The organism is Serratia sp. CoH_134_PS_4 (assembly GCF_058190535.1).
Map to the genome: position 1 here is coordinate 1035855 of NZ_JBXWKI010000001.1, position 57671 is coordinate 1093525.

At 53.6% G+C, this 57671-nt stretch carries 53 protein-coding genes (1 of these 53 only partly in view); 19 read left to right on the top strand and 34 right to left on the bottom strand.

The features are described from left to right. The 3 genes from phoP to AC2FCQ_RS04785 all read left to right on the top strand — a co-directional run. Positions 1 to 434, top strand: partial view of a two-component system response regulator PhoP gene (gene phoP, locus AC2FCQ_RS04775; RefSeq protein ID WP_020826469.1) — the 3' portion only. 238 nt of this gene lie to the left of the window's left edge; 434 of the gene's 672 nt are visible here — the last part of the coding sequence; its start codon lies beyond the left edge, outside the window; its stop codon occupies positions 432 to 434. A gap of 5 nt (positions 435 to 439) precedes the next feature. Next, positions 440 to 1897 (top strand): two-component system sensor histidine kinase PhoQ, encoded by a 1458-nt coding sequence (phoQ, locus tag AC2FCQ_RS04780; protein WP_265556973.1) that lies wholly within the window; start codon positions 440 to 442, stop codon positions 1895 to 1897. 285 nt (positions 1898 to 2182) lie between these two features. After that, a complete protein-coding gene (locus tag AC2FCQ_RS04785; protein ID WP_490307659.1) occupies positions 2183 to 3304 on the top strand; it encodes a ribosomal protein uL16 3-hydroxylase in 1122 nt (373 codons plus the stop codon). Between the two features lie 50 nt (positions 3305 to 3354). Here AC2FCQ_RS04785 and AC2FCQ_RS04790 read toward each other — a convergent pair whose 3' ends face one another. The 8 genes from AC2FCQ_RS04790 to AC2FCQ_RS04825 all read right to left on the bottom strand — a co-directional run bounded on the left by AC2FCQ_RS04790 (position 3355) and on the right by AC2FCQ_RS04825 (position 11745). Further along, on the bottom strand, positions 3355 to 4443 hold the full coding sequence (locus AC2FCQ_RS04790; RefSeq protein WP_404759772.1) for a malate/lactate/ureidoglycolate dehydrogenase: 1089 nt from the start codon (positions 4441 to 4443) through the stop codon (positions 3355 to 3357). Positions 4444 to 4528: 85 nt separating this feature from the next. After that, the gene (gene pepT / locus AC2FCQ_RS04795) at positions 4529 to 5758 is read right to left on the bottom strand and encodes a peptidase T (RefSeq protein WP_404759773.1); all 1230 of its coding nucleotides are present in this window, start codon (positions 5756 to 5758) and stop codon (positions 4529 to 4531) included. A gap of 257 nt (positions 5759 to 6015) precedes the next feature. Beyond that, on the bottom strand, positions 6016 to 6852 hold the full coding sequence (gene cobB, locus AC2FCQ_RS04800) for a Sir2 family NAD+-dependent deacetylase (RefSeq protein ID WP_209632862.1): 837 nt from the start codon (positions 6850 to 6852) through the stop codon (positions 6016 to 6018). An 11-nt stretch (positions 6853 to 6863) separates the two neighbouring features. Continuing rightward, entirely contained in the window at positions 6864 to 7784 is a 921-nt protein-coding gene (nagK, locus tag AC2FCQ_RS04805) for an N-acetylglucosamine kinase (RefSeq protein ID WP_209632861.1), read from the bottom strand. Positions 7785 to 7839: 55 nt separating this feature from the next. Next, positions 7840 to 9087, bottom strand: a complete 1248-nt coding sequence (gene lolE / locus AC2FCQ_RS04810; RefSeq protein ID WP_209632860.1) for a lipoprotein-releasing ABC transporter permease subunit LolE — start codon at positions 9085 to 9087, stop codon at positions 7840 to 7842. Continuing rightward, positions 9087 to 9791, bottom strand: coding sequence for a lipoprotein-releasing ABC transporter ATP-binding protein LolD (gene lolD / locus AC2FCQ_RS04815; RefSeq protein ID WP_209632859.1), 705 nt, complete (start codon positions 9789 to 9791; stop codon positions 9087 to 9089). The genes lolE and lolD overlap by 1 nt, the downstream gene beginning before the upstream one ends. Next, positions 9784 to 10986: a lipoprotein-releasing ABC transporter permease subunit LolC gene (lolC, locus tag AC2FCQ_RS04820; RefSeq protein WP_265556979.1), complete on the bottom strand. Its 1203-nt coding sequence runs from the start codon at positions 10984 to 10986 to the stop codon at positions 9784 to 9786. The genes lolD and lolC overlap by 8 nt, the downstream gene beginning before the upstream one ends. Positions 10987 to 11103: 117 nt before the next feature. Then, positions 11104 to 11745, bottom strand: coding sequence for a helix-turn-helix transcriptional regulator (locus AC2FCQ_RS04825; protein ID WP_209632857.1), 642 nt, complete (start codon positions 11743 to 11745; stop codon positions 11104 to 11106). An 86-nt stretch (positions 11746 to 11831) separates the two neighbouring features. Between AC2FCQ_RS04825 and AC2FCQ_RS04830 the strand changes: the two genes are divergently transcribed. Beyond that, positions 11832 to 12815, top strand: a complete 984-nt coding sequence (locus AC2FCQ_RS04830) for a threo-3-hydroxy-L-aspartate ammonia-lyase (protein ID WP_490307660.1) — start codon at positions 11832 to 11834, stop codon at positions 12813 to 12815. A gap of 151 nt (positions 12816 to 12966) precedes the next feature. Then, complete coding sequence (mfd, locus tag AC2FCQ_RS04835; protein WP_209632855.1) at positions 12967 to 16446, top strand: transcription-repair coupling factor; 3480 nt, start codon at positions 12967 to 12969, stop codon at positions 16444 to 16446. 32 nt (positions 16447 to 16478) lie between these two features. Here the strand turns inward: mfd and AC2FCQ_RS04840 are convergent, their stop codons facing one another. Further along, positions 16479 to 17579 (bottom strand): GGDEF domain-containing protein, encoded by a 1101-nt coding sequence (locus AC2FCQ_RS04840; RefSeq protein ID WP_265556985.1) that lies wholly within the window; start codon positions 17577 to 17579, stop codon positions 16479 to 16481. A gap of 202 nt (positions 17580 to 17781) precedes the next feature. Between AC2FCQ_RS04840 and AC2FCQ_RS04845 the strand changes: the two genes are divergently transcribed. Beyond that, positions 17782 to 18267 (top strand): heme-degrading domain-containing protein, encoded by a 486-nt coding sequence (locus AC2FCQ_RS04845; RefSeq protein ID WP_209632853.1) that lies wholly within the window; start codon positions 17782 to 17784, stop codon positions 18265 to 18267. A gap of 230 nt (positions 18268 to 18497) precedes the next feature. Then, positions 18498 to 20186, top strand: a complete 1689-nt coding sequence (gene dauA / locus AC2FCQ_RS04850; protein ID WP_490307661.1) for a C4-dicarboxylic acid transporter DauA — start codon at positions 18498 to 18500, stop codon at positions 20184 to 20186. 74 nt (positions 20187 to 20260) lie between these two features. Here the strand turns inward: dauA and kdsA are convergent, their stop codons facing one another. The 6 genes from kdsA to hemA form a co-directional block, all read right to left on the bottom strand. After that, positions 20261 to 21115: a 3-deoxy-8-phosphooctulonate synthase gene (kdsA, locus tag AC2FCQ_RS04855; RefSeq protein WP_209632851.1), complete on the bottom strand. Its 855-nt coding sequence runs from the start codon at positions 21113 to 21115 to the stop codon at positions 20261 to 20263. A 33-nt stretch (positions 21116 to 21148) separates the two neighbouring features. Next, complete coding sequence (gene sirB1 / locus AC2FCQ_RS04860) at positions 21149 to 21958, bottom strand: invasion regulator SirB1 (protein WP_209632850.1); 810 nt, start codon at positions 21956 to 21958, stop codon at positions 21149 to 21151. Then, the gene (locus AC2FCQ_RS04865; RefSeq protein ID WP_209632849.1) at positions 21955 to 22353 is read right to left on the bottom strand and encodes a SirB2 family protein; all 399 of its coding nucleotides are present in this window, start codon (positions 22351 to 22353) and stop codon (positions 21955 to 21957) included. Before AC2FCQ_RS04865 ends, sirB1 begins: the two co-directional genes overlap by 4 nt. Before the next feature lie 176 nt (positions 22354 to 22529). Then, a complete protein-coding gene (gene prmC, locus AC2FCQ_RS04870) occupies positions 22530 to 23366 on the bottom strand; it encodes a peptide chain release factor N(5)-glutamine methyltransferase (RefSeq protein ID WP_490307662.1) in 837 nt (278 codons plus the stop codon). Beyond that, on the bottom strand, positions 23366 to 24451 hold the full coding sequence (gene prfA, locus AC2FCQ_RS04875; protein WP_037420465.1) for a peptide chain release factor 1: 1086 nt from the start codon (positions 24449 to 24451) through the stop codon (positions 23366 to 23368). Before prfA ends, prmC begins: the two co-directional genes overlap by 1 nt. Before the next feature lie 31 nt (positions 24452 to 24482). Continuing rightward, complete coding sequence (gene hemA, locus AC2FCQ_RS04880; protein ID WP_209632846.1) at positions 24483 to 25745, bottom strand: glutamyl-tRNA reductase; 1263 nt, start codon at positions 25743 to 25745, stop codon at positions 24483 to 24485. A 719-nt stretch (positions 25746 to 26464) separates the two neighbouring features. On the opposite strand from hemA, the gene lolB reads away from it, so the two are divergent. The 3 genes from lolB to prs all read left to right on the top strand — a co-directional run bounded on the left by lolB (position 26465) and on the right by prs (position 29071). Further along, the gene (gene lolB, locus AC2FCQ_RS04885) at positions 26465 to 27088 is read left to right on the top strand and encodes a lipoprotein insertase outer membrane protein LolB (RefSeq protein ID WP_490307663.1); all 624 of its coding nucleotides are present in this window, start codon (positions 26465 to 26467) and stop codon (positions 27086 to 27088) included. Continuing rightward, on the top strand, positions 27085 to 27951 hold the full coding sequence (ispE, locus tag AC2FCQ_RS04890; protein WP_209632844.1) for a 4-(cytidine 5'-diphospho)-2-C-methyl-D-erythritol kinase: 867 nt from the start codon (positions 27085 to 27087) through the stop codon (positions 27949 to 27951). Before lolB ends, ispE begins: the two co-directional genes overlap by 4 nt. A gap of 172 nt (positions 27952 to 28123) precedes the next feature. Beyond that, complete coding sequence (prs, locus tag AC2FCQ_RS04895) at positions 28124 to 29071, top strand: ribose-phosphate diphosphokinase (protein WP_041414469.1); 948 nt, start codon at positions 28124 to 28126, stop codon at positions 29069 to 29071. Positions 29072 to 29255: 184 nt separating this feature from the next. Here the strand turns inward: prs and ychH are convergent, their stop codons facing one another. Then, the gene (gene ychH, locus AC2FCQ_RS04900; protein ID WP_037420452.1) at positions 29256 to 29534 is read right to left on the bottom strand and encodes a stress-induced protein YchH; all 279 of its coding nucleotides are present in this window, start codon (positions 29532 to 29534) and stop codon (positions 29256 to 29258) included. Positions 29535 to 29846: 312 nt separating this feature from the next. On the opposite strand from ychH, the gene pth reads away from it, so the two are divergent. Continuing rightward, on the top strand, positions 29847 to 30437 hold the full coding sequence (gene pth / locus AC2FCQ_RS04905) for an aminoacyl-tRNA hydrolase (RefSeq protein ID WP_061807756.1): 591 nt from the start codon (positions 29847 to 29849) through the stop codon (positions 30435 to 30437). A gap of 43 nt (positions 30438 to 30480) precedes the next feature. On the opposite strand, the gene AC2FCQ_RS04910 is transcribed toward pth, so the two are convergent. Further along, on the bottom strand, positions 30481 to 32010 hold the full coding sequence (locus tag AC2FCQ_RS04910) for a SulP family inorganic anion transporter (RefSeq protein WP_209632843.1): 1530 nt from the start codon (positions 32008 to 32010) through the stop codon (positions 30481 to 30483). A gap of 990 nt (positions 32011 to 33000) precedes the next feature. On the opposite strand from AC2FCQ_RS04910, the gene ychF reads away from it, so the two are divergent. Beyond that, a complete protein-coding gene (ychF, locus tag AC2FCQ_RS04915; RefSeq protein ID WP_209632842.1) occupies positions 33001 to 34092 on the top strand; it encodes a redox-regulated ATPase YchF in 1092 nt (363 codons plus the stop codon). 113 nt (positions 34093 to 34205) lie between these two features. Here ychF and AC2FCQ_RS04920 read toward each other — a convergent pair whose 3' ends face one another. After that, positions 34206 to 35492 (bottom strand): MFS transporter, encoded by a 1287-nt coding sequence (locus tag AC2FCQ_RS04920; protein WP_490307664.1) that lies wholly within the window; start codon positions 35490 to 35492, stop codon positions 34206 to 34208. A 141-nt stretch (positions 35493 to 35633) separates the two neighbouring features. On the opposite strand from AC2FCQ_RS04920, the gene AC2FCQ_RS04925 reads away from it, so the two are divergent. Then, positions 35634 to 36551 (top strand): AraC family transcriptional regulator, encoded by a 918-nt coding sequence (locus AC2FCQ_RS04925; protein ID WP_245209693.1) that lies wholly within the window; start codon positions 35634 to 35636, stop codon positions 36549 to 36551. Positions 36552 to 36591: 40 nt separating this feature from the next. Here the strand turns inward: AC2FCQ_RS04925 and AC2FCQ_RS04930 are convergent, their stop codons facing one another. Both AC2FCQ_RS04930 and AC2FCQ_RS04935 read right to left on the bottom strand, forming a co-directional pair. Then, entirely contained in the window at positions 36592 to 38061 is a 1470-nt protein-coding gene (locus AC2FCQ_RS04930) for an aldehyde dehydrogenase family protein (RefSeq protein ID WP_490307665.1), read from the bottom strand. 17 nt (positions 38062 to 38078) lie between these two features. Further along, positions 38079 to 38828 carry an SDR family NAD(P)-dependent oxidoreductase gene (locus tag AC2FCQ_RS04935; protein ID WP_209632839.1) on the bottom strand — a complete coding sequence of 250 codons (750 nt, stop codon included), beginning with the start codon at positions 38826 to 38828 and terminating at the stop codon, positions 38079 to 38081. Positions 38829 to 39172: 344 nt separating this feature from the next. Between AC2FCQ_RS04935 and AC2FCQ_RS04940 the strand changes: the two genes are divergently transcribed. Both AC2FCQ_RS04940 and AC2FCQ_RS04945 read left to right on the top strand, forming a co-directional pair. Then, positions 39173 to 39712 (top strand): dihydrofolate reductase family protein, encoded by a 540-nt coding sequence (locus tag AC2FCQ_RS04940; RefSeq protein WP_490307666.1) that lies wholly within the window; start codon positions 39173 to 39175, stop codon positions 39710 to 39712. Continuing rightward, a complete protein-coding gene (locus AC2FCQ_RS04945; protein WP_209632837.1) occupies positions 39709 to 40272 on the top strand; it encodes a TetR/AcrR family transcriptional regulator in 564 nt (187 codons plus the stop codon). Before AC2FCQ_RS04940 ends, AC2FCQ_RS04945 begins: the two co-directional genes overlap by 4 nt. Here the strand turns inward: AC2FCQ_RS04945 and AC2FCQ_RS04950 are convergent. The 8 genes from AC2FCQ_RS04950 to AC2FCQ_RS04985 form a co-directional block, all read right to left on the bottom strand. Beyond that, on the bottom strand, positions 40255 to 40851 hold the full coding sequence (locus tag AC2FCQ_RS04950) for an ATP-dependent Clp protease proteolytic subunit (RefSeq protein ID WP_404759785.1): 597 nt from the start codon (positions 40849 to 40851) through the stop codon (positions 40255 to 40257). The two genes, AC2FCQ_RS04945 and AC2FCQ_RS04950, sit on opposite strands and share 18 nt — an antisense overlap. 41 nt (positions 40852 to 40892) lie before the next feature. Then, a complete protein-coding gene (locus AC2FCQ_RS04955; protein WP_490307667.1) occupies positions 40893 to 41231 on the bottom strand; it encodes an SRPBCC family protein in 339 nt (112 codons plus the stop codon). Then, the gene (locus AC2FCQ_RS04960; RefSeq protein WP_209632834.1) at positions 41228 to 41542 is read right to left on the bottom strand and encodes an ArsR/SmtB family transcription factor; all 315 of its coding nucleotides are present in this window, start codon (positions 41540 to 41542) and stop codon (positions 41228 to 41230) included. The genes AC2FCQ_RS04955 and AC2FCQ_RS04960 overlap by 4 nt, the downstream gene beginning before the upstream one ends. Before the next feature lie 79 nt (positions 41543 to 41621). Next, entirely contained in the window at positions 41622 to 42893 is a 1272-nt protein-coding gene (locus AC2FCQ_RS04965; protein WP_490307668.1) for a NupC/NupG family nucleoside CNT transporter, read from the bottom strand. A gap of 142 nt (positions 42894 to 43035) precedes the next feature. Beyond that, positions 43036 to 43974 (bottom strand): pseudouridine-5'-phosphate glycosidase, encoded by a 939-nt coding sequence (locus AC2FCQ_RS04970; RefSeq protein WP_265557003.1) that lies wholly within the window; start codon positions 43972 to 43974, stop codon positions 43036 to 43038. After that, the gene (locus AC2FCQ_RS04975; protein ID WP_490307669.1) at positions 43971 to 45062 is read right to left on the bottom strand and encodes a PfkB family carbohydrate kinase; all 1092 of its coding nucleotides are present in this window, start codon (positions 45060 to 45062) and stop codon (positions 43971 to 43973) included. The genes AC2FCQ_RS04970 and AC2FCQ_RS04975 overlap by 4 nt, the downstream gene beginning before the upstream one ends. Before the next feature lie 587 nt (positions 45063 to 45649). Beyond that, entirely contained in the window at positions 45650 to 46075 is a 426-nt protein-coding gene (locus AC2FCQ_RS04980; RefSeq protein WP_209632830.1) for a universal stress protein, read from the bottom strand. 145 nt (positions 46076 to 46220) lie between these two features. Next, positions 46221 to 46739 carry a hypothetical protein gene (locus AC2FCQ_RS04985; RefSeq protein WP_209632829.1) on the bottom strand — a complete coding sequence of 173 codons (519 nt, stop codon included), beginning with the start codon at positions 46737 to 46739 and terminating at the stop codon, positions 46221 to 46223. 283 nt (positions 46740 to 47022) lie between these two features. On the opposite strand from AC2FCQ_RS04985, the gene metQ reads away from it, so the two are divergent. Further along, entirely contained in the window at positions 47023 to 47838 is an 816-nt protein-coding gene (gene metQ / locus AC2FCQ_RS04990) for a methionine ABC transporter substrate-binding lipoprotein MetQ (protein ID WP_490307670.1), read from the top strand. Between the two features lie 61 nt (positions 47839 to 47899). On the opposite strand, the gene AC2FCQ_RS04995 is transcribed toward metQ, so the two are convergent. The 5 genes from AC2FCQ_RS04995 to AC2FCQ_RS05015 all read right to left on the bottom strand — a co-directional run bounded on the left by AC2FCQ_RS04995 (position 47900) and on the right by AC2FCQ_RS05015 (position 53420). Further along, complete coding sequence (locus AC2FCQ_RS04995) at positions 47900 to 48673, bottom strand: SDR family oxidoreductase (protein WP_490307671.1); 774 nt, start codon at positions 48671 to 48673, stop codon at positions 47900 to 47902. Between the two features lie 131 nt (positions 48674 to 48804). Beyond that, positions 48805 to 49722: a sugar ABC transporter substrate-binding protein gene (locus tag AC2FCQ_RS05000; RefSeq protein ID WP_265557007.1), complete on the bottom strand. Its 918-nt coding sequence runs from the start codon at positions 49720 to 49722 to the stop codon at positions 48805 to 48807. 63 nt (positions 49723 to 49785) lie between these two features. Beyond that, a complete protein-coding gene (locus tag AC2FCQ_RS05005; protein ID WP_209632825.1) occupies positions 49786 to 50814 on the bottom strand; it encodes an ABC transporter permease in 1029 nt (342 codons plus the stop codon). 17 nt (positions 50815 to 50831) lie between these two features. Further along, positions 50832 to 52316: a sugar ABC transporter ATP-binding protein gene (locus AC2FCQ_RS05010; RefSeq protein WP_209632824.1), complete on the bottom strand. Its 1485-nt coding sequence runs from the start codon at positions 52314 to 52316 to the stop codon at positions 50832 to 50834. 174 nt (positions 52317 to 52490) lie between these two features. After that, entirely contained in the window at positions 52491 to 53420 is a 930-nt protein-coding gene (locus tag AC2FCQ_RS05015) for a sugar ABC transporter substrate-binding protein (protein ID WP_037420357.1), read from the bottom strand. Positions 53421 to 53953: 533 nt separating this feature from the next. Here AC2FCQ_RS05015 and AC2FCQ_RS05020 point away from each other — a divergent pair. From AC2FCQ_RS05020 to dcuR, 3 genes are all read left to right on the top strand, one after another. Next, the gene (locus tag AC2FCQ_RS05020) at positions 53954 to 54796 is read left to right on the top strand and encodes a class I fructose-bisphosphate aldolase (protein WP_209632823.1); all 843 of its coding nucleotides are present in this window, start codon (positions 53954 to 53956) and stop codon (positions 54794 to 54796) included. 123 nt (positions 54797 to 54919) lie between these two features. Further along, positions 54920 to 56521: a sensor histidine kinase gene (locus tag AC2FCQ_RS05025; protein ID WP_490307672.1), complete on the top strand. Its 1602-nt coding sequence runs from the start codon at positions 54920 to 54922 to the stop codon at positions 56519 to 56521. Between the two features lie 3 nt (positions 56522 to 56524). Beyond that, positions 56525 to 57238 (top strand): two-component system response regulator DcuR, encoded by a 714-nt coding sequence (gene dcuR, locus AC2FCQ_RS05030; RefSeq protein WP_404759793.1) that lies wholly within the window; start codon positions 56525 to 56527, stop codon positions 57236 to 57238. 73 nt (positions 57239 to 57311) lie between these two features. Here dcuR and AC2FCQ_RS05035 read toward each other — a convergent pair whose 3' ends face one another. Continuing rightward, a complete protein-coding gene (locus AC2FCQ_RS05035) occupies positions 57312 to 57665 on the bottom strand; it encodes a hypothetical protein (protein ID WP_209632820.1) in 354 nt (117 codons plus the stop codon). Between the last annotated feature and the right edge of the window lie 6 nt (positions 57666 to 57671).

Sequence of the window (57671 nt, forward strand, 5' to 3'; positions counted from 1 at the left end):
CGCGTGAGAGCTGGCAAGACAAAGTGGCCGTGCTGGAAGCCGGCGCCGACGACTATGTCACCAAGCCGTTCCATCTGGAAGAAGTCATCGCCCGTATGCAGGCGTTGATGCGTCGCAATAGCGGCCTTGCTTCACAGGTCATCGTTCTACCGCCGTTCCAAATTGACCTCTCGCGTCGCGAGCTCAGCGTCAACGAACAGCAAATTAAACTGACCGCGTTTGAATACACGATTATCGAAACCTTAATTCGCAACGCCGGCAAGGTGGTCAGCAAAGATTCCCTGATGCTGCAACTGTATCCAGATGCTGAACTGCGTGAAAGCCATACCATCGACGTGCTAATGGGCCGGTTGCGTAAAAAGCTGCAGGCGGAATACCCACAGGAAGTGATCACCACAGTACGTGGCCAGGGCTATCGTTTTGATGCGAAGTGAACATCATGTTCAACAAGGATAAAAAACCGTTTTCACTGCGCGCCCGCTTTTTGATGGCAACCGCCGGGGTGATCCTGGCGCTGTCGCTGTCTTATGGTCTGGTGGCCGTGGTGGGCTATATTGTCAGTTTCGACAAAACCGCCTTTCGTTTGCTGCGCGGTGAAAGCAATCTGTTCTTCAGCCTGGCTCAATGGAATAACAACAAGTTAACCATCGCCATTCCACCGGATATTGATCTCAACTTCCCTACTTTGGTTTTCATTTACGATGATAAAGGCAACCTGTTGTGGAGCCAGCGTCAGGTGCCAGAGTTGGAAAAACGCATCAATAAAGAGTGGCTGGAAGAGTCCGGTTTCTACGAAATTGATACTGATACCCGCGTCAGTAGCGAAGTGTTGGGCAACAACCCCAAAGCGCAAGATCAGCTCAAAGATTATGACGACAACGATCAAAATGCATTGACCCACTCCGTGGCGGTCAACACCTACGCGGCAACGGCCAGGTTACCGGCGCTGAGCATCGTGGTGGTCGACACCATTCCGCAAGAGCTTCAGCGTTCGGATGTGGTGTGGGAATGGTTCAGCTATGTGCTGCTGGCCAACTTGCTGCTGGTGGTCCCCTTGCTTTGGCTGGCGGCTTACTGGAGCCTGCGCCCCATCAAGGCACTGGTGAATCAGGTCGGAGAGCTGGAAAACGGTGAACGTGACCAACTCGACGAGAATCCCCCCAGTGAGTTGCGCGGGCTGGTGCGCAATCTGAATATTCTGGTGCGTAACGAACGTCAACGTTACACCAAATATCGCACCACGCTTTCCGATCTCACGCATAGTCTGAAGACGCCGCTGGCGGTGCTGCAAACCACGTTACGTTCACTGCGTACCGGCAAGCAGACCACGATTGAGGAAGTTGAGCCTATCATGCTCGATCAGATCAGCCGTATCTCCCAGCAAATTGGTTACTACCTGCACCGTGCCAGTATCAACTCGGGGCAGACGGTACTGACGCGTGAAATCCATTCGGTGCCAGCGCTGCTGGACAGCCTCACCGTGGCGCTGAATAAGGTCTATCAACGTAAAGGCGTGGTGATCACGCTGGATATCTCACCGGAAGTGACTTTTATGGGGGAGAAAAACGACTTTATGGAAGTCATGGGCAACGTGCTGGAAAACGCCTGTAAATACTGCCTGGAGTTCGTTGAAATCACCTCCCTCCACTCCGATAAATTCCTCACTATCGTCATCGATGACGATGGCCCAGGCATTCCGGAGAGCAAACGCGAACTGATCTTCCAGCGCGGCCAGCGGGTAGACACACTTCGCCCTGGCCAGGGTCTGGGATTGTCAGTCGCAGCGGAGATCATTGAGCAGTACGACGGTTCTATCACCATTAGCGATAGCCCATTGGGAGGGGCCCGCATGCAGGTCACTTTCGCTCGCCAGCACGACTCTCACCACCACGAGTAAATTCTGTTGTTCAGGCCCCGATCCCCGGGGCCAATCTTCCGTTGTATACTCTACATAATTCGAATGGCATGACGACGGCAAGCGAGCAAAGCCCGGTGAGCTGACTAAAGTCAGTGATTTGGGTGACAAATCTGCCGGGAGCAGATTTGAACGCTGGTTGCAGCGGCCCCGCAGGGGCGTGGCCCATGGACGGGCCACGTAACTAAGCGTAGCCAACAAAGATGCAGTTTGAAGTATGACGAGTATAATCGCACTCAGGCTCACTCCTCTATCCTGGAATAGAACATGGATTATCAATTAGATCTGGACTGGAACGATTTTTTGCAACGCTATTGGCAAAAGCGTCCGGTGATTCTGAAGCGCGGCTTCAAAAACTTTATCGATCCGATCTCCCCGGACGAGCTGGCTGGGCTGGCGATGGAAAACGAAGTGGACAGCCGTTTGGTCAGCCACCAGGACGGCCGCTGGCAGGTTGCGCACGGCCCATTCGAGAGTTTTGACCACCTGAGCGAAAACAACTGGTCACTGCTGGTTCAGGCAGTCGACCACTGGCATGAGCCTTCCAGCGCGCTGATGCGCCCATTCCGTCAACTGCCTGACTGGCGAATGGACGACCTGATGATTTCGTTCTCGGTCCCGGGGGGTGGCGTTGGTCCTCACTTCGATCAGTACGACGTCTTTATCATTCAGGGTACGGGCCGTCGCCGCTGGCGTGTGGGCGAAAAAGTGCCGATGAAACAGCACTGCCCTCACCCTGACCTGCTGCAGGTAGAACCTTTCGACGCCATTATTGATGAAGAAATGGAACCGGGTGACATTCTGTATATCCCGCCAGGTTTCCCACATGAAGGCTACGCGCTGGAAAATGCCCTGAATTACTCTGTAGGCTTCCGCGCACCGAATGCTCGTGAGCTGGTCAGCGGCTTTGCTGACTATGTACTTGCACGCGAACTGGGCAGTAAACGCTACAGCGACCCGGAGATCCAACTGCGTGAACAACCGGCAGAGGTGTTACCGCAGGAAGTCGACGCATTACGCCAGATGATGTTGGATTTGGTTCAGCAACCCGAGCACTTCCAGCAGTGGTTCGGCGAGTTTATCTCCCAGACGCGCCACGAACTGGATGCTGCGCCGCCGGAGCCGCCTTATCAAGCCGGGGAAATTTACGAACTGCTGCAACAGGGCGAACCTCTGCAACGCCTGGGTGGACTGCGCGTGCTGCGCGTAGGCGACCAGTGCTTTGCGAACGGTGAACTGATGGATACCGAGCACCTGCAGGCTGCCAATGCCATGTGCCAGAACTTCAGCGTTGATGCTGCCATGCTCGGCGATGCCATTGACGACCCGTCATTCCTGGCGCTGCTGACCGCGCTGGTTAATAACGGTTATTGGTATTTTAAAGACTAAAGCTGAGTACTGTCTCATCAAGCCACCCGCTTTTCGGCGGGTGGCTTTTTTTATCCCCGTAAGACCTTCGTCCGGTAGTTTTCCAGTTCATGGTCCGGCATTCCGGCCTGTTGCGCTGCCGCACAGATTTGCTGCCAGGTATTTGCATCTATCGGGATGCCCTGTTGCAACCGCGCCACGCGGTTCGCCGCCTCCCATTCCCCGGGAACTGCAATCGGCTGTCCGTCGCTTGGGGGAGAAGCCTTCACCCAGTCGATAAACGCCTCTGCTTCATTCTGCATTTCCGGCGCAGCGAAAGCCTCCGGGTTGAGAATGAGGGTGGTCATACAGTTGAATATGGCGTCGCTGTCAGATTTCAACGTCGCGTCATGGGTGGTACGCCCACCGGACAGCGCACCACCGAGAATTTCGCACAGCGTGGCCAGCGCATACCCTTTATGCGCACCGAAGGGCAACAACGAGCCAAACGGCGGCTCGTGCATCACGCAAGGCTCCGTCGTTGGTTGCCCCAGGTGATCGATAAGATAACCAGGCGCGACGCTCTGGCCCTTGTTGTAGGCCACGCGCGTTTTGCCAAAAGCAATGCCACTGGTGGCAAAATCCAACAACAGCGGTTGTTTATCGGGACGGGGAAAAATGACGCAGAATGGGTTAGTGCCAAAACGACGATCGCTGCCACCGAACGGCGCCACCATGGGATCGCCCACCACGTTGACAAAATGAATGGAGATAAAACCGGCACGTGCACACTGTTCAGCCCAGTGACCAATACGGCCAATATGGTGTGAATTATGCAACGCCACCGCCGCCAGCCCCAATTGCCGAGCGCGTTCAATCCCTTTATCCATCGCTTCGCTGGCCACCACCTGGCCAAATCCCTGACCACCATCAATCGTCAGCACGGCCCCCGCATCGCGCACCACCTGAGCATGGACATTCAGTTGTAAATGCCCTTGCGCCAACGATGCCATGTAGCTTGGGATCATGCCGACGCCATGCGAATCGTGCCCAGCCAAATTGGCCTGGACTAAATGATCCGCCACCAGTGCGGCTTCCCGCTCCGTGCTGCCGGCATGGCGCCAAATAGCCTGTACAAACTGTTCAAGGCATTGGCGATCAATACGGTGTTCAGTGCTCATGATAAGGCTCCTTGTGCTGGATATATTTCCCACACTAGGAGCAAACCCTTGTTGCGGCAAGCAATTATAACGATTGTAATCGGTGTTATTTTGCGCGTTCGGCCGTCAGCGCCGCGATGCGCATAATAACCGCCACCGCCTGTTCCATCCCTTCCAGGGAAACAAACTCATGCTTGCAGTGGTAGTTATAACCGCCGGTAAACAGGTTCGGGCACGGCAAACCGCGAAACGACAGCTGTGCTCCGTCGGTGCCGCCACGAATGGGCTTCATGACAGGTTCAATATCACAGTCGCGCATTGCCTGTTGCGCCAGCGCAATCACATGGGGATGCTCAGCCACCTGCTCGCGCATGTTGTAATAACTGTCTTCGATCGCCACCTCAATATAGCAATCACGCGGCAGGCCTTTACCCACCTGCTGAGCGATCTCGATCATCCGGCGTTTGCGCGCTTCAAAACCGTCACGCTCGAAATCTCGCAGGATGTAGTGCATCTCGGCGCGTTCAACGCTCCCCTTAAGGCTGCTGAGATGATAAAACCCTTCATAACCCGTGGTGGTTTCCGGGGTTTCGTCCGCCGGTAGTGCCTGCTGAATACGGGTCGCGAGAGACAGTGCGTTCACCATTACCCCTTTGGCGCTCCCCGGGTGCACGTTATTACCGACAATTTTCACCGTTACTGACGCCGCATTGAAGTTTTCACACTCCAGTTCACCCACGCCGCCACCGTCTACGGTATAGGCCCACTCGGCATTGAACTCTGCAACGTCAAACAACCGAGCGCCTTTACCGACCTCTTCATCCGGCGTGAAGGCCACGCGGATATCACCGTGTGGGATCTTACGCAGTTGTAGCCGCACCATGGCGGTCAATATCTCGGCAATGCCCGCTTTATCATCAGCACCGAGCAGCGTTTTACCGTCGGTGGTGATCAGTGTCTGCCCCAACATGTGGTGCAGGATCGGAAACATCACCGGTGACAACACTTCATCGCCGATGCCGAGCGCAATATCGCCACCGCGGTAATTCTCGACGATCTGCGGGTTAACGTGCTTTCCGCTAAAGTCGGGTGACGTATCCAGATGCGAAATAAACCCAATTGCCGGCACGGGCCAGGCAACGTTCCCCGGCAAGGTGCCCATAACGCAGCCATGCTCGCTGAGCGACACCCGTTCAAACCCCAATTCAATCATTTCCTGCTGCAACGCGCGCGCCAGCTTCAATTGCCCGTCGGTGCTCGGCACATGTTTGACGTTCGCTTTAGATTGCGTGTCGAATGAGACGTAGTTAAAAAAGCGATCTAGTAGTTTATCCATGGTATCCGCCCTCAGAATATCGCGTTTCATTATGCGGAACCGGTTCGGATCAAATATTGAGACAGGTCATTTTTACCCAGATTTAACGGAAATCATTAATTGCAGTGATAATTACAGCGGTGCGGGTTCGTTCATCGATGGTGGAACGTTGAACAACATGGGTAGGCCGGTGGCGCAAAGCGGCTAAGCAGGCGGGCAAACATCAAGGTGTGAAGGAGAAAGTTCAGGACGCCACAGGCTGCGCCCTGAAACCAGCGTTAAGGTTGATCGGCTCTTTCGACTTTCCCAACCAGGAATTTGTGCACGAACCGTGGTACTACCGCACTGGCAGGACCATAGTGTTTTTCATCAAACTGACTTTCTACCTGGCTGGGCTCCAGATTCAGTTCCATGGTGTGCGCGCCGCCCAAGCGTGCCTCGTGTACAAAACCCGCAGCCGGATAAACGTGGCCCGAAGTGCCAATAGCCACAAAGAAATCGGCCTTGGCCAGCGCCTGATAGATTTCATCCATGCCCAGCGGCATTTCGCCGAACCACACCACGTGTGGCCGCAAAGGCGCCGGGAATTGGCAGCAATGGCAGCGATCGTCCACGCTGAGATCCTCCGGCCAGTCGAATACCTGCCCGGAGCTGGTGCAGCGGACTTTCAACAGTTCACCGTGCATATGCAACACGCGCGAACTGCCGGCACGCTCATGCAGATTATCGATATTCTGCGTCACCAGCAGGAAGTTATCCCCCAACCAGGCTTCCAGATCCGCCAATGCGCGGTGTGCCGCATTAGGGGCAATCTCCGGGGACTGTAGCTGCCGGCGGCGTTCATTGTAAAACGCCTGCACAAGTTGCGGATCGCGCTGATAGCCTTCCGGCGTAGCGACATCTTCCACACGGTGCTCTTCCCACAAACCGTCTGCGGCGCGGAAAGTACGGATACCTGACTCGGCCGAGATCCCGGCCCCGGTCAACACCACGACAAACGGCTTCTTCAGCTCGGCCGCCGCCATGGTATCGCGATGAAAAATCCGCGAACGAAAGCGCTGATGCAGCACATGCTTACTCTTGCGAAACTGACACAGCCGATGGCGAGTGTGCATTAACTCTCTCCTTACTTTTCCCTGTGAACCAAATTGAGGAACGCAGCCCCACGTACGCCACCCGCGTCCCCATAGCGCGCTTTTTCAATTCGTGGCAACTTGGCCACACGCAACAGATGCGCGGGTAAACGCTCGGGTAACGCCTGGTAGATGGCTTCAAAATTCGATAACCCGCCACCAATCACCACCAGATGTGGATCAATAATGGTCAGTAAATTGCCCAGGCATATCGCCAGAACATCCATAAAACGTTCGACATGAGCCACCGCCTGCGGCTCACCCGACTGATAATGCGCAATAATCTGCTGTGCAGGCAAGTGCTGCTGATAAAAGTGGGCGTACATCCACTCAAAACCGCGACCAGAAATGTAATTTTCGATGCAACCTTGATGGCCGCAGCCACAAGGAACGCGAGGTATATCATGCCCCAGCACGTCAAGCGCATCCACCGGCAGGCGGAAATGGCCAAATTCGCCAGCGATATAGTTACGCCCGGAGACCACTTTGCCGTCGACGATCAACCCGCCGCCCACCCCGGTGCCAAGGATAATGCCCAACACCGTTGGATAGTGACGGAACTCGTCGTCCCAGGCCTCCGACAGCGCAAAACAGTTGGCGTCGTTATCAATACGCACGTCACGACCAATCAGCTCAGCCAGATCCAGTGGTAAACGTTGCCCCATTGCCGCCGGTACGTTAGCCGTGAATACCGTACCATCATCGTCGTTGGGCAGCCCCGGAATGCCGATACCCACCATGCCCTGTTGGCCACAGAACGCATCCGCCTCAAAGGTCAGATCGCGCAACGTTGCCAGCAGCTGCTGATAATCGTCACGCGGTGTCGGCACCCTTTTTTGCCAAATGCGTTGCAGGTCTGCATCAAACACGCCCAGCTCAATCTTGGTGCCGCCCATATCGAAACCGTAGTACATAACCCACCCTTAGGCTAAAAAAATGGGGCGGCATCGCTGCCTCCCCTGATTTTGATTATTGACCGCTCAATACGCGTGCCGGATCAATACGGCTGGCACGCCTGGCTGGATACCAACTTGCCAACAGGCTGAGCACCAACGCCGTCACCAGTACAATCAACACGTCCAGCCAGTGCAACTCAGAAGGCAGGAAGTCGATGAAGTAGATATCGCCCGACAGGAATGAATGCCCCATCAGTTTTTCCACTCCTTTAATAATGTTGGTCAGTTGCAACGACGCGATAACCCCCACCACGACCCCGCTGACGCTGCCCACCAGCCCGGCCAGCAGACCGTACCAGATAAAGATGGCGCGAATAAAGCCGTCTTTGGCACCCAGAGTACGCAGCACCGCAATATCACCGCTCTTGTCTTTCACCGCCATCACCAACGTGGAGACGATATTGAAACAGGCGACGCCGATCACCAGCACCATTGCCAGATACATGATGGCGCGAATCATCTGAATATCACGGTACATGTAGCCATAGGTACCAATCCAGCTCTTGATATAAACATAAGCGTTGGTGACTTCGCCCGCATCGCGCACCAGCTTGTTGGCGGCAAACACATCGTTAACCTTGATGGCAATCCCCGTCACGCTATCGCCCATATCCAGATATTGCTGAGCGTCGGCCAGGGGCACCATCGCCAGGCTGTGATCAAGCTGGCCACTGAGCTGCAAAATACCCGTTACGTGCAAACGGATACGCTTCGGTTGCAACAGCTTCATTTGCGGATCGCTGTTAGGGATCATCACCGTCACATAGCTGCCCTGCTTGACGCCCAATGCATCAGCAACGCCCTTACCCAGGATCACCTGCTGCTCACCGCTTTTAAAATTAGCCCAGGCATCGCCTTGAACGTATTTCGGCAGCGCACTGAGTTGGTTTTCCTGCTGCGGATCAACCCCTTTAACCCCGACCGCACGCAGTTGCGCGCCATTTTCCATCAGGCCGGTAAAGTTAATATAAGGCGCGGCAGCCGCTATGCCTGGCACTTTTTCTACCCGTTGCAGAATCGACGGCCAATCTTTAAATGGCTGTTTCACCGGTTCGATTTCGCCATGGGGTACCACGGCCAAAATACGGTTTTTCAGTTCGCGCTCAAAACCATTCATCGCGCTCAGGCCAACAATCAGCACGGCAACGCCCAAGGCGATACCGATGGTGGAGATCACCGAGATCAACGACACCATGCCACCGCGCTTGCGCCCACGGCTGAAACGCAGAGCCGTCAGAAAGGAAAGTGACGCACCCGCCATTACTCAGCCCCCAACAGGGTCAACTGGGCCTGCAGATGGCCGTCGGCCATTTCCAATTGGCGGCTAAGACGCTTCGCCAGTTGCAGGTCATGAGTCACCACCAGGAACGCCGTACCCTGGCGCACGTTCAACTCACCGAGCAGATCAAAGATGCTGTCGGCCGTACGTTTATCCAAATTACCGGTCGGCTCATCCGCTAATACCAACGACGGGTTATTCACCAACGCACGCGCAATGGCCACGCGCTGGCGCTCACCGCCGGACAATTCTGAAGGCCGGTGCTTGCTGCGTTTTGCCAACCCGACCGCCGCCAGCATCTCCAGCGCTTTTTCTTGCGCCTGTGCCGGCTTTATACCGCCGATCAACAGCGGCATAGCGGCATTTTCCAGTGCAGTAAAGTCCGGCAACAGATGGTGGAACTGATAGATGAAACCAAGCTGGCGGTTGCGCAGCTCGGCTTTGGCCGCCGAAGACAAGGTATTCATTGACTGACCTTTGTAGATCACCTCGCCGGAGGTTGGGGAGTCCAGCCCCCCCAACAGGTGCAATAAGGTACTTTTGCCGGAGCCTGAACTACCGACAATCGCCATCATCTCGCCCGGCTGCATAGCAAAACTGACATTGCGCAGTACGTCGGTATGCAGGTTGCCTTCCTGATAGGTCTTGCACAGGTTGTCGCACTGCAACAAAAGATGGTTACTCATAACGTAAAGCCTCAGCGGGTTGTACGGCGGCAGCGCGCCATGAAGGGTAAAGCGTGGACAACAGGGAAACCGCCATCGCCGCCACGGCAATGATCGTCACCTGCAACGGGTCAACCGCCACCGGCAACGATGCGCCGTCAATCAATGCGCCGAGAATCGGCATCAGATTATTCAGGTTGGTGGCCAGTAGCACGCCTAACAGCGTGCCGAGCAACGAGCCGATAATGCCCGCACTCGCGCCCTGCACCATAAACACCGCCATGATTTGTCGACGTGTCAGGCCCTGTGTTTGCAAAATGGCAACTTCGCCCTGCTTCTCCATAACCAGCAGACCGAGCGACGTAATAATGTTGAACGCCGCCACGGCCACGATCAGGCTGAGCAGCAGCCCCATCATGTTTTTCTCCATGCGCACCGCCTGGAACAACTCGCCTTTACGTTCGCGCCAGTCTTTCCATTCGGTGCCCTGAGGCAATTTTTGTTGGCTCAGCGTATCAACCGTCAGCGGCTGTTGCAGGAACAAACGCCACCCCGTGATATTGCCTGCCGGATAGCGCAGCAGGCGTGAAGCGTCCTGCTGATTGACCAGCATCTGGGTACCATCAACTTCACTGTTCGCATGGAAAGTGCCGACCACAGTAAACAGACGTTGAATGGGAATGCGGCCCATTGGCGTAAATTGGCTGGCGCTCGGCACCATCACCCGCAGCGGATCGCCGCGTTTGACGCCAAGCTGCCCGGCAAGCTGTTCGCCAAGGATGATATTGTACTGGCCCGGCTGTAACAGCTGCTGTTTGACGTTCACCAGAAACGGCGTCAAGGGATCAGCTTCGTCCGGGTTTACCCCTAACATAACCCCGACCGCCACGCTGCGAGCGCTTTGCAGCACCACGTCACCGGTGGTTAACGGTGCAACGCGGCTAACGCCCTGCAGCCCCTGCGCCACCGAGGCAGGAATTTGTTGCGGATTGATCGACCCCTGAGGGCTAGTGATCAACGCCTGCGGCATCAGGCCGAGAATGTTGTTCTCCAGATCCTTTTCAAAACCGTTCATCACCGACAATACGGTGACCAACGCCATCACCCCCAGCGTAATGCCGATGGTGGAAAGCCAGGAAACAAACCGCCCGAAGCGATCTGAGGCCCGCCCGCGCATATAGCGCAGGCCAATGAATAACGCGACAGGTTGATACATGAAATCCGTTTTGTGGCCGTAGCTTAAGCAAAGTGATCAAGGATAATAAAGGCTATACCTCGTTTAGGGAACCACCCTGACGCCTTTTATTCCGCCGTTCGGGCTAACCGCAGCAGGTCACCCGGCATCTCGCTTTAACAGGTTGTAAACCGAGACCCGCGAAATACCCAATGCTTCCGCGGCCATAGTGGCCGCACCACGCAGTTGCAGATAGCCCTGCTGCTTAAGCAATTGGATCACCTGAAAACGCTGTTCGGAAGAGAGCGCGCGCGGCGCAGTGGCACAAGAAGCCGCAAAAGTGTTGATCACTGAGGCGATGTCCGACAATGAACGCGCGCCCTCGTCCGCAACCTGCGGCGCGCTCTGCACCACCGCAGTCAGCTGTTGCAGAATGGCGTTGACGCTGTTGAAGATTGAAACATCCAGGTTGAGGCAGATGGCTGCTACATAAACCCCCTGGCTGTTACGCAAGCCGATTGACGTGCTCTTGGCCGGCCGGCCGTCGGGGAAAGCATTGGCATAGTTCTGTACCACATCAGGGAAATCCGGCGAGGCAATACGTTCCAACCCCATTTCGCTGGCAGCATCGCCAATACTGCGGTTAGACAGATTATTGGCGATGGCGACAATGGCTCGCCCCGGTTGCGTGAGATCATGCAGCACCACTTCGCAGCTCGGTGCAAACATGGCCCCCAGCGCCTGAACTATTTTTTCCGCTTCACGCAGCAACAGTGCGTTTTCCTGCTTGATATCACTCATCAACTTAACCATTTGACAATAACTTTACAAAGAGTAAATTAAAATCTCCGGGTAATCAATCAACCTTTCACCAGCGCGAGGTCGTCATGAGTTCAACTCCCCATTGCATCACCGCCGCCGATATCTCTACCGCCGCAGAAATTCTGGCTGGACATGCCATCCGTACACCGGTGATGACATCTCGGCAGGCCGATAACCTCACCGGTGCGCAGCTGTTCTTCAAGTGTGAAAATTTCCAACGCGTAGGCGCCTTCAAGTTTCGCGGTGCCTATAACGCCATTGCCCAATTGAGTGCTGCGCAACGCAAAGCGGGCGTGATTGCCTTTTCCTCAGGTAACCATGCCCAGGCAATGGCACTGGCGGCACGCGAACTTGGGGTCAATGTGACCATTGTGATGCCGCACGACGCACCGGCAACCAAGCTGGCGGCAACCCGCGGTTACGGTGCCAACGTGGTGATTTACCAGCGCCACAGCGAAGACCGTGAAGCCATTACCCAACGGCTGGCTGCTGAACACCGCCTGACGATAGTGCCCCCCTACGATTACCCACAGGTGATTGCAGGCCAGGGCACCGCCACCAAAGAACTGATTGAGGACGTCGGGCCACTGGATGTGCTGTTGGTGTGCACCGGTGGCGGTGGTCTACTGGCCGGTAGCGCGGTTGCAGCCAAACACTGGTCACCGCACTGTCGGGTGTTCGGCGTTGAACCGCAGGCAGGCAACGACGTGCAACAGGCGTTTCGCAGTGGCCAACCGGTACACATCCCCGTACCGAAAACGATTGCCGACGGCGCTCAGACCCAGCAGGTGGGTGCGCTGACATTCCCTATCATTCAAGAGTACATTGACGATATTTTGACGGTCAGTGACCCGCAACTCTGCCGGCAGATGCGTTTCTTTATGGAACGGATGAAAATGGTGGTCGAACCGACCGGTTGCCTGGCCGCAGCGGCAGCAATGAATTCGCTACTGGATCTGCGCGGCAAAAAAGTGGGGGTGATCGTCAGCGGCGGTAACGTTGACGTCGATAAAATCCACGACTATCTCGCCCTGGCTACACAAGAGTAATGCCATTGAGTGGTTAAACATTCGCCATTAGACCGCCGCGCCGCGCTTTTATCTATGTCAGTTTATTGCCCAGTGGGCTAGTATTACCGGCTAAAGGCGCGGTGTTATTTCTGCCGGGGCGAAATTTAATACATTGATTAAAGATACCTTAATGAGCATCTCCGATAACCCTAAGCGTGCTGCATCCTCATCCTCCCGTTATTCTTTGCCTGAGCGTGCTGGCGACTTGCGCCAGTTGGGGCAACTGACCGGCTCGGCCTGCGCCGTAGAGTGCGCCGAGATCATCGAACGACATAACGGGCCGGTGATGTTGATCGCCCCGGACATGCAAAATGCCCTGCGGCTGCGCGACGAAATTCAGCAGTTTACCGATCAAATGGTGACCACTCTGTCGGACTGGGAAACCCTCCCCTACGACAGCTTCTCACCGCATCAGGAAATCATCTCCGCACGCCTGTCGAGCCTGTACCACTTGCCGACCATGGTGCGCGGCGTCATTATCCTGCCGGTCAATACGCTGATGCAGCGTGTTTGCCCGCACGAATTCCTGCACGGCCACGCGCTGGTCATGAAAAAAGGCCAGCGCCTGTCACGCGACAAACTGCGTGCCCAACTCGAGCAAGCGGGCTACCGCAGTGTCGATCAGGTGATGGAGCACGGTGAGTTCGCCACGCGCGGCGCGTTACTTGATCTGTTCCCGATGGGGAGCGAAGAGCCCTATCGCATCGATTTCTTCGACGATGAAATCGACAGCCTGCGCACCTTTGATGTCGACAACCAGCGCACACTGAGCGAAGTCGACGCGATCAACCTGCTACCGGCCCATGAGTTCCCAACCGATAAAAATGCCATCGAGCTGTTCCGCAGCCAGTGGCGCGAGCAGTTTGAAGTGCGTCGCGACGCCGAACATATTTATCAACAGGTGAGTAAAGGCACCTGGCCTGCCGGTATCGAATACTGGCAGCCGCTGTTCTTCAACCAACCGCTGCCGTCGCTGTTCAGCTACCTGCCAGGCAATACGCTGATTGTCAATACCGGCAATCTGGAAAGCGCCGCCGAACGCTTCTGGCAGGACGTTAACCAACGTTTCGAGAGCCGCCGTGTCGATCCGATGCGCCCACTGCTGGCGCCGGACAGCCTGTGGCTGCGGGTTGATGCATTGTTTAGCGAGTTAAAAGCCTGGCCGCGCATGGCGCTAAAAACCGAGGAATTGCCTGCCAAGGCCGGTAACACCAATCTGGATTACCGCGCCCTGCCGGATCTGGCGGTGCAGGCCCAGCAGAAAGCCCCCTTGGACAATCTGCGCCGCTTTATTGAAAGCTTTGACGGCAGCGTTATCTTCTCAGTGGAAAGTGAAGGTCGCCGGGAAACGCTGCAAGACCTGCTAGGCCGCATCAAGCTCGGCACCTCGTTGATCCAGCATCTCGATCAGGCCGAGCCGGCCGGCCGCTACATGATGGTCGGGGCTTCCGAACGCGGCTTCCTCGACGGTATGCGTAACCGGGCCCTGATCTGCGAAAGCGATCTGCTCGGCGAACGCGTCAGCCGCCGTCGGCAGGACAACCGACGTACCATTAATACCGACGTTCTGATCCGCAACCTGGCAGAACTGCACCCGGGTCAACCGGTGGTACATCTGGAGCATGGCGTTGGGCGCTACGTGGGGTTAACCACGCTGGAGGCCGGTGGCATCAAGGCCGAATACCTGATCTTGTCCTATGCCGGTGAAGACAAACTGTACGTACCGGTTTCTTCATTGCATCTGATCAGCCGCTATGCGGGTGGCGCAGACGAAAATGCCCCGCTGCATAAACTGGGCGGTGATGCCTGGTCGCGCGCACGACAGAAAGCGGCCGAGCGGGTACGGGACGTGGCAGCAGAGCTGTTGGATATCTACGCCCAACGCGCGGCTAAAACCGGTTTCGCGTTTAAACATAACCGTGAGCAATATCAGCTGTTCTGTCAGAGCTTCCCGTTTGAAACCACACCCGATCAGGAGCAGGCGATCAACGCCGTACTGAGCGACATGTGCCAACCCCTGGCCATGGACCGCCTGGTATGTGGCGATGTCGGCTTCGGCAAAACCGAAGTGGCAATGCGCGCCGCGTTTCTGGCCGTTGAAAACGGCAAACAAGTTGCGGTATTGGTGCCGACAACGTTGCTGGCGCAGCAGCATTTTGACAACTTCCGCGATCGCTTCGCCACCTGGCCAATCCGCATCGAGATGATGTCACGCTTCCGCAGCGCTAAAGAACAGCAGCAAGTGATGGACGACGCCGTTGATGGCAAAGTTGACATTATCATTGGTACCCACAAATTGCTGCAAAGCGAACTGCGCTGGAAAGATCTGGGGCTGCTTATCGTTGACGAAGAGCACCGTTTCGGTGTTCGCCATAAAGAGCGCATCAAGGCGATGCGTGCCGATGTGGATATCCTGACGCTGACCGCCACGCCGATCCCGCGCACGCTGAATATGGCCATGAGCGGCATGCGTGACCTGTCCATTATTGCCACCCCACCTGCCCGCCGTCTGGCAGTAAAAACCTTTGTCCGCGAGTACGACAGTTTGGTCGTCCGCGAAGCCATCCTGCGAGAAGTGCTGCGCGGAGGCCAGGTTTACTACCTGTACAACGATGTAGAAAACATCGAAAAGGCAGCAGAAAAACTGGCAGAGTTGGTGCCAGAGGCGCGCATTGCCATCGGTCACGGCCAGATGCGGGAACGCGATCTGGAACGCGTGATGAACGACTTCCACCACCAGCGCTTCAATGTGTTGGTCTGTACCACCATTATTGAAACCGGCATCGATATCCCCAGCGCCAATACCATTATCATTGAGCGTGCGGATCGCTTTGGGCTTGCGCAGTTACACCAGCTACGCGGCCGCGTCGGGCGTTCGCACCATCAAGCTTACGCGTATTTGCTGACGCCAAATCCAAAAGCCATGAGCACCGACGCCCATAAACGCCTGGAGGCCATCGCGTCACTGGAAGATCTGGGTGCCGGCTTTGCGCTAGCCACTCACGATCTTGAGATCCGTGGCGCAGGTGAACTGTTGGGCGAAGATCAAAGCGGCCAGATGACCACCGTCGGTTTTTCACTGTATATGGAACTGTTGGAAAGTGCGGTTGATGCGCTTAAGCATGGGCGTGAGCCTTCGCTGGAAGATCTCACCAGCAACCAAACCGAAGTGGAGCTGCGTATGCCTGCCCTGCTGCCGGATGATTTCATCCCCGACGTTAACACCCGCCTGTCGTTCTATAAACGTATTGCCAGCGCGAAAAACGACGGTGAACTGGAAGAGCTGAAAGTGGAGCTGATTGACCGCTTCGGTCTGCTCCCCGATCCGGCACGTAACCTGCTGCAATGTGCGGCTCTGCGTCAACACGCCCAAAAACTGGGTATCAAACGCATAGAAGGTAATGAACGCGGCGGGTTTATTGAGTTTGGTGAGAAAAACCTGGTTGACCCGGGTTATTTGATTGGTCTGCTACAGAGTCATCCGCAAATCTATCGTCTGGATGGACCAACCAAGTTGAAGTTTATGTTGGACCTGGCCGACCGTCAGAAACGCCTGAAGTTTACCGAAGAGTTACTGACCGCGTTCCGCGAGCATACCTTGGCAGCCTGAATCACTCCCCTCCTGTGAATATCAGGAGGGGATCATTCGTGGCGGAAACCCGCACCAAGCGGTGAGAGTTGCATCAGCCGGCTGCACACCACCTGATTTTTCCCCCTGCGTTTGGCGTCATACAGCGCTTCATCCGTGACCTCAATCGCTTTATCAACCACCATACCGGGCAGATACAACGACGCACCGATAGACACCGTGATGTGTGCCTCATCACCGTCGTCCAGTACAAACGCGGTGGCCTCAACGCTACGTCGGATACGCTCCGCTACCCCACCAATCGTCGCCGGATCGTAGCTGGCCGTAATAACAATAAACTCCTCACCGCCATAACGACCGACGAAATCGTCGCTGCGTACGCTGTTTTTTAACAACGCCCCCACTCGCGCCAACAGTATGTCCCCAACCAAATGGCCATAGGTATCGTTGATGTGTTTGAAATCATCCAAATCGAGGATCATCAACCCACAGGGACGACGCTCCACGTGTTGTAACATCAGTCGGTAGTCCACACTGGCGCGGTTACTGAGATGAGTAAGACTGTCGATGGTGGCTTTATCACGCATAGAGAAATACGCATGAATGTGCCGTTCCTTGAAGTTGATCGCATGGTAGCAAATGGCCAAACACAGGGCAGAAATAGCCTGGTACAGCAACACGTCTGGCCACCGTTCCCACATATCCACAAAAAACCAAACTACCGCGATGCGATACAGTGCAATGATGCAAATGGTGAGATAGAACACCCGATTCGTCTTTCTCAACCAAACGCGCGACAGCATTAATGGAAGAATGATCGAGCCGATAAACAGGTTATCAACGGTAAAACCCCCACTCAACACCAGCGACATCAGATAGCAGGCCAGCCCACTGACGGCACCACCATAAAACGTCACTAATATCATCGGGATCATGGCGAAGCTGTAATGCACGTCACCGACCAACTCCAACTTGTCCTGATTGAGAAAAAAAACCGCCAGGCCAGCCAGCACGCCAAAAAGCAGGCGTTTCCACAGCTCGGAATGGTAGGAAAAGGGGGCGTTCTTGCTGAGAGCAAAATAGCTGATGGACAGTGTGGCATAGGTAATGCAGGCGTCACTATACAAGGCGGGAATTGACACAACGTAAGTCATAAATATTCGCTATGCTCCACGAGAATAACAGGGCGATTAAACAATAAATGTTGAGAACCAATCCCTGTCTCATCCAGCTCAGCATCGGAGATATTACACAGATTAATAATAGATTAGCAGTTCTATGTTATTTCCAAGGTATCTATCCCCTGCGTCCGGTTCAGGATAGTCTGTTAGCGACCAAATGAGGGGGGTGACAACCATGAATACTGATGATGAATTGCACGCGCTTACTGAACAGGAAACGGCGTTAGCCTTTAACCATTTTGATCATAATACTGCCTGGGAATTGGGCTCCGCACTGAAATCCGCCGCAGAACAACGCAGCCTGTCGATCGCCATAGAGATCCAGTTGGCGGGGCAGACTCTCTTTTACTATGCCATGCCTGGCACTACCCCTGATATTGCAGACTGGGTACGGCGTAAACGCAACGTGGTAAACCATTTTCACAAGAGCTCTTATGCTATTGGCCTGCGTTTGCAGCAGCGGCAATCAACACTGGAAGAACGATACGGGCTGAGTGTTCGCGACTATTCGGTTCATGGCGGTGCCTTCCCCGTCAATTTAACGGGTCTCGGCTGCATCGGTACCATCAGCATTTCTGGCGCACCACAGCTGGAAGACCATAATCTGCTGGTTGGCACCTTAGCCCGCTTTCTTGGGTTATCCTTGCCCGCCGTGCATTAAGGGGTAAAAATAGCATTATTCAATTTAGACTGGCCGTTTAAGCCACGGCCAGTCTACTATCGGGTGTTAATCGGCATTCTAAAAGAGTATAACTCCGATTTTTAGCACGGCATTGATGTACATCTATGAATCATTGCCATAACAGGCGTATGGTGTCTATCAGCTATTCGAGACGGACCTTTTCCGGCCCGCCATTCCGTTCTCTTTTATAGACTTGGTTTGCACCTTAGATGAAAACGCATGAAATTAACGGCATCCGGCCGTTCAGCGCGCTGGTAGATGCCTGCTGGCGGGAACCTTACTCTCTGCAACGCCTGCTTAAAGACGCCATTGCCGGCGTTACTGTCGGCATTATCGCCATCCCGTTGGCGATGGCGCTGGCCATTGCCAGCGGCGTCCCCCCTCAATACGGGCTTTACACATCGGCCGTCGCCGGGATTGTGATCGCCATCAGTGGCGGTTCACGCTTTAGCGTGTCCGGCCCTACCGCCGCTTTTGTGGTGATCCTGTACCCCGTATCCCAGCAGTTCGGGCTCTCTGGGTTGTTAATCGCCACGCTGCTTTCCGGCTTGTTTTTGGTGCTGATGGGATTAGCCCGTTTCGGCCGGTTAATTGAATATATACCGCTGTCCGTGACGCTGGGCTTTACCTCCGGCATCGCCATTACCATTGCGACGATGCAGGTGAAGGATTTCTTCGGTCTGCAATTGGCCGTGGTACCTGAACACTATGTGGGTAAGGTTTACGCGCTGTTGCAGGCGTTGCCTACGTTGGACCTTGGCGATACGCTGATCGGTGCAGTGACCCTGCTTATCCTGATCTTCTGGCCGAAACTCGGTCTGCGGGTACCCGGCCATCTGCCGGCCCTGCTGGCAGGTACGGCAGTCATGGGCGTTTTGGCGATGTTTGACCACCCCGTAGCCACTATCGGCTCACGTTTCAGCTACCTGTTGGCCGACGGTACTCAGGGCCAGGGCATCCCACCTATCCTGCCGCAGTTGATGCTCCCCTGGGATCTGCCTGCGGGCGACGGCAACCCCATGGCCCTAAGCTGGCAAACCATCTCCGCTCTGCTGCCAGCGGCATTTTCTATGGCCATGTTGGGCGCCATTGAGTCCTTATTGTGCGCCGTCGTGCTGGACGGTATGACCGGTAAGAAACACAACTCTAATACCGAATTGATTGGTCAGGGTGCCGGCAATATCATCGCCCCCTTCTTTGGTGGCATTACCGCAACCGCCGCCATCGCGCGGTCTGCGGCCAACGTGCGCGCAGGTGCCACCTCGCCGGTATCTGCCATTATCCATGCGCTGCTGGTGTTGCTGGCACTGCTGGTGCTGGCACCCTGGCTTTCCTGGCTGCCACTGGCCGCCATGGCATCACTGCTGCTGATGGTCGCCTGGAACATGAGCGAGGCGCATAAGGTCGTTTATCTGCTTCGACGGGCACCGAAAGATGACATTCTGGTGATGCTGCTGTGCATGTCACTGACCGTACTGTTTGACATGGTGATTGCCATCACCGTAGGCATAGTGCTGGCTTCCCTGCTGTTTATGCGACGTATTGCACGCATGACCCGCCTGAGCGAACTGAGCGCCGAAAACGGCCGCCTGGTGCTGCGCGTAAATGGCCCGTTGTTCTTCGCCGCCGCCGAGCGCATTTTTAATGAACTCCTGGTGCGCAGCGAAAGCTATGACGTGATTGTGTTGCAGTGGGATGCCGTACCGGTGCTGGACGCCGGTGGCCTGGATGCCCTACAGCGCTTTATCGAGGCCCTGCCGCCAGGCAAGCAGTTGGCGATCACCGACATGCCTTTCCAACCATTGAAAACGCTGGCGCGGGCGCGGGTACAACCCATTGAGGGGAGACTGCATTTCTACGCAACGCTACCTGAAGCATTGGCGTCACACGTAGCCTAACAAAACAAAAAGCCCGACAAGTCGGGCTTTAAACCATAGCGGGCACAGCAGCTACGCCCCTGCAAAGAGCACGTTTAGTTGCTGGTATCCAGCTCTGGGAAGCTCTTCACCAGCTCGTCGATGGCTTTCATCTGCACCAGGAACGGCTCCAGCTTGTCCAGCGGCAACGCAGACGGGCCATCACACTTGGCACTGTTTGGCTCTGGGTGCGCTTCAATGAACAGCCCCGCCAAGCCAACCGCCATACCCGCACGCGCCAACTCGGCAACCTGCGCACGACGGCCGCCGGAAGCTGCGCCAAACGGATCACGCGTTTGCAGCGCATGGGTGACGTCAAAGATCACCGGATGACCACCGGTCACATTTTTCATCACGTTGATGCCCAGCATGTCGACAACCAGGTTATCGTAGCCAAAGTTACTGCCGCGATCACACAAGATCACCTGATCGTTACCGCCTTCCTTGAACTTGTCGACGATATTACCCATTTGCCCAGGGCTAACGAACTGTGGCTTCTTGACGTTGATCACTGCGCCGGTCTTGGCCATTGCTTCCACCAGGTCGGTCTGGCGAGCCAGGAAAGCGGGCAACTGGATAACGTCAACGACTTCGGACACGGGCTGCGCTTGTGAAGCTTCGTGCACGTCAGTGATAGTTTTCACGCCGAAGGTTTTTTTGATTTCTTCGAAGATTTTCATCCCTTCTTCCAGGCCCGGACCGCGGTACGAATGGATAGAAGAACGGTTGGCTTTATCAAAAGAGGCTTTGAAAACGTAAGGGATACCCAGTTTCTGCGTCACGGTGACGTAGTGTTCGCAGATGCGCATCGCCAGATCGCGCGATTCCAGCACGTTCATACCGCCAAACAGCACAAACGGCAGATCGTTCGCTACGTTGATGTCACCAATGCTAACCACTTTCTGTTTCATGCTTTCGCCTTTGTTGATGTTAAATCAAATGAATTAATGCAGCGTAACCTGTTTCGGTTCAATCGAGTGGATCTGTATTTTGATCACTTCGCTGACCGGATCTTCAGGACACTGTTCGACAAAATAGTTAAGATCGGAAATGGCGATATGGTTGCATTCCAATTGGGCGTAAATCAGCCCACGATCGCGAATTTCGTAAGGATCATCAGGATCGAAGCACAGCACCGTTTCGCTGGCGCGCAGCGCCATTTCCATCTGTTTTTCTTCCATCAGGGCAGCTTTCAGCGTATCGAGCATCTTACGCACCACCATGACGTTTTCTGACTCATCGAGATCGTCGTCTTCCAACTCGGCGGCCAGACCTAGGTTGCCCTTGATCCACACTTCCAGTTGGTGTTCGTTCAGCGTCTCGCCGTTCAGCGGATTAATCAGCCACATTTCGTCATCCAGCCAGTCTGCTCGCAGGATCAACTGAGTGGGGAAAATCACCGGCAACAGCGGTAAACCCAAGTGCGCGGCAATATGCAGGAAAATGGTGCCAAGTGAAACTGGCGTCCCCTGCCGTCCTTCCAGCACTTTATCCAGCCAGATAGCGTCAGACAGACGATACACGCCGCTGGCACCACCAAAACCCCAGGTTTTGAAGAACAATTCAATGAGCGCGTCCAGTTGCTGTTCCTGGCTGAGATCCTGCGGCACCGCCGCTCGCGCGTCGTCGACCAGCTGTTGCAGCTTACGTTCGACCTCGACGGCGGGGAAATCACGCCGTACGGACTGCGATACCAGGATCACGCCCTCGCTCAGCAGCGAGGTGTTAAATTCAAAATCAGCAATGCTACTCATAAGTATCCCATCAGAAACGGTATTTTCGTCGTGGCAAGTTTAATTATCAGGTACAAACAACCCAACGCCAACACAAACGCCAGTGTGCGCAGGTTCTGGCTTTTGGTCTTTTTGCCCAATGCGACGTAGCCAAGCAGGATATAGATAATAACGCCAAACACCTTTTCGGTCAGCCATGAGTCCATACCCAACAGCGGATAAAACTTGAACATCACGACCAACGCAATGCCACTGACGAACAACACCGTATCATTTATGTGCGGTGTTATCTTCACCCAGCGCTTGTTCATCATAGCTGAATTGCGCCACTTCCAGAAGAAACGCAATACAAACAAGACAATACTGATGGTTACCGTCAACAAATGCAGATGTTTTAACGCCGAGTAGACTGCCATATTGCTTCCTTTTATTTATTCGCTGTGTGCTTATACCCGCCGTCTTTCACGCTGCGGCGTTGTTATCTACATTCACGCATCCCGGTGACTTGCCTGAGCCAACATCAGGAAACGATCGAAACTTGCTGCCAGGTAATACCGTGAAAGCCAGAGGCCAGCGTTTTGTTGGTTTTCAGTTACTGCTGCGGCCATTGACCAAACGTCACCCGATCGTTGTCACCGTAATCACGGCGCGTGGCGATCGAAATAAAACCGGCGGCATGCAGCAACGCTCGTACGCTCTCACCTTGCTGCCAGCCATGTTCCAGCAAAAGCCAGCCCTGTGGCTGCAAATGCAGTGGCGCCTGTTGCACAATAGCGGATAAATCTGCCAATCCATGCTGCTGTGCGACCAGCGCACTGCTAGGCTCAAAACGCACGTCGCCCTGTGCCAGGTGTGGATCGGCTGCGTCAATGTACGGAGGATTGCTGGCAATCAAAGCGTACGTTTGGCCTGCCAGGGGCGCAAACCAACTGCCTTGAAGAAATTGCACATTGCCGATCGCCAGCTTCTGCGCATTATGCTGTGCCAGCGCCACCGCCTCAGGCTGCAAATCAACGCCCGTCACGCTACAGTCCGGGCGTTCGCTGGCCAACGCCAGCGCAATGGCGCCAGTGCCGGTACCGAGATCGAGGATGGTGCAAGGGGACGGTGGTAGACGCTCCAACGCCAGTTCTACCAAGCATTCGGTGTCTGGACGAGGGATCAGGGTCGCGGGGGATACCGACAGCGGCAGAGACCAAAACTCCCGCTCGCCGATCAGATACGCCACCGGCTCGCCGCGTTCACGGCGCACCAGCAGCCTTTCCAACTGTTCCTGCTGTTGATGCGTCAGCAGCGTTTCACCAAACGCCATCAGGAAGGTTCTGGCCCGGCCCGTCACAAAACCCAATAGGATTTCGGCATCACGCCGGGCGCTTTCACTTTGCGTCAGACGGGCAACCGCCGCCCTCAGCCAAGATTGATAATCCATTACTCGGGCTCTGCGGACAGCGCAGCAAGCTGGTCGGCCTGGTATTCCTGCACAATCGGCTGGATCAACATGTCCAGCTTGCCTTCCATGACCTCATCCAGACGGTACAGCGTCAGGTTGATACGGTGGTCGGTCACTCGCCCCTGAGGGAAGTTGTAGGTCCGGTTGCGATCGGAACGGTCGCCGCTACCCAACAGGTTACGGCGCGTTGATGCTTCCGCCTGCTGACGCTTGGCCATCTCGGCAGCACGGATACGTGCGCCCAACACCGACATCGCCTTGGCTTTGTTTTTGTGCTGTGAACGCTCATCTTGGCATTCCACCACAATGCCGGTCGGCAAGTGAGTAATACGGATTGCCGAGTCGGTGGTGTTAACGTGCTGGCCGCCGGCACCAGAAGAACGGAAGGTATCGATTTTCAGATCGCCCGCGTTGATCTCTGGCAGTTCCGCTTCCGGCACGGCCGGCATGACAGCCACGGTACAGGCAGAGGTATGAATTCGCCCCTGCGACTCGGTTTCCGGTACACGCTGCACGCGGTGACCACCTGATTCAAATTTCAATTGGCCGAAAACGCCGTCGCCAGAAACCTTGGCAATCACTTCTTTATACCCGCCATGCTCACCTTCGTTGGCGCTCATGATCTCGACGCGCCAGCGACGCGTTTCGGCATAACGGCTGTACATACGGAACAGATCGCCGGCAAAGATCGCCGCTTCGTCACCGCCGGTACCGGCACGGACCTCCAGGAAGCAATCGCGCTCGTCATCGGGATCTTTCGGTAAGAGCAGCAGTTGCAACTGCTGCTCCAGCTCTTCCGTCGCCGCCTTGGCCTGCTTCAGCTCTTCCTGCGCCATTTCGCGCATTTCAGGATCGTCCAGCATCATTTCCGCCGTTGCCAGGTCGTCCTGCACCTGACGCCATTCCAGGAAACAGCGGCTAACGTCGGTCAGCTGTGCATATTCGCGCGATAACGCGCGGAACCGATCTTGGTCGGCAATAACGCCGGCATCGCCGAGCAACGCCTGCACTTCTTCATGGCGCTCTTGTAACGCTTCCAGTTTGGCAACAATAGAAGGCTTCATGCGTGGTATTAAACCCTGTTAAAAGAGAAAACTAATGCTGATCCAGCCCGAGGCTGTCGCGTAATAATTGCAACCGCTCCACGTCGCCATCGCCGGCGGCCTGTTGGAGGGATTTGGTAGGGGCATGAATAAGGCGGTTGGTCAGCCGGTGGGCCAGTTCGTGAATAACCTGTTCCACGTCGGCGCCTTGCGCAATGGCAGCCAAGGCTTTGGTTTCCATTTCTGCACGGATCTGATCGGCCTGCGAACGGTAATCGCGGATGGTTTCCACCGCGCCCTGTGAGCGCAGCCAGGCCATAAAATTGGTGCTTTCCTGCTGAACGATCGACTCCGCCTGCACTGCCGCGGCCTTGCGCTGCGCCAGATTGCTTTGAATGATGGCGTGCAGATCGTCCACGCTGTACAAATAGGCGTTAGCCAGTTTGCCCACTTCGGGTTCTATATCGCGAGGTACGGCAATATCCACCAACAGCATCGGTTGGTTACGGCGCGCTTTTAGCGCCCGCTCCACCATCCCTTTACCGATGATCGGCAGCGGGCTGGCGGTAGAACTGATAATAATGTCGGCGTCCGCCAAACGTTCGTCGATCTCCGGCAGCGTAATGACTTCTGCGCCGACTTCATCCGCCAAGAGTTGGGCACGTTCGCGGGTACGGTTAGCGATAATCATGTGCCGTACTTTGTGCTCGCGCAGATGACGCGCCACCAGCTCTATCGTCTCGCCTGCGCCGACAAGCAGCACATTCAGTTCAGCAAGCGATTCGAAGATTTGTCGTGCCAAAGTACAGGCGGCGAAAGCCACGGATACGGCACTGGCACCAATTTCAGTTTCGGTGCGCACGCGTTTGGCAACAGAGAAGGATTTTTGGAACAGACGTTCAAGCTCACCGGACAGTGACTGACCGCGTTGTGATTCAGCAAAGGCTTTTTTTACCTGCCCGAGGATCTGCGGCTCACCCAGTACCAACGAATCCAACCCACTGGCCACACGCATCAAATGGCTAACTGCGTCATTACCGTGGTGCCAATACAGGCTTTTACTCACTTCTTCCGGGCGCAGATGGTGGTACTCACACAGCCAGGCAACCAGCTGTTCGTGAATATGTTCCTGTTGTTCCACGCTAAGGTAAAGCTCGGTACGGTTGCAGGTAGACAACACGACACCGCCCTGCACCAACGGTTGTTGGAGCAAGCTGGTCAGCGCCTGTTCGATTGACTCTGGAGAGAAGGTCACCCTTTCACGCAGAGAAACCGGAGCGGTTTTGTGATTTATACCTAACGCCAGCAGGGTCATTGCTTCGAGTAATACTTCTTTTGGTACGGGTTCTCGTTGAACGGCATTCTACTTGATGCGCGGGATCAATAAAAGTCACAACCGCATCTTCCGTTCAATCGCTGAAATAGTCAGCACCAATTGATTAATCTATAATAAATACAGCAGGATAAATAACAATTTGACGACATATCATACTGAATTTTAGTGCAGCATGCGATATTGCGCACAGTATTCGGTAAAACATACACCCTGAGTATACCGGTAGCGATCAAACATCCGGTGATTACCAGCCCAAAGTGCCGCAACGAAAGCTAGGATCTAAAAGGAATGAGACCTGTTGGCAAAAAACATGTTTAGCCTGAAGGTAGAAAAATGCAGAGCCCGCAAAGCATAACAACGAAATAATAATCCGTACTGAAAGCTTCATACTCGTGTGTCCTCCCGGCGATAAACACTCACATCATACCCTTCACGACATCAACTAAACGCCAACGACAAGCGATCGGCTGCCCAGAGATATTCTTGTGTTCGCAGCGGCAGGGTTGAGTGATTGTGTTAATCTTAATAGCAAACGCTGCGCATAACCCCGAGCCACATCGCCCTGACAAAGCCGGGAAGATTCAACGCGATGCAGCAAAAAATTGACTCGCCTGCGCAGCCCCGCTAGCGTAAACGGTGATACCACGGTTTCGCTGTGCGTGCCCGTAAGGACAAAAGGACAAGAGAAAGTGAAAGTTATGCCAATCCGCAAAGTTAGTTTGCTACGCCTGATCCCGCTGGCCAGCCTGGTTCTGGCTGCCTGTACCACCACCAAACCGTCCGGCCCGGCAACCAGCCCAACGTCGCCGCAGTGGCGAGCCCATGAACAAGCGGTGCAACAGCTTGATCAGTATCAGACCCGTGGTTCTTTTGCCTATCTGTCAGACCAGAAAAAAGTCTACGCTCGTTTCTTCTGGCAACAGTATTCACCTGAACGTTATCGCCTGCTGCTGACCAACCCGCTTGGCAGCACTGAGCTTGATCTCAACGTACAGAAAAACGTGGTGCAGTTGACGGATAACCAAGGCAAACGCTATGTCAGTGACAATGCCGAAGAGATGATCCGCAAACTGACCGGCATGGCCATTCCGCTGGACAACCTGCGCCAATGGATGCTCGGTCTGCCAGGTGAAGCCAACGACTTCAAGCTGGATGACCAATACCGTTTGAACTCGCTGAGTTACCAGCAAGGCAGCCAGACCTGGACCGTGGACTACCAGGATTACAACAACAACCTCACACCACAGTTACCAAGCCGCCTCGAGCTGAAACAGGGTGACCAACGCATCAAGCTGAAAATGGATAATTGGACACTCAAATGATCCGTCAGTGGCCAGCACCCGCTAAACTCAATTTGTTTTTATACATCACTGGGCAACGCGCCGACGGTTACCACCTGCTGCAGACGCTGTTCCAATTTTTGGATTACGGCGACACGCTGACCATCGACGTGCGGCAGGATGAACATATCCGCCTGCTGACGCCTGTCGAAGGCGTGCCGGACGAACAAAACCTGATCGTCCGTGCTGCACGGTTATTGCAGCAGTATTGCGATCGCCACGAACTGAACACCGCCCCGCGCGGTGCCGACATCAGCATCGAGAAACGCCTGCCGATGGGGGGCGGGCTCGGCGGCGGCTCCTCCAATGCAGCCACGGTATTGGTGGCGTTGAACGCACTGTGGCACTGCGGCTTGAGCGATGACCAATTAGCGGAACTGGGGCTGACCCTCGGTGCCGATGTGCCGGTTTTCGTTCGGGGTCATGCCGCGTTTGCCGAAGGTATTGGTGAACAATTACAACCGGCGAACCCGCAAGAAAAGTGGTATTTGGTTGCCCATCCGGGCGTCAGCATCCCTACCCCCGTCATTTTTGGTGATGCCGATTTAAAAAGAGACACCCCGGTTCGCCCGTTAAATGTGCTGTTACAGGCAACTTACGCAAATGATTGCGAACCAATAGCAAGAAAACGTTTTCGCGAGGTTGAACAGCTTGTTTCTTGGCTGTTAGAATACGCGCCGTCACGCCTGACTGGCACAGGTGCTTGTGTGTTTGCTGAATTCGACACAGAAACCGCCGCCCGTCAGGTGTTAAATCAAGCCCCGGAGTGGATACGTGGTTTTGTAGCGCGTGGCGTTAACGTCTCTCCACTACATCGCATTCGTTCCGGGCAGATTGAGCCGTAGTTCTCGTTTCGCTGCGCAGAGTCGTTCACACCTGGCCCTGTAATCCCTGCGCCGCTGCGGTTCAAATTGTTTTTTTACACACCCGTATGATATTGCGCCGGCGTCGCTAACTGCCCCTTAGCGGAGGCCGAATGACAATATCTTCTCTGGACGCATGCCTGAGGTTCTTCTCGTGCCTGATATGAAGCTTTTTGCTGGTAACGCCACCCCGGAACTAGCACAACGTATTGCCAACCGTTTGTACACCAGCCTTGGTGACGCCGCTGTAGGTCGTTTTAGCGACGGCGAAGTGAGCGTGCAAATCAACGAAAATGTACGCGGCGGTGATATTTTCATCATCCAGTCCACCTGTGCCCCTACCAACGACAACCTGATGGAACTGGTTGTTATGGTAGATGCCCTGCGTCGCGCCTCCGCAGGTCGTATTACTGCTGTTATCCCTTACTTCGGTTATGCCCGCCAGGATCGCCGCGTGCGTTCTGCTCGTGTGCCAATCACGGCCAAAGTTGTAGCCGATTTCCTCTCCAGTGTAGGGGTTGACCGCGTTTTGACGGTGGATCTGCACGCTGAACAGATCCAAGGCTTCTTCGATGTTCCGGTAGATAACGTGTTCGGTAGCCCGATCCTGCTGGAAGACATGCTGCAACAGAATCTGGAAAACCCAATCGTGGTTTCCCCAGATATCGGTGGCGTAGTGCGCGCCCGCGCTATCGCCAAACTGCTTAACGATACCGATATGGCTATCATCGATAAACGCCGCCCACGTGCGAACGTTTCCCAGGTGATGCACATCATTGGTGACGTGGCAGGCCGTGACTGCGTGCTGGTCGACGACATGATCGACACCGGTGGTACCTTGTGTAAAGCAGCTGAAGCGTTGAAAGAACGCGGTGCCAAGCGCGTATTTGCCTACGCGACACACCCGATCTTCTCCGGTAACGCTGTGGAAAACATTCGCAACTCGGTGATCGATGAAGTGATTGTCTGCGACACCATTCCGTTGTCACCAGAAATCAAAGCACTGAAAAACGTACGTACTCTGACGCTGTCTGGCATGCTGGCTGAAGCCATCCGCCGTATCAGCAATGAAGAGTCAATTTCTGCAATGTTCGAGCATTAATCACTTCTCTTTTCGGTGCGGCACCCTGCCGCATCGTCTTGATGAGTTGCCCGACAGCAGAAAAAGAAAAACCCGTTGGTGCATATGCAGCAACGGGTTTTCTACGGGTAGTCGAACATGACCTTAGACCTTAATGCGTGGCAGGTGTCCTTTGCCTAATGCTAGCTCCCTTTTATCTTTTTAATCAATGTGACGGACGATGATTATCGTTACGGCAACGTTTATCAAAGTGTTTTACCCACCAGTAGCGATCAGCCACCTGCTCACGACCGCCAATACGGGCACCGACCAGCCATAGCAACGCCCCCACGAAAATACTCATGATTGCGCCATGGGCGAAAAATTGCGGTAAATTGAACTGAGATACTTCAGCAACAATGGTGTATCCGACGCCGCCGACCATCACGATCAGCCCCAGCCCCATAAAAAAGTTGCCCATTCTGTCCGCGTTTCTGCGTTTCATATGCCACCTCCATAGTGCCATTTGCCAACTGGGATAACTCATTAACTGGTTAACCCACTTTGATAAGTTGAGTATAGCCTCTGACCCGGCAAGATGATTGAGGAAGTGATCACAAATGGTAAAGAAAACATGACAAATCTTTACCCTATACGAGTCATTAGCTAACAAATTGAATGGTTCCGCTAATGAATTAATCTTTCTTCTCGCGATAACCGTACATCGGTGCTGAGTATGCATCAGGATTTTGTCATTCGGTGTGTGGACAGGTAGACTAATGCCCTTTCCAATAAGTCGATCAAAGCGAATCCCCCAGTGAGCAGTATTAAATTGATAGTCGGCCTGGCGAATCCAGGCGCTGAATATGCCCAGACGCGCCACAATGCCGGTGCCTGGTACGTCGATTTACTGGCCCAGCGCCATAATCAGCAGTTGAAGGAAGAGAGCAAATTCTTCGGCTACACCGCCCGTCTGAATCTGGCGGGCAATGACGTACGCCTGCTAGTGCCCACCACCTTTATGAACCTCAGCGGCAAAGCTGTGCTGGCCATGGCCAATTTCTACCGCATTGAGCCAGACGAAATCCTGGTGGCGCATGATGAATTGGATATTCCACCCGGTGTCGCAAAAATCAAACTGGGTGGTGGCAACGGCGGCCATAACGGACTGAAGGATATTCAGAACAAGTTTGGCAATAACCCGAATTTCTACCGCCTGCGCATCGGTATTGGTCACCCGGGCGATAAAAACAAAGTGGTGGGTTTCGTGCTTGGCAAGCCACCGGCCAGCGAGCAAAAAATGATTGATGAAGCGATCGATGAAGCGGCGCGTTGCACCGAGCTCTTGCTGACGGACGGATTGGAAAAAACCGTTCGCCGCTTGCACAGCTTCAAGGCGCAGGCCTGATAGTGAACAATTGCAGCGGGCATCGCGCCCGCTGCTGGCTGCGTTAGGTTCTCAATTTGAAGGTTTCTTCGCCAACATTCGCGTCATCGGTTTGGTAACCTTCCTCAGCCACGTAATATTGGGGATCGTCCAGTTCGTGGCTGCAAAACGGGCCAGCTTGTTTCAACAGGCGTACGCAGTCGCTGCTCAAATGACGTAGCCGAATCGATTTCCCCGCCGCCAAATAGCGCGCCGTCAGCTTATCAATCGCCTCCACCCCGCTGGAATCCATCACTCGGGTACCGGCAAAATCCAACACCACATTTTGCGGGTCGTTTTTGGGTTCGAACAGTTCGGCAAAGGCCGCTGTGGAACCAAAGAACAGCGGACCGTCCAACTGATATACCGCAACCTCGCCTTCCACCTGATGCTGACGCACACGAATACGCGCCTGCTGCCAGGCAAACACCAACGCCGAGATAATCACCCCACTGATCACCGCCATCGCCAGATCGGTAAAGATAGTAATCAGGGTGACCAATAGCATCACCAACGCATCCGCTTTCGGCATTCGGCGTAAGCGGCGCAGCGAGCTCCATTCAAAGGTGTTGTAGCACACCACCAGCATCACTCCGGCCAGTGCCGCTACCGGCAACAGGCCGATATAGCCCGACAGGCTGACGACAAAAAGGATTAACAGCACCGCACCGACGGCACCAGAAATGCGCCCGCGACCGCCAGAGGTGAAATTGATGATCGATTGACCAATCATCGCGCAACCGGCAAAACAGCCAAACAGGCCACATACCGCGTTGCCTGCGCCTTGGGCGATACTCTCACGGTTGCCATTGCCTTTCTTGCCGCCCATTTCATCAAGCACTGTCATGGTTAGCAGCGATTCTATCAATCCCACCAGTGCGATAACCACCGCGTACGGCAATACCACTTTCAGCATTTCCAGGTTGAACGGCGCCATCGGCAAGCTGAAATGCGGCAACGCCCCGGAGATATCCGCCAGATCGCCCACCCGCAGGGTATGCAGGTTAAACCCAATAGCCAGAGCCGAAACCACAATCAGCGCCGCTAACGAGGCTGGAATAACCCGCGTTAACCGCGGGAATAACACCACCACCAGGATCGCCAGAGCCACCAGTCCGTACATCAGCAGCCCCTGCCCTGCAATCATATGCAATTGTGCCAACATGATGACGATCGCCAGGCCATTCACAAAGCCGTGGATAGCAGGCAGTGGCACCAGCCGTATAAACTTACCAAGACGGAACACGCCGATCAGAATCTGGATAACCCCGGCGAAAATCGTCGCCCACAACACATAGGCCATACCCTGTTGTGCAGCCAGGCTCATCAATACAACCACTATCGAACCCGCTGCGCCCGAAACCATGCCCGGCTTGCCACCAAACAGTGCGGTCACCAGACCGATAATAAATGCGGTGTGCAATCCGACGATGGGGGAAAGCCCGGCGACCAGTGAAAAGCCGACCGCCTCAGGTATCATTGAAACTGCCACGACAAAGCCCGCCAGAACCTCGTTCTTGACGGCTGACAGCCTGAAATTGTTCAGGTTAAACATGGAATAATCACTTCTGACAGATAAAACACATTCCCGCAGCACGGGAAGCAGAACCGCATGGCGCGGCTAACCTCAGGAGGGAGTAACTCAGGGTGGACTGGGCAAGAAGTACATCCGACACGTTTCCTGTAGGTTAATCAGAAGTGTCAGTATGTGTAAATGTGATCTAAATCTCAATAAAAAACCGACTGGGTTGCCGCACTTCACCGCCCGTTCGCGAAAAAAACGCCATGGCATCGTCCGTTTTGCGGCCCATTGAATTGCGTGTGCTGATGAAAACGGCCAACTGAATTCTCAAGCCAAATCGCACTCTTACCTTCATCCTGGGGTTAATGACGTGCAGAAAGGCCCCTCTGAGGCAGCCAATAGATTCACATTCATCACCCACCCTCTAACTTTCAACGGAAATGAATAAGAAAATGACGACAGTAATAACGGCAACAGCGGAAATATAAAAATACAGAACCCATTCGTGATATTAGAATCAAGATGACTGACCAAGAATAATTAGAAAATTCAATTTAAAATAACACCGCAGGCGATATTTAATAATTAAAAAACAACTTGATCAGATAACGAAAAACGTCCAACGACTCTCATAAATGTTATGTGTAAGCTGTATTCGGTGATTGCAAAACCACGGGCCAACGATAAATGCAACAAAGCACGCTAATAGGCCAATGCTCAGGAAACACCGCATTCCGCAATTCCAATTTTGGCAAATCAAGGCCCATCTACAAGGCGGAACCCGCTTGGCACCGCCAACACAACCGATGACAGGTCCCTGTTGAGGCTGATTGCCGGTTAAAAAACAGGCCAGGCGTAGTCGAACGTCAATCACTCACCGGCTGTATCACCCCATTTTCCTGTGATACACAGCCAGATCGAGAAAAACGGTCATTACGTGTATAATGGCGCCATTATTTCGTCCTTTATGCAGTGGGTTAAACCTAACCGGCTGATAGTTAAGATATTTAAGGTGAGAACAACATGGGATTCAAATGCGGTATCGTCGGCCTGCCTAACGTAGGCAAATCCACCCTGTTCAACGCGTTGACCAAAGCGGGTATCGAAGCAGCCAACTTCCCGTTCTGTACCATTGAACCTAACACCGGTGTGGTACCGATGCCCGATCCGCGTCTGGACCAGCTGGCCGAGATCGTTAAGCCTCAGCGCATTCTGCCAACCACCATGGAATTCGTTGACATCGCGGGCCTGGTTAAAGGTGCGTCCAAAGGTGAAGGCCTGGGCAACCAGTTCCTGACCAACATCCGTGAAACCGAAGCGATCGGCCATGTGGTTCGTTGCTTTGAAAATGACAATATCATTCACGTAAACAACAAAGTTGACCCGGCTGATGACATCGACGTCATCAACACCGAGCTGGCACTGTCGGATCTCGACACGTGCGAACGTGCTATTCACCGCGTGCAGAAAAAGGCGAAAGGCGGCGACAAAGACGCGAAAGCCGAACTGGCCGCACTGGAGAAATGCCTGCCACAGTTGGAAAACGCCGGTATGCTGCGTGCGCTGGATCTGTCCGAAGAAGATAAGGCAGCGATCCGCTACCTGAGCTTCCTGACGCTGAAACCAACCATGTACATCGCCAACGTCAACGAAGACGGCTTCGAGAACAACCCATACCTGGATAAAGTGCGTGAAATCGCGGCGGGCGAAGGCTCGGTAGTGGTTGCCGTATGCGCCGCAGTAGAGTCAGACATCGCCGAACTGGAAGACGAAGACCGCGCAGAATTCATGGCCGAACTGGGCCTGGAAGAGCCGGGCCTGAACCGCGTGATCCGTGCCGGCTACGAGCTACTGAACCTGCAAACCTACTTTACCGCCGGTGTAAAAGAAGTTCGTGCCTGGACCATCCCTGTTGGCGCCACCGCACCGCAGGCAGCCGGCAAGATCCACACCGACTTCGAGAAAGGCTTTATCCGCGCACAGACTATCGCTTTTGAAGACTTCATCACCTACAAGGGTGAGCAAGGTGCCAAAGAAGCCGGCAAGATGCGTTCAGAAGGTAAAGACTACATCGTTAAAGATGGCGACGTGATGAACTTCTTGTTCAACGTCTAAGCCCCAGCCTCAAACTCAAAAAACCACGCTCCGGCGTGGTTTTTTCTTTTCATATTGCCTGGCAGGATCTTATGACAATATCCGCAAACACCGGGTATCAGCTCTTGAACATGTCATGCCTTTCTCAATAAAAGCAGCCACAATGCGAGTACGGAAAACACGGCATATATCGCCATAAAAAGGAAAATAGAGGCTAATAACGCGCTAAAAACACCCATTTTATCCGCCAGCCAACCTGCGGCCAAAGGCGTGGCATTGAACAAATAAACGATAAAGTAAAACTTTGATACCGCATGCCAATCCGGCGCCGCCAAAGACATTTTATTCACCAAAATGGCGCCCCCCACAAAAACCGCGCCATACGAAAAGCCGGACAACGCCAGGCTGATTGCGGCACTCAAAACAGAGCCGTCCTCCAAAGCCATCGTCATAATCACCATCGAGAAAACTTGCGCAATCAGCCCCAGTATCAAAGAGAACTCAGGCTTCAAAAAACGCGGGAGCGTCAACTGCACCACGCCGGCAACCAACAAATAACTCGTGGCGATATAGCCAAAGTAAGCGGATGACTGAAGCCCGAACACATCAATTGCCGTCGTCGGCCCCAGAGAAAGGATTAATGCGGCATAGGACCAAGAGATGAATACACACAACGCAAGCAGGTAAAAGTGGGTTTTACTAAAGTCAGCGCCATTATTTTCTGTCGCTTTCGCCCCCTCTGCACTGGCGCTTGGTGGCGTATGCTTCGGCCAAAAAATAACGATGGCGAGAGCGGATAAAGAAACAAGCGTGGCGATGGTCACCGACGGCGATGCGAGGGGATAAAACGCCAGCTGAGAATAAACGCTGCTGATCATCGGCCCCAACGCCAGGCCGGTCACCAACGCCAAACTGCCCAGTTGTGCGGCGCGTTTTGCACTGTCACCCTGGCTGAACTTAATCAACAGCGTGTTAATTATCGCTGTCACCATTCCAGCGCCCAAACCGGAAATAAACCTGAAAGCGCAGAGCGCGTGTAACGAACCGGCAAATGAAAAGCACAGCGTTGGCACCACCACAACCATCAGCGAGGCAACCAGCATTAATTTGGCATTTTTACCGGTTATGTTGAGCTTCCGTGATAGAAACAGTGCCAGCAGCACGCCAAACCCGTATGAAGAAAAAATGAATGTCAGGTCGATATTACGCAGTTCAAAGGTTTCTTTATATAATGGATATAACGGCGTAGGAGAGCCACTGTTCAATAAGATAAAAAACAAAGCGGCCGTTAGCGCCGCCAATATGCCCTTATGGCCTCGGGTTATCTGAGAATAAGTCATAATACCACCGTTATTGAAAACCCAAAGGGTAGCACCCTGCAAGACCGTGAACTTTCGCCCCCGCACTTTTTTTCTTATCATTCGGACATTAAAGCCAAACAGCCCATTGAAAGACGGCCGCCAACACACATCATGTATTCACCCACGACAGCCGCAGGGCGGTATGTACAGACATGTCCAAAATAGCTATTATTCCAATAATAACTTTTATCAGAGCAGGTAATGATGGATCCGTTATCCGATATTGTTTCCAGGCTAAAAATAAGCAGTCAGAAAATTGTCACTTTTGACATGGCTATCAATACCAAAGCGCTGTTTCCAGAATATTCCGGCATGAAGATCTACATTGCCAAGAGCGGCTCGTTTTTCATCAAAATGGATGGGGATACAGCCACTTATCAAATTGACCAAGGCGATGTGCTGATTTTATCAAGCGGACGAGAATTCAGTATTTTCGATAACGCCAATGCCCCGTCTATCGATATAAGAAAAATCCACGTGATGAAGGACAGATCCTCTTACTTTACCAATGGAGGGAACGCTTTCTCATTTGTGGGTTGTCGATTCGTATTCCAAATCAACGACACCTTCCGCTTTATTACCAGTCTTCCTGAACCCATAGTGATCAAAACGCAAAGAGAAGAAAACGAGGGCATTAAGGATTTCTTGACCCGACTGTCATCGGAGATAGAAAAGCCGGGCCCCGGTGCAGAGTTAATCACAGAACATCTTTTACAAATCATTTTTACACAGGCGTTGAGAGTGCTGTTGTCCTCAGGCGCGCTTGGCCGTGGCGAGGGTTGGTTTTATGCGATGGCTGACAAAAATATCGGACTGGCACTGACCTGCATACACGATCAGCCGGGAAAGAAATGGCGTCTGGATGATCTCGCCAAAGTTGCCGGCATGTCACGCACTGCCTTTACCACAAAGTTCAGAAGGCTGGCCGGCTATAGCGTCAACGAGTATATCCGCGTCTGGCGGTTTAGCCTGGCCATCGAGCGAATGGTGACCAATAAAGAAAAAATATCCCAAATCGCATTTGATCTGGGATACGAATCGGAAAGCGCGTTCAGCACCGCGTTCAAAAAAAGCATGGGGGAATCGCCAAGAAGTTACATCAGTAACCATGTTCCCTGACGAACCAACGGCGGCACATCCCTGTGCATTTCTTATGCTGTTATGCTTTTTCTGCAAACCAGACAGCGGGGAGATCCGTCTGCAACGTTATTGTTTTAATTTGCGTGTAGGCATTGAGCGTTTCTTTGCAAAACTCTCGACCAATCCCGCTGTTCTTGTAGCCGCCGAAGGCGGTGCCATCGGTAATATTTGAATAACGGTTGATCCAAACGGAGCCCGCTTCCAGCCTGTCGGCGGTATCCATGGCGTTTTTCAGACTGGTAGTGTAGATCCCTGATGCCAGGCCATATTCGCTATCGTTAGCCTGCGCGATCATCTCTTCGTAATCAGACCATTTGATCAACGTCAGTACCGGCCCAAAAATTTCCTCCTGGCAAATACGCATCGTATTTTGCGCAGAAAAAATCGTAGGTTCGATGAAGTACCCTTGCTCGCAACCGGCTACGATGCGGCGTTTCCCACCGGTTAGCAACGTTGCTCCCTCATCAAGGCCCGTTTGTATATAAGCGAGCACCCGCTTGCCCTGTTTTTCAGAAACCAGGCAGCTGACGCGAGAGTGCTCCTCTAAAGGCGAACCTATACGAACGCGTTCAAAAGACGCCACCAGCTTGGCACAGAAACTGTCGTAAATATCTGCATGAACGAACAGCCGTGTTCCCGCCAGGCAAGACTGCCCATTATTGTGGATGGCGGCGAACGTCACGTTATCCACCACCGCATCAATATCGCTGATATCAGGGAACACAATATTGGGGCTCTTGCCGCCCAGTTCCAGCGTGACAGGCACCAGCCGTTCAGCCGCCGCCTTGGCGACCAGCTTGCCCACTTCCGTGCTGCCGGTGAAAGACAGCTTGCGCACCTTTTTATTGCCGGTGAGCGCCGCCCCCGCCACGCTCCCCAACCCGGTAATGATGTTGACGACGCCAGCGGGGAAAATCTTGGCAATCATCTTTCCCAGTTCCAGGGTCGAAAGCGAAGCGTTTTCATCGGCCTTCAGCACCACCGTATTACCGGTCACCAACGCCGGTGCCAATTTGAATGCCGCCATAATGGCCGGTGCATTCCAGGGAATAATCTGTCCACACACGCCAAGCGGCTCGCGCTTCGCCAGGCTGTAGCCATCTGCAATCCCCCTTCCGGTGTCCTCATGCCCCATGATCACCGAAGCAAAATAGCGATAGTGCCTGACCGCCGTTTGGTAATCACGGCGGACTTCACTGATACAACGGCCCACATCCTGCGCGTCGATGTGTGCCATTCTTTCCATGTCGCTTTCCAGCATATCCGCCAGTTGCAGCACCAGGCGTGCGCGGGCCTGTTGCCCTAACGCTTTCCATGCTGTGAAAGCGGCTTGTGCCGCCAGGACGGCGCGTTCAACATCCTGTTCGTTGCAGTAGTGCAAATCCGCCAGACGTTCTCCAGTCGAGGGCGAAATGACAGGATGGATGTCTGCGCCATCCAGCTCAAATACGTTGTTAATCAGGGGCCCGTAGGCTTTATTCAATTTCATATTCATTCCAACAAGCATTAATGTAAGCCGCCGCCGACGATCAGGTTCTCACCCGTCACCCAACCCGCCTCATCCGACGCGAGATAAGCCACGGCCGGCGCAATGTCCTCAGGCGTGCCAATCCGGCCCAGCGGCGTAATTGACTCAATGTGCGTTTTAAACCCGGTGTCAAAGAAGCCGCTGTCATGCACACCTTCGGTTATAACCAGCCCCGGATTGACCGCATTGACTCGAATATTTCGCCCACCGAGTTCATTAGCCAATGTCTTGGTGATTGAATCCACCGCAGCTTTTGACGCGGTATACACCAGCGAATTGGCTGGCGTAAACGAAGTTACGCTAGAGCTAATATTGACGATGCTGCCGCCAGATTCAGGCATAGCGGCAACCGCCGCCTTGCAGCAATAAATCAGCCCTTTCACATTCAGATTAAAATGTCTCTCATATTCGCTATCGCTGAACGCTTCCAGACTGTTCGTCGCATAAACCCCGGCATTATTGACCAATACGTCTAACCGGCCATATTGCTCGACAATTTCTTGAATCAACCCGTTAACTTCGGCTTCAATACCGACGTTAGCCTGCAACGGGAAAGCGACGCCGCCTTGCTCATTGATCGCTTTAACCAACCTATTGGCATCGTCTTGCCCACGGGAATAGTTAATGAAAACAACGGCGCCTTCTGCCGCCAGGCGTTTAGCAATCGCTGCGCCAATTCCCTTTGAACTGCCTGTAACCAGGGCTACTTTATTTTCAAAGCGTTTCATTAGTCATTCTCCTCGGTGTCAGTAAAATTCAGGGAGGAGATTACGTGGATCACGCGCAATGCTGCATAGCTGGACGAACATAAAACCTTATCGAACGAACAGCATTGTCAGCATGTAAATTGAGCGCCCGACAATAAACGCGCAATCAGAATGACAATCACAGGCGGTAACCATCCCCTGCTCTGCTTTACGATTTTTGCTGCATAGTTCTGCGAGTACGGAAATTAAGAGTTCGTCAGTTATCTCAATCCACGCCCCAACGTGGATTTTTTGTTTTAACCGATGATATTGATTTTGAGCCACGTCAGCGCAATAATATACAGCGTATAAATATGGAGCGCTCAATGGTTACCGCACACGTTTTCATCGCATGCAGTCTGGATGGTTTTATCGCACGGCAAAATGGCGACATCGACTGGCTATTGCAACGCGACACCTCGGCCGAAGATCATGGTTTCGACGACTTTATCGCTGACAAAGACATGATCCTGATGGGAAGAGGCACTTATGAAAAAGTGCTCACCTTCGATAGCTGGCCTTATAACCTCCCGGTACTCGTGCTGTCCGAACAGCTGGCCAAAGAACCGGTTCCTCTGGCTCTGGAGGGCAAAGTCCGGTTCTCCACTCTCACGCCAAAGCACGCGCTTGAGTCATTGGCCGAGCAGGGAGTGCATCGGGTGTATGTTGATGGCGGGCAATTAATACAGTCCTTCCTGCGCGAGAGGCTGATCGCCGATATGGTGATCACCACCGTTCCCGTGCTACTGGGTTCGGGCCGGCCGTTGTTCGGCGACATGGCACAAGACATCGGTTTAGCACTGGTATCAAGCCGAAGCTTCCCTTCGGGCCTGGTGCAGTCCCACTATAGGGTGCTGCCCCAGTGACGCGCCCACGCGGACGGCCGACCAACGGCAAAGGGGTGGCGCGAGATGACATTCTGAATGCCGCTCTTGGCCTGATGGATGAAAGTGGCGGACAAGGGCTGACGATGCGTGCCCTCGCCGCCCGGCTTGGCGTCACACCAATGAGCCTGTATCACCACATTGGTGACCTTGCCGGGCTGCTACGCGCCTTGTCGGATCGCGTTTATGCGGAAACGCTGGCAGGATTGGACGGGTTGCCAGATCATCAGGCAGAAATTCGCACTTTGCTCACTCGCTACCACCGTGCTGTGGGTCACCATCCCCAATTAACGCTGGCGATTTTTGCTACACCCGAAGCCTTTGCCGGGGTAACCCGTCAGATCACCGATCGCCTCATGGCCTTGCTGGCCAAGATCACGACAGATCCCCTTCTTTGGCGCGATATTTTGATTGATCACGCGCATGGCAGTGGCTTGGCCCTTGTTTCGGTTCGCGGCGAGCCCCTACAAGTCCAGGCACTACAAAAGCAATATCAACAGGCTCTTGATCGTCTGCTGAACACGTTATCCGCGAGCGCGTAGCACCTTATCAATCAACCCCCACTCTGCCGCCTCATCAGCACTCATAAAGCGGTCGCGATCGAGAACACGCTCGACCTCTTCATAGCTACGGCCACAGTGTTCGGCGTACAGCCGGATCACGGTGTGCTTGGTGCGCTTCATCTCTTCAGCGTGGATCAGAATATCTGACGCCTGCCCCTGAAAACCTCCCAGTGGCTGGTGCACATGCAAGCTAGCATTGGGCAGCGCCATGCGATGCCCCGCTTCCCCCGCCATCAGCAACAATGATCCCATCGAACGCGCGGTGCCCATACATAACGTATGCACTGGCGCATTGATGTATTGCATGGTGTCGTAAATGGCAAAACCACTGGTGATCACGCCGCCCGGCGAATTGATGTACAGATTGATCGGTTTCTCTGGATTTTCAGCCTCAAGAAACAGCAGCTGAGCACAGAGCATTTCAGCCACCTGATCGTTTACCTCGCCGTTCAGGAAAACGATACGGTCACGCAGTAAGCGCGAATAAATGTCGAACGAACGTTCTCCCTGGCTGGTCTGTTCCACCACCATAGGGACGAGCAGCATCGATTCACGCATGGGTGAACTCCTGTTTTCAGATTGGAAAGATAAATTGAACGTCAGGCAGCGCGCATCAGGTGGCATCCGCTGTCGTTCGCTGCCGTTAACCGGTCGTCGTTTAGCCGGTGAATAACACGCAGCAGGCTGCCACCCGCCGCGGTGGGCTGAATTTGCAACGTCACGGTGCTTTCAAGGAACGGAGGTTGATCATCACGCATCCGGTAACTGATTTCTTTGCCCGGTGTCACCGCGACAGGTTCAGCATCGGCCAATGTAGTATTCGGTAACCATTGTTCGCGCAATGCCGGGATGCCAATCGCCCGCCAGACCTTCTCTGCCGGTGCATCGAGACGGTATTCCAGCACCAGTGGCTGCGGGTTGGCATCGGTCGGGTTCATTGGTCCATCTCCTTTAACAACACGTTAAGCCTGTCGATACGTGCCGGCCAGAAGGCACGGTATTTATCCAGCCACTGGGCTATCAGTGCCAGTCCGAGTGGATCCACCTGATAATTGACGAAACGGCCCTGGCGCGCTTCGCACACCAGACCAGCCTGCCGCAACACCGCCAAATGCTGTGACATCGCCGATTGGCTGATAGGCATACCTTCACGCAGCGCGCTGGCATTCATGCTGCCAGCGGCCAGTTTCTCGAAGATGGTGCGCCGGGTGGGATCCGCCAGCGCTTTGAAGATGTCATTTTCATTCATGACTAAACATTAGTACTCACTTATCTAATGCGCAAGTTTACAGCGCAAGATAACGGCTGATGGTTAAACCAGGCAAAAATCATCCTGCAAGAGCCAACGCCCCCAAACCGATAAACAACCCGGCGATAGTGGCGCTCATCAGATTAGATAATGTGGCGGCCAGCAACGCGCGCAGCCCCAGGCTGGCAATATCCGAAGCTCGGTCAGGGGCTACCGCACTGAATGCCCCAACCACCACGGCGATCGAGCCAAAGTTGGCGAACCCGCACAGCGCGAAGGAAATCACAGCGACAGTTTTTGGATCCAGCACGGCAACGGTGTCTTTAAGGTAGGCAGAAAAATTTACGTAAGCGACAAATTCGTTGATGGCCAGCTTTTGCCCAATCAGGCCGCCAACCAAGCCTGCGTTGTCCCAATTAACCCCCATGATGTATGCCAACGGAGAAAACAGATAGCCGAACAGCCTTTCCAGGCTCAGGTGTTCCCAGCCCAACAGGCCGCCCACGCCCCCAATCAGGCCATTAATCAACGCAATTAACGCCACAAATGCCATCACCACGGTAGCGACACCTACCGCAATTTTCAGCCCGAGCATTGCGCCGCCGGCCGCCGCTTCGATAATGCTGGCAGGACGTTTTTCGCTGAATGACATTTGGCTGAACTCGACCTGCGACACCTCAGTTGCCGGGCTCAGCATCCGTGCAAACAGTATCCCACCGGGGATCGCCATCAGCGAAGCCGCCAGTAAATATTCAATAGGTACGCCAAGGCCGGCATAGCCCACCAGCATCGATCCGGCGATCGACGCCATTCCGCTGCAAATCACGGTAAACAGCTCATTGCGGTTCATCTTGTTAATAAAAGGCTTCAGGACAGCCGGCAGCTCGTTCTGCCCCAAAAAAATGGTGGTTACCGCGGCAAAAGCCTCGACCTTGCTGATCCGCAGCATTTTCTGGAAAACATAACCCAATAGGTTAATCACCCAGCCCATCACGCCCAGGTAATAAAGAATAGAGATCAGCGCAGTAATAAAAATGATTGCCGGCAGAACATGAAAAGCGAAAACAAAACCCGCGCCGTCAAACAAAACATTCATTTTCGGCCCAACCAAGCCACCGAAAATAAATGCACTGCCCGCATCGCTGTACGAAATAACTTTATTGACGCCACCGGCAATCGCATTAATCACCCACTTACCGGCGGGCACATACAACATTATCGCGCCGAGAAGCACTTGCAGTATTAATGCACTGCTTACGGTTCTTAGGCTGATTCTTTTTCGGTTGTTGGAAAAAATAAACGCAATAAGGAGAAGAATACAGATACCAAACAGACTGCGCAGCAAGTCCATAAATCCATCCTTTTGTATCCGGTGTATTTCAAGCCGCAGCGTTGCTAACGGCAATACATGCCGCATCTGTAAGGGGCGAATAAATTCGCCCCGATTCACTCAAGCGGGGTGAAGCGCCCCAATCCTATCCCCGCACAATGTCTTAGGCCGCTTCCTCCTGATAACAGCACGCAATCTGCGCAGCCAATTTGGCGTTGTTGAACACCAATTGAATATTGGCGGTCAGGCTGTCGCCACCGGTCAGTTCAGCCACCCGGGCCAGTAAAAATGGCGTGCTGTCCTTCCCCTGAACGCCCTGTTCAACCGATTCACGCACTGCCCGCTCAATGGCGGCGTTAATTTTATCTTCCGGCACCGCATACTCCGCAGGGATCGGATTGGCAATCACCATGCCGCCCTCCAGGCCCGCCTGCCATTTGGTTGCCATCGCCCGGGCAATTTCCGCCGGAGCATCCAACTGAATGCTCACGCTGAAAGGGCTGGTGCGGCAAAAGAACGCAGGCAGCGTTGGGGTCTGATAACCAATCAGCGGCACACCGTGCGTTTCAAGATATTCTGTGGTCAGCCCTAAATCTAAAATGGACTTGGCGCCGGCGCAGATCACCGCAACGTTAGTGCGCGCCAGTTCCTGTAGATCCGCTGAAATATCAAAAGTGTGCTCAGCACCACGATGTACTCCGCCAATGCCACCGGTAGCAAAAACGTGGATACCCGCCATCTCGGCGATAATCATGGTGGAGGCCACCGTTGTCGCACCCTGTTTACCGGCAGCAACGATAAATGGCAGGTCACGACGACTGACTTTCGCCACCTTATGGCCTTCTTTGCCAAGCAGTTCGATTTCCTCGCGGGTTAACCCCGCTTTCATGCGCCCCTTGATAATGGCAATCGTGGCGGGCACCGCGCCGTTGTCACGGATCTTTTGCTCAACGTCCAGCGCAGTCTGTACGTTTTGCGGGTACGGCATGCCGTGAGAGATGATGGTGGATTCCAGAGCCACAACCGGGCGCTTATTGGCCAAGGCCTCGGCAACCTCCGGCGAAATATCCAGATAGTCATGGGAAATAAGGGTGTTTTTCATGATTGTAGCTCCAACAGTTTTTGAACGCTGCCATTCGACAGGTTAGGGTTATTGGTGAACTCGCAAGAAAGCGTTAATGCCGAACAGCCTTGGGCAAAACGAATGCTGTCTGCCAGCGTCATATCTTCCAGCCAGCAGTGGGCCAGGCCCGCCATCATGGCGTCTCCGGCACCGGTCACGTTGACAATGTTGACGGCCAATGGCTGTGACCAACCGTTTTGCCCGTCGATTTCGCTGTAATAAACGCCCTCGGGCCCCATGCTGAGCGCCAATCGTTGCACCCCTTGTTGGTGGAACCATTGGGCAATCGGCTGCGCGTCCTGTGGCCCGTGAATAGGCATACCGCTGAGGATTTCGGCTTCGAGGCGGTTCGGTTTGAGCGTATGAATATGTGAGAGCCAACGGCGGATTTTGGGCGCTTTAAATGCCGATACGGTATCAACGAATACCGGTACGCTGCCGGAATGGCCGAATAACCAAGCCAGCGCATCCTCCGTAAGATTACAATCCACCACCAACACCCCCGCATGCTGGATCAGATCTTTAGAGGTGGCCAATAATGCCGGCGTGAGTTTTTCAAGGATCCGCATGTCATTAATGGCTACCAGCATTTCTCCGCTGTTATCGAGCAAAGAAACGTAGGTTGAGGTATTTTCGCCATGCAATTTATGGAAGTTATCGATATGCACTCCCGCCAGCTTTGCCTGCTCCAACAATGTTTCACCATAAAAATCATTACCGACAACGGAAATAAGGTGGCATTCTCGGCCTAGCAACGCGATATTTTGTGCAATGTTTCTGCCTACACCGCCTGGCGTACATTTTATTTTTCCTGGATTAGAATCCTCATAAACCAATTTAGATGCGGCATAACCACAGACGTCCATATTTGTCGAACCGACGGTGACCACATAACTGTGCTCCGACAATATATAGCCCTTGCCTTTTATATATCCTTTATTAATTAAGTTCATTATGTGTCCGGCGACACCAGAGCGGCTAATACCTAAAACATCGGCAATGTCCTGCTGTGGGATCAAAGGATCACGTCTCAGAATATGCAATATCTGTTTTTCTCTGCTGGTCATATTGGACACTTATTTGTTTTTAAACATGAGTTTGTTTTATAACGACCATGAAATTCAGTAAAGTGAGATTCATATCTTTAACGAGGATTTGGGAAGGCGATCGTAATGCGGATGAATGAAGTTTCAGCAGTAATTCTGTGATAGTCATCAAATTATAAATGCGGTTTTGGGGGGAGGAAGTAGCCTAAAATAATCATTAGCCATAACACAGTATTTTATTCTGACAATAATTCTAGTAAAACAAATGGATAGCGTTTTTGTCTTAAGAGACTAACTTTTGTTTGGTTGGTAGAGTTTAATCGATTTGTGGTGCAGTCTGAAAAAAAGCCATCCCGCAGAAAAGAGATGGCTTTCACAGTTGTCCTGACAACAGGACAGCAGACCAAAATGCGCGGACAACATGAAGAAACGCTGGCTGCTCTGAACAACGATGATCGCGGCGCGTGTCGCAGTGAAGCTGATGAAAAATCCCGGTGCGTTCAACACTTACGCCCACTCGGCACAGCTCTCAATGCGGCATAACGACGCTTTCACTCAGTAAACCCACCGTTTCCCTGCCAGAACAGGCGACTGGCAGGGTATGAAGACTATGACTTAATCGGGATCACCAGTACGTCAAGGTTCAACTGGTTGATGGCATGCTGGGTGGAGGAAAAGAGCTTGTTCCACAGGTCGTGATGATGGCCGAAGATCACCAGATCGATGTTTTTATCCACGATGGCATTCTTCAATTCTTCAATGAAATCGCCGCGCCCAATAATCACCTCGTTGATGGGGTAGTTCACGTTTTGGGTCAGTGGCTCCATCTCTTTTTTGATCTTGTCTTCAAAAGACACCCCATCGTAATTTCTCTCTGAAAAGCCAATCGCCGCGTGGTAGGTATCATAGTGAACATCGACGTAGATCAGAGAAAGTTTTGCCTGCAACGCGTCGGCCAGCCTCGCGCCTTTTTCCACCAGCCGTTTGCCGTCATCACTCAGGTCGGTGGCAATCACAATATGTTGGTAACACATAGCGCCTCCTGTCATTGATTCATAGAGACCCCAACTTGCGCGGCAACACTTATGTTGCCCCGTTATGGATAATTTTAGTTCAGAACCCTGTGGGATGAGCGAGGATATTGCGGTGGAATGGCCCCTTTACCGGGGCCAGGCAGGCTCAGCGTACGCGTTGTGCCTCAAACCACACATTGCATACCGACAAGATCAACGTGTTGGCGTCTTTCACCAGCACATTGTCCCCCGGGACACCGTCAGTGCCCTGATCGGTGATGCCTTTGATCGCAGTATCCGCATGCTGGATAACGACCCGCTCAACCGCAGGTGTACTGATCCCCAGCATTGGGAAGTCGATATAAGAACTGCTGCCGGAATTGTCCTCGACAAACTCCTGCGCCTCTACCGTGCTGACGGTAGCACCATCACTTTTCAGCGTGGTGCCATTCCAATTGAAGCCATCGGTCTTATAGCTGATTTTGCCGCCAATCAGGCTTTTCGCCTGTTGTTCGTCCCAACACCCCACCGTTTGCGTCGGCAAGATCTTGCTGACGTGCCAGTTGCCCAACAACGTTTTAGGGATCGGTTCTGCCACGGTTTCCGCCGCCTGAACCTGAATCGCTGATACGCAAGTCAAAACCACCAATGGCAGCAGCGCCTTGCGCCACATGTTAAATTGCATTTTTATTTTCCTTTGGCTATTTGCGCCCCAGGAGGGCTTTCCGTCATCATAATGAGCCGGTGGAACCTGCGTCAAAATAAACTGACTACCAAGGGCACAAACAGGATATCGACACAGAACCCAGGCGGTTTGCGCAAGTTTGACACAGCCTGATGCGGCTCATAGCAAATCGCTATTAATCATAGTGAATCAGTATTTTATTTTAGCCAGGTGATTATCTAGAGTCACAGCCACTATTGAGCCTGCGATAACCAGCAGGCTATTTTGACAAGGACTCTGGGAAATGACATTGACTCTGAAAAAACTCACCGCGGCGCTGGCAATAGCCAGCACCCTCCTGCTGACTGCCTGTGGGCCGACGGCACAAGACGATCACCATATCAAAGTCGGCATCAGTGCAGGTATCGATCAGTCACTGTGGGCGGTGGTGCAAAAAGTTGCCAAGCAGAAGTACGATCTGGATGTAGAAGTGGTGACATTCAATGATTACGTGCTGCCCAACGAAGCGCTGAATAATGGCGATCTTGATATCAACGCCTTCCAACATAAACCTTATCTGGAAAAGCAGAGCCAGGAGCGCGGCTACAAACTGGTCGCAGTGGGGAATACCTTTGTTTTCCCCATTGCCGGTTACTCGAAAAAAATCACCGCTATCAGCCAACTGCCAGACGGCGCTCAAATCGCCGTGCCGAATGACCCGACTAACCTTGGGCGATCGCTCCTCCTGTTACAAAAACAGGGGCTGATCGTGCTGAAAGACGGCGTTGGGCTACTGCCAACCGCGCTGGATATCGTCAGCAACCCGAAGAAACTGAACATCGTCGAGATCGAAGCGCCGCAGTTGCCACGGGCATTGGATGACAAACAGATTGCGCTGGCGATTATCAACACCAACTACTCCAGCCAGATCGGCCTGTCACCGGCCAAAGACGGGTTGTTTGTCGAAGATAAGAACTCGCCTTACGTCAATATCTTCGCCAGCCGGGTGGATAATCAGAACAATGAAAACGTGAGAAATCTGGTCAAGGCCTACCAGACCGATGAAGTTGCCGCCAGCGCTGTCGACATCTACAAAGGTGACGCGGTTAAAGGCTGGTAATCTGCACCTCCCCCCATGGTGACCATCATGGGGGATTTTGCCCCCTATTTTTGTTCGCTTTTCACCCACCAAGCCCGCGATGTATGGATACGCCGCCATCGACCAGCATGGCGGTACCGGTGACGAATGACGACGCGTCAGAGGCCAGATAAAGCGCCGACCTGGCGATCTCTTCGGGGGTGGCCAATCGTTTAAGCGCATGTAGGTTAGCCACTTGCCTCAATGCCTCGGGGGTATTGCTCATTTGTCTCCCCATGGCGGTATCCGTGCCACCGGGCAGCAGTGCATTAACCCGGATCCCCAGGCCACCAAACTCCACCGCCAGAGCCTGCGTCAAACCAATCAGGCCCGACTTGCTGGCGGCATAAGCAGCAGTACCAGGGAAGGCCGCAGTATGGCCGACAAAGGTGGAAGTGAAGATCACCGACCCTGCCCCGCGGGCCAGCATGGCGGGGATTTGATATTGGGCGCCATAGTAGGCGCTGGACAAATTGGTTTCGATCACCTCGTGCCACTCATCCGCATTTAACGCCAATGATGGGCGCAATGGCCCCAGCGTACCGGCGTTGTTAAAGGCAATGTCCAAACCACCAAACGTGCCAACCGCTGTATCGACCAAGGCTTTAGCAAAGGCTTCATCCCTGACATCCCCTGCCACCCACTCGGCCAGGCCACCCTCGTACCGAATGTCCATCGCCAGCTGTTCAAGCTGCTGCTCGCGCCGAGCCCCCAATACCACCGAGGCGCCCATCCGGGCAAAAAGCAACGCTGCGGCCCTACCGATGCCCGAACTGGCACCACTGATAATCGCTACCTTACCGCCCAATGTGTTCATTTATCATCCTCATCAAGTCAGGAGACCACATTGTGGGGGAATAGGTCATGTGATGCTCGCTGTAAGCGGACATACAATTGACGCAAAAAAAGCGCTGCATGCAGCGCCCTCTCAGCGTTGTAAAACCGCGGTTACTTCGCCACGTATTTCTGCATATTGGCTGGGGTCACCAGCTCGAACGGGATCCAATAGTAAGGATCGAGCTTTTCACCTTTAATCATGCGCTGTGCCACGTCAACCGAGGCCTTGCCTTGGCCCACTGCATCCTGAAATACCGTTACCTGCATCTTGCCGGAAGACAACGCTTTCAAGCCGTCTGGCGTCGCATCTATGCCGCCAATCAACACCTTACTGTCCTTTTTGCCCGCCTGTTGTAACGCCATGATCGCGCCAATCGCCATCTCGTCGTTATTGGCCGCGATAATATCGATAGGCTCACCGTTGGTGATCCAATTGAGCATCAGATCCATGCCCTCACTGCGCGAGTAGTTGGCGCTCTGCTTTTGCACAACTTTCATTTTCGGGTACTTCGCCACCACCTGCTCCACATCCTTGGTACGTTGCAGCGCACCGGCGTCGGTCAGGTTGCCAATCATCACGCCGACGTTACCCTGATAGTTTGCCAACCGCGCCAGCTCCTCCATCTGCAATGTACCGGACTGCTTCTCGTCGGAGCCAACAAACACCACGCCAGACGGCAGTTTATCGTCACCCGGCGTGCGGTTCACATACACCAGCGGTATACCGGCTTTAGTCACCATTTTGGTGATAGCAGGTGTGCCTGCTGAGTTAACGGGATCGACAATAATCGCGTCCACCCCGGCGCTAATAAAGTTCTGCACCTGATCGGTTTGGCGGCCGACGTCGCCACGTGCATCTTCAAATTGCACGTTGATACCGCGTACCTTGGCTTCTTTGTCGATCGAATGGCGAATGATGGTCAGAAAGTTTTGGTCAAAATAGGCCATCGATACACCAATGGTTTCCGCCAACACCGACGTGGAACAACTGAGCGCAGCGACCAACACGATTCTTTTTACGTATTTCATGGCGATTCCCCTGAGGTAAAAAAAAACCGCCGGGCAAATTGCTCCGGCGGGGATTTACGGCAATCAGTGTTTTTTGCGGTTGCGCCGCATGTCGATAGAAACTGCAGCGACGATAATCACGCCTTTGATAATGTCCTGAATATAGGAGTCCACGCCGACAAAGGTGAAACCACTTTTAATCAGCCCAAGAATGACCGCGCCGATCAGTGTGCCGGTAATACGCCCGACGCCCCCCATCAGGCTACTGCCGCCAATCACCGCTGCGGCGATAGCGTCCAGCTCGTAAGACATGCCCATGCTCGACTGGCCGCTGCTGACGCGTGCCGCCAAGACTACGCCCGCCAGGCCCGCTAGCCCCCCGGCAATGGTATAGACCATCACCAGGTATTTATTGACGTTAATACCGGACACTCTGGCGGATGTCATGTTGCCGCCAATAGCGTAAATGTATTTACCGTAACGGGTGTGTTTCAAGGCGATATGGAAGATCACGGCTATCACCAGGAAGATAATCACCGGCATCGCACCTTGGCCGATGGACGTAAACCCGTCTGACAGGAAGCTGACCGGGTTACCCTGGGTGTAGTACTGCGCCAGACCACGTGCCGACACCATCATGCCCAAGGTGGCAATAAACGGCGGGATACCGGTGCGGGTAATCAGGAATCCGTTGATAAAGCCACAAAGAATACCCACGCCGATCCCCGCACCAATCGGGATTGCAGCGGGCAGATCAAGCAGTGCCGGATACATCGGTGAGATACTGTCGGACGTTTGCGCCAGGCTGGCCGCGACCACGGCGGTCAAGGCAATCAACGAACCGGAAGAGAGATCGATACCGGTAGTGATAATGACCTGAGTCACCCCCACGGCGATAATACCGATAATTGCCACCTGTAACACAATCAGCAGCAGGCGGTTAGGGTTCATCAGAAATGATTGGTCACGGATGTACCAACCGAGAATTTCAAACACCAACGCAATACCGATCATCACGATAAAGATACCGGTGTCTTTCGGCATTTTGCCACTCAGGCCAGAGAACAGCGGCGCTTTACCCGCAAGCGGTTTCTCGACTTTTACATTACTCATGGTGGTTCACCTTTGCGTTATTCAGAGGCCAGCGCCAGGATTTTTTCCTGATCCGCGTCGTCTTTATCCAAAATGCCGGTAATACGGCCACCGTGCATTACCATCACCCGATCGCTCATGCCGAGAATTTCCGGTAATTCAGATGACACCAAAATAATGGCGACGCCACGGTTCGCCAGCTCACTGATCAAACGATAGATTTCTGCCTTCGCGCCCACATCAATGCCGCGCGTAGGTTCATCGAGGATCAAGATTTTCGGTTGTGCCAGCAGCCAACGGGCAATTAACACTTTCTGCTGATTGCCGCCGCTCAGGTTATTGATGATTTGGTCCATGGTCGGGGTTTTGATATTGAGCTTTTTGATCTGCTCCATACAGTCTTTGGCCATCTGCACATGGCTGACAAACCCATTTTTGCCAATGTATTCCGACAGGTTGACGATACTCATGTTCTCGACCACCGACAGCACCAGAAACAGCCCTGATTTCTTGCGGTCTTCGGTGAGAAACGCTAACCCGAGCTCAATGGCGCGGGACGGGGAATCCACCTTGGTGGCCTTGCCTTCAATAAAGATGCTGCCGCCGTCTGCCGGGTGCATACCGAACAGGCTTTCCATGACCTCACTACGACCGGCCCCCACCAACCCGGCAACACCGAGGATCTCGCCGCGTTTAACGCTGAACGAAATATCATGGAACCAGTTGGCACGACGCAGCCCTTCGACCCGCAGCACTTCCTCGCCGATATTGTTGTTAAATTTGGGGAACATCTGGGTCAGTTCGCGCCCAACCATCATGGTGATCAGCGACTGTTTAGTCAGGTTTTCGGTTTTATCGCAGGCGATAAACGTACCGTCGCGGAAAATGCTCACCTCATCGGTGATGGCAAAAATCTCGTCCATCTTGTGGCTGATATAAATGATGCCTTTGCCCTGCTCGCGCAGTTCGCGAATGATGGCAAACAGGTGTACGACCTCGCCCTCGGTCAGCGCCGACGTAGGTTCGTCCATGATCAGCACATCCGCGTTGTAGGAAACGGCCTTGGCGATCTCGACCATTTGCTGGTTAGCAATGCTCAATTCACCCACCAGCATTTCCGGCTTGAGCTTGATGTTCAGTCGGGCCAACAACTCGCGGGTTTTCTTGTTCAGTTGGTCATGATTCACAAACCCAAGCTTTGCCGGTTCGCGCCCCAACCAGATGTTTTCTGCCACCGTCATATAAGGCACCAGGTTGAGTTCCTGGTGAATCATGGAAATACCCGAATGCAGTGCCTGCAGCGTATCGCTGAAAGTCACAGGCTGGCCTTTTATTTTTATCGTGCCTTCATCAGGGTGATAAATGCCGATTAAGCATTTCATCAGCGTGGACTTACCCGCGCCGTTTTCGCCCATTAACGCGTGTACGCTGCCTGGTTTGATTTTAATTGAGACTTTATCCAGCGCCTTCACGCCGGGAAACTGCTTACTGATGCCTTCAGCCTCAAGAACATAAGGATACATACAAATAACCTCCGCCGTTCGTCAATGCATCCCTGCCGTATTTACCGCCGTTTGCCGGGTAAATACGGCAAAGGATATATACCCATCGCCTTCAAGCTGCAGTGTTGTTGCCTGCTTTTCCTTACCCCAGTTGCAGCTTGAAATTCATCAGGTATAACCGCGCTGTCTTAACGCTTACTTTCTGTTCTTGTCGGCAAATTCTTGATAATTGGCCTTGGTAATCAGCTGATACGGGATCAGTACGTTGCTTTCCACTTTCTCGCCTTTCACCAGCTGAATGGCCGTTTGCACCGCACCTTCACCCTGCCCTTTGGCGTCCTGGAATACGCTCAGCGCCAGATCGCCCTTCTTGATGAATTCCAGCGCGTCCGGTGTACCGTCAACGCCGGCCACCAGCACGCCGCTCTTCTTCGCCTGCTTCAGCGCGAGGATCGCACCAATCGCCATTTCGTCATTGTTGGAGGCAATAGCGTCAATTTTCTGACCGGTCAGCGCCCAGTCGGTGGTGATGTCGACGGCTTCTTTACGGCCCCACTTAGCCGTTTGCTTGTCGAGGATTTTGATGCCGGGGTACTTGGCCGCCACTTCTTCCACGCCACGGGTGCGGTCACGGGTCGCCTCATTGGAAAGTTCACCCATCAGGATCATCACATTGCCCTTGCCGTTCATCAGCTTGGCCAACTCTTCCATCTGCAGCTTGCCGGCCAGTTTGGAGTCTGAACCGACGTAGGCCATGCCTGCCGGCAGCGTGACTTCCGGACGGCGGTTAACAAACACCAACGGGATCTTGGCGTTTTCCGCCAGTTTGATCATCGGCTTCACGCCCTGGGTATCGACCGGGTTGAGAATGATGGCGTCGACGCCTTGGCTGACAAAGTTCTCGATCTGTTGGATCTGCTGGGCAATGTCCCCTTTAGCATCTTCAAACTGACCGCTGACATTGCCGTCCTGTTTCATTTTGTTCTGCATTGACTGGCGTAGGATGGTGAGGAAATTGTCATCGAAATAAGCCATTGAAACGCCGATTTTGATGTCTTTAGCCAATACGGTGGCCGGCAACATGCACATCAATACCGAGGTGACGATCAGTTTCTTCAGCTTCATGTTCTGTACCCTTTAATTGTTAGAGTGAAGAGGCCTGTTGATTTGACAGCTAATGAAAAATATTTTTTACATTCAAACAACAATCCGGTCGATGTTATCCCTTTGATACGGCAGATTTATCGCATTTTCGCCGTATCCAAGCGGTGCGTAAAATTTTGATCTACGTCTCAAAATAGATTAGAAACAATACGTTAAAACAAACACTCTTAAGGGGAGTTTATCTTCCCACCTCGCAATCAAATGTTTATTTCATAATTGAGATTATTGAAACTTTTTAACCCAAACAAGCGAAACATGCGTTTTGGAATAACCAAGTAACAAAAACATGACACGGATCTAACAAATGACGTAAAAGCCATCAGCGCGATCGTTCCTTTAGTGCGTTAGGCTACGCAGAAGCCCCACAGCGATGAAAAATGGCGGCGCGATTTCTTCGAAAATATGCGAGCAAGCGCGCAGTTTGTGGATCCGCTGTTTCATCCCCCGCGTTACTCGACAATACTGAATGGACAGTATTTTCAGGAGGATCTGACATGCAGCTCAGCAGTAAGGTACGGATGAACCGGCTGTTTAATAACGGCAAGTGCCTGGACGTGGCGATTGACCATGGCATCGCCAATGAGCCCGATTTTTTAATCGGTCTGGAAGATATCGAACGCGTGATGGACAGCCTGATTGTTGCCCGGCCAGACGCCATTCAGGTCAACTATGGCCAAGCGGATTTGCTGCAACGGTCTGCGCAACGTGATAAACCGGCGCTGGTGATGCGTACCGACGTGGGTAACGCTTATAACGCCGCACGCCACCGTGAAATGTGGGCGGTATTGCATAACCCCGAGGCGCCCATCCTTGCGGCATTGCAAATGGATGCCGCTGCCGTGGTGGTTAACCTGTACCTCATCCCCGATGAACCCGGCATTTTCCGCCAGTGCGTAGACAATATTGGTCGCCTGCGTCATGCCTGTGAACGCTATGCTATGCCATTGATGATCGAACCCCTGGTGATGGCCCCCGCTGGTCAGGGTTCGGCTTATGGCTCGTTGGGCGACGTAGAAAAAATGGTTCCGCTGGTGCGCCTGGCACGCGAACTGGGCGCCGACATCATCAAGGCCGATCCCACTGACCAAGTGGAGGATTTCCATCGTATCGTTGAGGCGGCACGCTGCCCGACATTAGTGCGCGGCGGCGGTAAAGGCGAACTGGGCGCCGTGCTGGAGAAATCCGCCGCGTTAATGGCACAGGGCGCATCCGGTATGGTTTACGGCCGCAATGTGTATCAGCACAGCAACCCGTCCAACGTGGTGAGCGCACTTATGGCAATCATCCATCAGGGTGCCAGCGGCCAACAGGCACTGGAAATCTATCATCAGCCCTGATGCCCGGCTTTTGTAATTAAAATAATCCCTCACCCGGCGGCAGCATGTTATAACCTGCTGCCGGTCGCTGCCCTGCACGTCATTCCTCGCTATTATCCTGATATACCCATTCGGAGAACCGCTATGCCAAAACAACGGGTACCGTTGAAGCTCAGTACTACTCTCACGTTGATGGTGTCTGCCATCATCGCTTCGGTATTGCTGGTGGTGTATGCGCTGTTTTTTGTGCAGATGAATCACGAGGGGCAGGATCAGCAACGCCAGAAGGCAATGGCAATCGCCGAAACCCTGGCGCTGTCCAGCAACGTCATTGATGGCCTGTTACACGAGGACCACAGCGGCGCAATCCAGCATTTTGCCGAGCAAGTGCGCCAGCAAAACGAATTGCTGTTTGTGGTGGTGGTCGATATGAAAGGCATCCGCTATTCACACCCCAAGCCTTGGCTGATCGGTCAACATTTTATCGGGACCGATTTGGAACCTGCATTGCAAGGCAAAACCAACAGCGCTATCAGCCGCGGAGCATTAGCCCCCTCACTGCGCGTGTTCGCCCCCGTCTATGACAGCGAGCGGCGGCAGATTGGCGTGGTGGCGCTAGGCATTGCGCTCGACACCGTACACCGAGTGGTGGGCGAAAGCCGCTGGATAATCTACTGGACCATCGCCTTCGCCGCGCTGGTCGGCACGCTCGGCACCTTCTTTTTGGTGAAGGCGCTTAAGCGTATCATGCTCGGTTTTGAACCTTACGAAATCTCTAACCTGTTCGAACAACGCAACGCCATGCTGCAATCGATTAAAGAAGGCGTCATCGCGGTCGATAACCAGTCACGCATCACCATTGTTAATGACGAAGCCAAGCGCCTTCTGCGCCAAAGCGGGCCATTCGAGAACCTGTTGCTGGAATCAGCCAGCCGGTATTGGCCTGCTCAACTGCATCTGGCGGAAGTTTTGGCCAGTGGCAAACCGCTGCGTGATCAACAGATCAACTTTAACGGCAGTGAACTGTTAACCAACACCGTACCGGTGATCGTTAAAGGCCAGGTGATTGGCGCCATCGCCACTTTCCGCGATAAAACCGAGATCAGCCAATTGGTGCAACGCCTGAGTGGCATGGCGCACTACGCCGATGCGTTGCGCGTGCAATCTCATGAATTTATGAACAAACTGCATGTGATCCTCGGTATGTTGCATATGAAGGCCTATCAGCAACTGGAAAACTACATCATCAACACCGCCAGTAATTATCAGGAAGAGATCGGCGCGTTGTTGCGGAAAATCCAGTCGCCGGAAGTGGCAGGCTTCTTTATTGGCAAGATCAGCCGTGCTCATGAAGCCGGTATTGAGTTGACCATTGATGAAGCCAGCCTGCTGCCCGAAACCGACGATGCGGAAACGACCCACGTGCTGATCAGCGTACTGGGTAACCTGATTGAAAATGCCATTGACGCTATCGATGGCGTTGAAGGGCATGAGATCAACCTGAGCTTTCATCACAATGATAATCACTTACACTGTATCGTCAGTGACGACGGCCCCGGTATCGATCCTGCACTCGGCGAACGCATTTTTGAACAAGGCGTATCCACCAAAGGACCGGGGCGCGGCATCGGTCTGGCGCTGATTCGCAGCAGCCTGAAGAAACTGGGCGGCAGCATTGATTTCGAATCTGAACCGGGTGAATTGACCCAATTTTTTGTACATATTCCCTATCAAGCCAAGGGCTGAACCATGATTAACGTATTGATTATTGACGACGACCCGATGGTGGCGGAGCTGAACAAATACTACCTGAGCCAGGTCAGCGGCTTTCACTGCCAGGCGACGGTCGCTACGCTAGCGCAAGCGCGTGCGCTATTGGCCTCCCCCGATGTCAGTATCGATCTGGTGCTGTTAGATATTTATATGCAGCAAGAGAATGGACTGGACCTGTTGCCCGGCCTGCGCGAACTGGGTGAGAAAACCGACGTCATCATCATTTCCTCCGCCAGCGACGTGGACACCGTACAACGCGCCTTGCACTACGGCGTAGTGGATTATCTGATTAAGCCCTTCCAGTTTGGTCGTTTCAAAGAGGCGCTGAGCAACTACCAACAGCAGTCGCAGATCCTGGCACAGCGCGAATTCTCACAAGGGGATGTCGACAGTTTGTTGCGCCGTCAGCCCAACAGTGGCGAAAGCAAAAAACTGCCGAAGGGATTAACCAGCATCACGCTGAGTACGGTATGCGAATGGATTGAACAGCAGCACGACGGGGAGTTTTCTACCGATAACCTGGCTAACGCCATCGGCATCTCACGGGTGTCCTGTCGTAAATACCTGATTTATTTGGCGGAGAGCGGCATTCTTGGCACCCGGATCCTCTATGGCACCACCGGCAGGCCGGTTTATCTTTACCAGTTAAAGCCAGACGCGATTGCCATGTTGAAAGAGTATTGCCGCTAGCAATATCCCCGGCAAAGGCCGGGGAGCAATGGGCCGTTGGCCAAGCCAACTGGCACAGCCCCCGCAGCAAGCTTTAGCGATACCCTTTAAAACCGGGGAAACTCATCCCACCGCCCGGCAGGTAGCAACGTTTGCTATGCTGCTGTTTGTTTTTGCCACAACGGTATTCACCATAGTGGGTGTTATGCTGCTGCCGGCTCGCATGTTCCGCAATTGCTCGCGCTTGTTCCTTCGCAATCGCCTCGTCATTGGCCTGCGCCACAGCCTCGGCACTCCATATTTTGTGCTTAAGCACACTGCGCTTTTGCTGATAACTCTCAGAGATTTTATTATCCGACGGTTGTTCGCCGTGATACTGCAAATCAACCAACGCCAGTGCGGAGAAAGAACAGCATTGCACTACGCAGGCAAGAAAAATCCGTTTCATTGATGC

Bases quoted from the DNA above. Each gene is read 5' to 3' on its own strand.
- AC2FCQ_RS04910 (WP_209632843.1), bottom strand. From the start codon at position 32,010: ATGTTTAACCTGAACAATTTCAGGCTGTCAGCCGTCAAGAACGAGGTT.
- AC2FCQ_RS04955 (WP_490307667.1), bottom strand. From the start codon at position 41,231: ATGAACCCGACCGATGCCAACCCGCAGCCACTGGTGCTGGAATACCGT.
- AC2FCQ_RS05000 (WP_265557007.1), bottom strand. From the start codon at position 49,722: ATGAAATACGTAAAAAGAATCGTGTTGGTCGCTGCGCTCAGTTGTTCC.
- AC2FCQ_RS04930 (WP_490307665.1), bottom strand. From the start codon at position 38,061: ATGAAATTGAATAAAGCCTACGGGCCCCTGATTAACAACGTATTTGAG.
- AC2FCQ_RS05020 (WP_209632823.1), top strand. From the start codon at position 53,954: ATGCAGCTCAGCAGTAAGGTACGGATGAACCGGCTGTTTAATAACGGC.
- AC2FCQ_RS04995 (WP_490307671.1), bottom strand. From the start codon at position 48,673: ATGAACACATTGGGCGGTAAGGTAGCGATTATCAGTGGTGCCAGTTCG.
- AC2FCQ_RS05035 (WP_209632820.1), bottom strand. From the start codon at position 57,665: ATGAAACGGATTTTTCTTGCCTGCGTAGTGCAATGCTGTTCTTTCTCC.
- AC2FCQ_RS04830 (WP_490307660.1), top strand. From the start codon at position 11,832: ATGAGTTCAACTCCCCATTGCATCACCGCCGCCGATATCTCTACCGCC.
- AC2FCQ_RS04790 (WP_404759772.1), bottom strand. From the start codon at position 4,443: ATGAGCACTGAACACCGTATTGATCGCCAATGCCTTGAACAGTTTGTA.
- AC2FCQ_RS04925 (WP_245209693.1), top strand. From the start codon at position 35,634: ATGATGGATCCGTTATCCGATATTGTTTCCAGGCTAAAAATAAGCAGT.
- prmC (WP_490307662.1), bottom strand. From the start codon at position 23,366: ATGGATTATCAATCTTGGCTGAGGGCGGCGGTTGCCCGTCTGACGCAA.
- AC2FCQ_RS04935 (WP_209632839.1), bottom strand. From the start codon at position 38,828: ATGAAACGCTTTGAAAATAAAGTAGCCCTGGTTACAGGCAGTTCAAAG.
- AC2FCQ_RS05015 (WP_037420357.1), bottom strand. From the start codon at position 53,420: ATGAAGCTGAAGAAACTGATCGTCACCTCGGTATTGATGTGCATGTTG.
- prfA (WP_037420465.1), bottom strand. From the start codon at position 24,451: ATGAAGCCTTCTATTGTTGCCAAACTGGAAGCGTTACAAGAGCGCCAT.
- metQ (WP_490307670.1), top strand. From the start codon at position 47,023: ATGACATTGACTCTGAAAAAACTCACCGCGGCGCTGGCAATAGCCAGC.
- phoQ (WP_265556973.1), top strand. From the start codon at position 440: ATGTTCAACAAGGATAAAAAACCGTTTTCACTGCGCGCCCGCTTTTTG.
- lolE (WP_209632860.1), bottom strand. From the start codon at position 9,087: ATGGCGGGTGCGTCACTTTCCTTTCTGACGGCTCTGCGTTTCAGCCGT.
- dauA (WP_490307661.1), top strand. From the start codon at position 18,498: ATGAAAACGCATGAAATTAACGGCATCCGGCCGTTCAGCGCGCTGGTA.
- AC2FCQ_RS04960 (WP_209632834.1), bottom strand. From the start codon at position 41,542: ATGAATGAAAATGACATCTTCAAAGCGCTGGCGGATCCCACCCGGCGC.
- sirB1 (WP_209632850.1), bottom strand. From the start codon at position 21,958: ATGAGTAGCATTGCTGATTTTGAATTTAACACCTCGCTGCTGAGCGAG.
- AC2FCQ_RS04965 (WP_490307668.1), bottom strand. From the start codon at position 42,893: ATGGACTTGCTGCGCAGTCTGTTTGGTATCTGTATTCTTCTCCTTATT.
- AC2FCQ_RS04865 (WP_209632849.1), bottom strand. From the start codon at position 22,353: ATGGCAGTCTACTCGGCGTTAAAACATCTGCATTTGTTGACGGTAACC.
- AC2FCQ_RS04980 (WP_209632830.1), bottom strand. From the start codon at position 46,075: ATGTGTTACCAACATATTGTGATTGCCACCGACCTGAGTGATGACGGC.
- AC2FCQ_RS05010 (WP_209632824.1), bottom strand. From the start codon at position 52,316: ATGTATCCTTATGTTCTTGAGGCTGAAGGCATCAGTAAGCAGTTTCCC.
- AC2FCQ_RS04950 (WP_404759785.1), bottom strand. From the start codon at position 40,851: ATGCGTGAATCGATGCTGCTCGTCCCTATGGTGGTGGAACAGACCAGC.
- lolC (WP_265556979.1), bottom strand. From the start codon at position 10,986: ATGTATCAACCTGTCGCGTTATTCATTGGCCTGCGCTATATGCGCGGG.
- cobB (WP_209632862.1), bottom strand. From the start codon at position 6,852: ATGCACACTCGCCATCGGCTGTGTCAGTTTCGCAAGAGTAAGCATGTG.
- AC2FCQ_RS04985 (WP_209632829.1), bottom strand. From the start codon at position 46,739: ATGCAATTTAACATGTGGCGCAAGGCGCTGCTGCCATTGGTGGTTTTG.
- lolD (WP_209632859.1), bottom strand. From the start codon at position 9,791: ATGAGTAACCATCTTTTGTTGCAGTGCGACAACCTGTGCAAGACCTAT.
- pepT (WP_404759773.1), bottom strand. From the start codon at position 5,758: ATGGATAAACTACTAGATCGCTTTTTTAACTACGTCTCATTCGACACG.
- AC2FCQ_RS04840 (WP_265556985.1), bottom strand. From the start codon at position 17,579: ATGACTTACGTTGTGTCAATTCCCGCCTTGTATAGTGACGCCTGCATT.
- lolB (WP_490307663.1), top strand. From the start codon at position 26,465: ATGCCAATCCGCAAAGTTAGTTTGCTACGCCTGATCCCGCTGGCCAGC.
- AC2FCQ_RS05005 (WP_209632825.1), bottom strand. From the start codon at position 50,814: ATGAGTAATGTAAAAGTCGAGAAACCGCTTGCGGGTAAAGCGCCGCTG.
- AC2FCQ_RS04920 (WP_490307664.1), bottom strand. From the start codon at position 35,492: ATGATAAGAAAAAAAGTGCGGGGGCGAAAGTTCACGGTCTTGCAGGGT.
- AC2FCQ_RS04825 (WP_209632857.1), bottom strand. From the start codon at position 11,745: ATGAGTGATATCAAGCAGGAAAACGCACTGTTGCTGCGTGAAGCGGAA.
- AC2FCQ_RS04845 (WP_209632853.1), top strand. From the start codon at position 17,782: ATGAATACTGATGATGAATTGCACGCGCTTACTGAACAGGAAACGGCG.
- AC2FCQ_RS04975 (WP_490307669.1), bottom strand. From the start codon at position 45,062: ATGACCAGCAGAGAAAAACAGATATTGCATATTCTGAGACGTGATCCT.
- nagK (WP_209632861.1), bottom strand. From the start codon at position 7,784: ATGTACTACGGTTTCGATATGGGCGGCACCAAGATTGAGCTGGGCGTG.
- mfd (WP_209632855.1), top strand. From the start codon at position 12,967: ATGAGCATCTCCGATAACCCTAAGCGTGCTGCATCCTCATCCTCCCGT.
- ispE (WP_209632844.1), top strand. From the start codon at position 27,085: ATGATCCGTCAGTGGCCAGCACCCGCTAAACTCAATTTGTTTTTATAC.
- hemA (WP_209632846.1), bottom strand. From the start codon at position 25,745: ATGACCCTGCTGGCGTTAGGTATAAATCACAAAACCGCTCCGGTTTCT.
- ychF (WP_209632842.1), top strand. From the start codon at position 33,001: ATGGGATTCAAATGCGGTATCGTCGGCCTGCCTAACGTAGGCAAATCC.
- ychH (WP_037420452.1), bottom strand. From the start codon at position 29,534: ATGAAACGCAGAAACGCGGACAGAATGGGCAACTTTTTTATGGGGCTG.
- AC2FCQ_RS04940 (WP_490307666.1), top strand. From the start codon at position 39,173: ATGGTTACCGCACACGTTTTCATCGCATGCAGTCTGGATGGTTTTATC.
- kdsA (WP_209632851.1), bottom strand. From the start codon at position 21,115: ATGAAACAGAAAGTGGTTAGCATTGGTGACATCAACGTAGCGAACGAT.
- AC2FCQ_RS05025 (WP_490307672.1), top strand. From the start codon at position 54,920: ATGCCAAAACAACGGGTACCGTTGAAGCTCAGTACTACTCTCACGTTG.
- AC2FCQ_RS04785 (WP_490307659.1), top strand. From the start codon at position 2,183: ATGGATTATCAATTAGATCTGGACTGGAACGATTTTTTGCAACGCTAT.
- dcuR (WP_404759793.1), top strand. From the start codon at position 56,525: ATGATTAACGTATTGATTATTGACGACGACCCGATGGTGGCGGAGCTG.
- AC2FCQ_RS04970 (WP_265557003.1), bottom strand. From the start codon at position 43,974: ATGAAAAACACCCTTATTTCCCATGACTATCTGGATATTTCGCCGGAG.